At 42.3% G+C, this 57,671-nt stretch carries 53 protein-coding genes, 1 pseudogene and 2 other annotated features (1 of these 56 running past the window's edge); of the genes and pseudogenes, 49 read left to right on the top strand and 5 right to left on the bottom strand.

Features of this window, described 5'->3' with window-relative positions:
• Positions 1-879, top strand: the 3' portion of a protein-coding gene (locus JOC74_RS17820; RefSeq protein ID WP_245213031.1) for a DNA polymerase IV. 327 nt of this gene lie to the left of the window's left edge; 879 of the gene's 1,206 nt are visible here — the last part of the coding sequence; the start codon falls outside the window, past its left edge; the stop codon is at positions 877-879.
• Positions 876-1,220, top strand: coding sequence for a YolD-like family protein (locus tag JOC74_RS17815; RefSeq protein WP_053603658.1), 345 nt, complete (start codon positions 876-878; stop codon positions 1,218-1,220). The genes JOC74_RS17820 and JOC74_RS17815 overlap by 4 nt, the downstream gene beginning before the upstream one ends.
• 32 nt (positions 1,221-1,252) lie before the next feature.
• On the opposite strand, the gene JOC74_RS17810 is transcribed toward JOC74_RS17815, so the two are convergent.
• Positions 1,253-2,557 (bottom strand): MFS transporter, encoded by a 1,305-nt coding sequence (locus JOC74_RS17810; RefSeq protein WP_053603657.1) that lies wholly within the window; start codon positions 2,555-2,557, stop codon positions 1,253-1,255.
• Between the two features lie 319 nt (positions 2,558-2,876).
• On the bottom strand, positions 2,877-3,230 hold the full coding sequence (locus JOC74_RS17805) for a DUF1516 family protein (protein ID WP_053603656.1): 354 nt from the start codon (positions 3,228-3,230) through the stop codon (positions 2,877-2,879).
• A gap of 588 nt (positions 3,231-3,818) precedes the next feature.
• On the opposite strand from JOC74_RS17805, the gene ilvE reads away from it, so the two are divergent.
• The 23 genes from ilvE to ysxE all read left to right on the top strand — a co-directional run bounded on the left by ilvE (position 3,819) and on the right by ysxE (position 32,408).
• Complete coding sequence (ilvE, locus tag JOC74_RS17800) at positions 3,819-4,733, top strand: branched-chain-amino-acid transaminase (RefSeq protein WP_053603655.1); 915 nt, start codon at positions 3,819-3,821, stop codon at positions 4,731-4,733.
• A 370-nt stretch (positions 4,734-5,103) separates the two neighbouring features.
• Entirely contained in the window at positions 5,104-6,828 is a 1,725-nt protein-coding gene (gene ilvB, locus JOC74_RS17795) for an acetolactate synthase large subunit (protein ID WP_053603654.1), read from the top strand.
• Positions 6,825-7,343: an acetolactate synthase small subunit gene (gene ilvN, locus JOC74_RS17790; protein ID WP_053603653.1), complete on the top strand. Its 519-nt coding sequence runs from the start codon at positions 6,825-6,827 to the stop codon at positions 7,341-7,343. Before ilvB ends, ilvN begins: the two co-directional genes overlap by 4 nt.
• A 19-nt stretch (positions 7,344-7,362) precedes the next feature.
• Positions 7,363-8,400, top strand: coding sequence for a ketol-acid reductoisomerase (gene ilvC, locus JOC74_RS17785; RefSeq protein WP_053603652.1), 1,038 nt, complete (start codon positions 7,363-7,365; stop codon positions 8,398-8,400).
• Positions 8,387-9,961: a 2-isopropylmalate synthase gene (locus tag JOC74_RS17780; protein WP_053603651.1), complete on the top strand. Its 1,575-nt coding sequence runs from the start codon at positions 8,387-8,389 to the stop codon at positions 9,959-9,961. Before ilvC ends, JOC74_RS17780 begins: the two co-directional genes overlap by 14 nt.
• A gap of 13 nt (positions 9,962-9,974) precedes the next feature.
• Entirely contained in the window at positions 9,975-11,066 is a 1,092-nt protein-coding gene (leuB, locus tag JOC74_RS17775) for a 3-isopropylmalate dehydrogenase (protein ID WP_053603650.1), read from the top strand.
• A 39-nt stretch (positions 11,067-11,105) separates the two neighbouring features.
• Complete coding sequence (gene leuC / locus JOC74_RS17770; RefSeq protein WP_211086239.1) at positions 11,106-12,524, top strand: 3-isopropylmalate dehydratase large subunit; 1,419 nt, start codon at positions 11,106-11,108, stop codon at positions 12,522-12,524.
• Between the two features lie 13 nt (positions 12,525-12,537).
• Positions 12,538-13,131, top strand: coding sequence for a 3-isopropylmalate dehydratase small subunit (gene leuD, locus JOC74_RS17765; RefSeq protein WP_053603648.1), 594 nt, complete (start codon positions 12,538-12,540; stop codon positions 13,129-13,131).
• A gap of 151 nt (positions 13,132-13,282) precedes the next feature.
• Positions 13,283-14,293 (top strand): tetratricopeptide repeat protein, encoded by a 1,011-nt coding sequence (locus tag JOC74_RS17760; protein ID WP_053603647.1) that lies wholly within the window; start codon positions 13,283-13,285, stop codon positions 14,291-14,293.
• Between the two features lie 219 nt (positions 14,294-14,512).
• A complete protein-coding gene (tig, locus tag JOC74_RS17755; RefSeq protein WP_053603646.1) occupies positions 14,513-15,787 on the top strand; it encodes a trigger factor in 1,275 nt (424 codons plus the stop codon).
• Positions 15,788-16,175: 388 nt separating this feature from the next.
• On the top strand, positions 16,176-17,441 hold the full coding sequence (gene clpX / locus JOC74_RS17750; protein ID WP_053603645.1) for an ATP-dependent protease ATP-binding subunit ClpX: 1,266 nt from the start codon (positions 16,176-16,178) through the stop codon (positions 17,439-17,441).
• A 158-nt stretch (positions 17,442-17,599) separates the two neighbouring features.
• Positions 17,600-19,258, top strand: a complete 1,659-nt coding sequence (lonB, locus tag JOC74_RS17745) for an ATP-dependent protease LonB (protein ID WP_053603644.1) — start codon at positions 17,600-17,602, stop codon at positions 19,256-19,258.
• 171 nt (positions 19,259-19,429) lie between these two features.
• A complete protein-coding gene (gene lon / locus JOC74_RS17740; RefSeq protein WP_053603643.1) occupies positions 19,430-21,763 on the top strand; it encodes an endopeptidase La in 2,334 nt (777 codons plus the stop codon).
• Complete coding sequence (gene yihA / locus JOC74_RS17735) at positions 21,750-22,340, top strand: ribosome biogenesis GTP-binding protein YihA/YsxC (RefSeq protein ID WP_053603642.1); 591 nt, start codon at positions 21,750-21,752, stop codon at positions 22,338-22,340. The genes lon and yihA overlap by 14 nt, the downstream gene beginning before the upstream one ends.
• Positions 22,341-22,539: 199 nt before the next feature.
• Complete coding sequence (gene hemA, locus JOC74_RS17730) at positions 22,540-23,886, top strand: glutamyl-tRNA reductase (protein ID WP_053603641.1); 1,347 nt, start codon at positions 22,540-22,542, stop codon at positions 23,884-23,886.
• 6 nt (positions 23,887-23,892) lie between these two features.
• A complete protein-coding gene (locus JOC74_RS17725) occupies positions 23,893-24,726 on the top strand; it encodes a cytochrome C assembly family protein (protein ID WP_245213007.1) in 834 nt (277 codons plus the stop codon).
• A gap of 27 nt (positions 24,727-24,753) precedes the next feature.
• Entirely contained in the window at positions 24,754-25,689 is a 936-nt protein-coding gene (gene hemC / locus JOC74_RS17720) for a hydroxymethylbilane synthase (RefSeq protein ID WP_053603639.1), read from the top strand.
• Positions 25,686-26,462, top strand: a complete 777-nt coding sequence (locus JOC74_RS17715) for a uroporphyrinogen-III synthase (protein ID WP_053603638.1) — start codon at positions 25,686-25,688, stop codon at positions 26,460-26,462. Before hemC ends, JOC74_RS17715 begins: the two co-directional genes overlap by 4 nt.
• 3 nt (positions 26,463-26,465) lie before the next feature.
• Positions 26,466-27,440, top strand: coding sequence for a porphobilinogen synthase (gene hemB, locus JOC74_RS17710; protein ID WP_053603637.1), 975 nt, complete (start codon positions 26,466-26,468; stop codon positions 27,438-27,440).
• A 25-nt stretch (positions 27,441-27,465) separates the two neighbouring features.
• Positions 27,466-28,755: a glutamate-1-semialdehyde 2,1-aminomutase gene (hemL, locus tag JOC74_RS17705; RefSeq protein WP_053603636.1), complete on the top strand. Its 1,290-nt coding sequence runs from the start codon at positions 27,466-27,468 to the stop codon at positions 28,753-28,755.
• A 153-nt stretch (positions 28,756-28,908) separates the two neighbouring features.
• The gene (locus JOC74_RS17700) at positions 28,909-29,229 is read left to right on the top strand and encodes a YbjQ family protein (RefSeq protein ID WP_053603635.1); all 321 of its coding nucleotides are present in this window, start codon (positions 28,909-28,911) and stop codon (positions 29,227-29,229) included.
• Positions 29,230-30,241: 1,012 nt separating this feature from the next.
• Positions 30,242-31,372 (top strand): stage VI sporulation protein D, encoded by a 1,131-nt coding sequence (gene spoVID, locus JOC74_RS17695; RefSeq protein ID WP_053603634.1) that lies wholly within the window; start codon positions 30,242-30,244, stop codon positions 31,370-31,372.
• A gap of 22 nt (positions 31,373-31,394) precedes the next feature.
• Positions 31,395-32,408, top strand: a complete 1,014-nt coding sequence (gene ysxE / locus JOC74_RS17690) for a spore coat protein YsxE (protein ID WP_053603633.1) — start codon at positions 31,395-31,397, stop codon at positions 32,406-32,408.
• A gap of 19 nt (positions 32,409-32,427) precedes the next feature.
• Here the strand turns inward: ysxE and JOC74_RS17685 are convergent, their stop codons facing one another.
• Positions 32,428-32,619: a YszA family small membrane protein gene (locus tag JOC74_RS17685; protein ID WP_053603632.1), complete on the bottom strand. Its 192-nt coding sequence runs from the start codon at positions 32,617-32,619 to the stop codon at positions 32,428-32,430.
• A gap of 169 nt (positions 32,620-32,788) precedes the next feature.
• Positions 32,789-33,019 (top strand) — a binding site (T-box leader).
• Between the two features lie 61 nt (positions 33,020-33,080).
• Here JOC74_RS17685 and JOC74_RS17680 point away from each other — a divergent pair.
• The 20 genes from JOC74_RS17680 (at position 33,081) to pheA (ending at position 51,314) form a co-directional block, all read left to right on the top strand.
• On the top strand, positions 33,081-35,723 hold the full coding sequence (locus JOC74_RS17680; RefSeq protein ID WP_053603631.1) for a valine--tRNA ligase: 2,643 nt from the start codon (positions 33,081-33,083) through the stop codon (positions 35,721-35,723).
• Positions 35,724-35,774: 51 nt separating this feature from the next.
• Positions 35,775-37,073, top strand: coding sequence for a bifunctional folylpolyglutamate synthase/dihydrofolate synthase (locus JOC74_RS17675; protein ID WP_053603630.1), 1,299 nt, complete (start codon positions 35,775-35,777; stop codon positions 37,071-37,073).
• Positions 37,074-37,251: 178 nt separating this feature from the next.
• Positions 37,252-38,004, top strand: coding sequence for a prepilin peptidase (locus JOC74_RS17670; protein WP_053603629.1), 753 nt, complete (start codon positions 37,252-37,254; stop codon positions 38,002-38,004).
• A 296-nt stretch (positions 38,005-38,300) separates the two neighbouring features.
• Complete coding sequence (locus JOC74_RS17665) at positions 38,301-39,299, top strand: SPOR domain-containing protein (protein WP_225970351.1); 999 nt, start codon at positions 38,301-38,303, stop codon at positions 39,297-39,299.
• Positions 39,300-39,501: 202 nt separating this feature from the next.
• Positions 39,502-40,071 (top strand): Maf family protein, encoded by a 570-nt coding sequence (locus tag JOC74_RS17660; RefSeq protein ID WP_053603626.1) that lies wholly within the window; start codon positions 39,502-39,504, stop codon positions 40,069-40,071.
• Between the two features lie 59 nt (positions 40,072-40,130).
• The gene (gene radC, locus JOC74_RS17655; protein ID WP_245213029.1) at positions 40,131-40,805 is read left to right on the top strand and encodes a RadC family protein; all 675 of its coding nucleotides are present in this window, start codon (positions 40,131-40,133) and stop codon (positions 40,803-40,805) included.
• 92 nt (positions 40,806-40,897) lie between these two features.
• Positions 40,898-41,920 carry a rod shape-determining protein gene (locus tag JOC74_RS17650; RefSeq protein ID WP_053603625.1) on the top strand — a complete coding sequence of 341 codons (1,023 nt, stop codon included), beginning with the start codon at positions 40,898-40,900 and terminating at the stop codon, positions 41,918-41,920.
• Between the two features lie 21 nt (positions 41,921-41,941).
• On the top strand, positions 41,942-42,835 hold the full coding sequence (gene mreC / locus JOC74_RS17645; protein ID WP_053603624.1) for a rod shape-determining protein MreC: 894 nt from the start codon (positions 41,942-41,944) through the stop codon (positions 42,833-42,835).
• Positions 42,832-43,350 carry a rod shape-determining protein MreD gene (gene mreD / locus JOC74_RS17640; protein WP_053603623.1) on the top strand — a complete coding sequence of 173 codons (519 nt, stop codon included), beginning with the start codon at positions 42,832-42,834 and terminating at the stop codon, positions 43,348-43,350. Before mreC ends, mreD begins: the two co-directional genes overlap by 4 nt.
• Before the next feature lie 55 nt (positions 43,351-43,405).
• Positions 43,406-44,101 carry a septum site-determining protein MinC gene (minC, locus tag JOC74_RS17635; RefSeq protein ID WP_053603622.1) on the top strand — a complete coding sequence of 232 codons (696 nt, stop codon included), beginning with the start codon at positions 43,406-43,408 and terminating at the stop codon, positions 44,099-44,101.
• Positions 44,094-44,897 carry a septum site-determining protein MinD gene (gene minD, locus JOC74_RS17630; RefSeq protein ID WP_053603621.1) on the top strand — a complete coding sequence of 268 codons (804 nt, stop codon included), beginning with the start codon at positions 44,094-44,096 and terminating at the stop codon, positions 44,895-44,897. Before minC ends, minD begins: the two co-directional genes overlap by 8 nt.
• 147 nt (positions 44,898-45,044) lie before the next feature.
• Positions 45,045-45,818: a M23 family metallopeptidase gene (locus tag JOC74_RS17625; protein WP_053603620.1), complete on the top strand. Its 774-nt coding sequence runs from the start codon at positions 45,045-45,047 to the stop codon at positions 45,816-45,818.
• Positions 45,811-46,677, top strand: coding sequence for a M50 family metallopeptidase (locus JOC74_RS17620; protein WP_053603619.1), 867 nt, complete (start codon positions 45,811-45,813; stop codon positions 46,675-46,677). Before JOC74_RS17625 ends, JOC74_RS17620 begins: the two co-directional genes overlap by 8 nt.
• Before the next feature lie 66 nt (positions 46,678-46,743).
• Positions 46,744-46,820, top strand: a sequence feature (ribosomal protein L21 leader region).
• Between the two features lie 13 nt (positions 46,821-46,833).
• Positions 46,834-47,142, top strand: coding sequence for a 50S ribosomal protein L21 (gene rplU, locus JOC74_RS17615; protein ID WP_053603618.1), 309 nt, complete (start codon positions 46,834-46,836; stop codon positions 47,140-47,142).
• Between the two features lie 14 nt (positions 47,143-47,156).
• Positions 47,157-47,498, top strand: coding sequence for a ribosomal-processing cysteine protease Prp (locus JOC74_RS17610; protein ID WP_053603617.1), 342 nt, complete (start codon positions 47,157-47,159; stop codon positions 47,496-47,498).
• 12 nt (positions 47,499-47,510) lie between these two features.
• Positions 47,511-47,795, top strand: a complete 285-nt coding sequence (gene rpmA, locus JOC74_RS17605; protein ID WP_053603616.1) for a 50S ribosomal protein L27 — start codon at positions 47,511-47,513, stop codon at positions 47,793-47,795.
• Positions 47,796-48,039: 244 nt separating this feature from the next.
• Entirely contained in the window at positions 48,040-48,618 is a 579-nt protein-coding gene (locus JOC74_RS17600) for a sporulation initiation phosphotransferase B (RefSeq protein ID WP_053603615.1), read from the top strand.
• A 27-nt stretch (positions 48,619-48,645) separates the two neighbouring features.
• On the top strand, positions 48,646-49,932 hold the full coding sequence (gene obgE / locus JOC74_RS17595; RefSeq protein WP_053603614.1) for a GTPase ObgE: 1,287 nt from the start codon (positions 48,646-48,648) through the stop codon (positions 49,930-49,932).
• A 59-nt stretch (positions 49,933-49,991) separates the two neighbouring features.
• Complete coding sequence (gene thrR / locus JOC74_RS17590; RefSeq protein ID WP_053603613.1) at positions 49,992-50,435, top strand: transcriptional regulator ThrR; 444 nt, start codon at positions 49,992-49,994, stop codon at positions 50,433-50,435.
• Between the two features lie 24 nt (positions 50,436-50,459).
• Positions 50,460-51,314, top strand: a complete 855-nt coding sequence (pheA, locus tag JOC74_RS17585; RefSeq protein WP_053606057.1) for a prephenate dehydratase — start codon at positions 50,460-50,462, stop codon at positions 51,312-51,314.
• A gap of 32 nt (positions 51,315-51,346) precedes the next feature.
• Here the strand turns inward: pheA and JOC74_RS17580 are convergent, their stop codons facing one another.
• Together JOC74_RS17580 and JOC74_RS17575 are read right to left on the bottom strand one after the other, a co-directional pair.
• Positions 51,347-51,889: a transcription repressor NadR gene (locus JOC74_RS17580; protein ID WP_053603612.1), complete on the bottom strand. Its 543-nt coding sequence runs from the start codon at positions 51,887-51,889 to the stop codon at positions 51,347-51,349.
• Positions 51,873-53,036, bottom strand: a complete 1,164-nt coding sequence (locus JOC74_RS17575) for an IscS subfamily cysteine desulfurase (RefSeq protein WP_053603611.1) — start codon at positions 53,034-53,036, stop codon at positions 51,873-51,875. Before JOC74_RS17575 ends, JOC74_RS17580 begins: the two co-directional genes overlap by 17 nt.
• A 93-nt stretch (positions 53,037-53,129) precedes the next feature.
• Between JOC74_RS17575 and nadB the strand changes: the two are divergent.
• From nadB to safA, 4 genes and pseudogenes are all read left to right on the top strand, one after another.
• Positions 53,130-54,715, top strand: a pseudogene (gene nadB / locus JOC74_RS17570) (L-aspartate oxidase); the annotation flags it as partial.
• Positions 54,695-55,528: a carboxylating nicotinate-nucleotide diphosphorylase gene (nadC, locus tag JOC74_RS17565; protein WP_376773418.1), complete on the top strand. Its 834-nt coding sequence runs from the start codon at positions 54,695-54,697 to the stop codon at positions 55,526-55,528. The pseudogene nadB and the gene nadC, both read left to right, overlap by 21 nt.
• Entirely contained in the window at positions 55,528-56,634 is a 1,107-nt protein-coding gene (nadA, locus tag JOC74_RS17560) for a quinolinate synthase NadA (protein WP_053603608.1), read from the top strand. The genes nadC and nadA overlap by 1 nt, the downstream gene beginning before the upstream one ends.
• 120 nt (positions 56,635-56,754) lie before the next feature.
• Positions 56,755-57,671, top strand: a 917-nt coding sequence (gene safA / locus JOC74_RS23670; RefSeq protein ID WP_245213005.1) for a SafA/ExsA family spore coat assembly protein, incomplete at its 3' end; no start/stop codon positions are given.

Genomic DNA, 57,671 nt, shown 5'->3' with positions numbered 1-57,671 from the left:
GGACAACCGGAAGAAATCGCAAGGAATGTCCAGGATCGAATTATGAGGGAAATCGGCGTATATGCCCGAGTCGGGATCGGAGAAAATAAAGTGCTGGCGAAGATCGCGTGTGACAATTTCGCGAAAAAAAACGAAAATGGCATTTTTCGATTGCATGATCAAAACCTGCAGACCCACATGTGGCCTCTGCCTGTAGGAAAAATGTTCGGTGTGGGAGGAAGGATGAGGAATCATCTCAACCGGATGGGAATCAGCACAATCGGAAACCTTGCCCATTTTCCGCTGGAGCTTTTAAAGAAAAGATGGGGTATCGTCGGCCATGTGCTTTGGATGACGGCAAACGGCATTGACTATTCGCCTGTTACGAAAACGTCATTAAACGGACAAAAAGCAATCGGGCACGGAATGACCCTGCCAAAGGATTACGTGGACTTTGAGAAGGAAATTAAAGTGATACTCCTTGAACTAAGCGAAGAAGTGTGCAAAAGAAGCCGGCATGTTGGAGTCACGGGACAGACTGTAACCGTCAGCTGCCGCGGCGCCGACTTTGATTTCCCGACCGGTTTTCATCGCCAAATGAAGCTGCCGGAGCCTACAAATCATACGGCAGATGTGTTTCGAGCCGTCTCCGAGCTCTTTTTAAAATTTTGGGACCGGCAGCCCGTGCGGCGGCTGGGGGTCAGTCTTACCCAGCTTTCAACGGATAGCATGCTGCAGCTTAATTTGTTTGATGATTTGCTGAAAAAGAGAAGCCTCGGTTATGTGATGGATGAGATAAAAACCCGATTTGGCGAGACAGCTGTCATCAGAGCGGTTTCAAAAACAGCTGCGGGGCAAGCCCATGAACGCGCCGCTAAAATAGGAGGGCATTATAAATGAGCGAGCATTTAAGAAGAGGCAATATGCTTTGGGAGGGAAGCCGAATGTTTTTGCCGGAGCATAAAGAAGCGCTTTTGCAACGAAAACAAATGCAAAAGAAAAAGATCCGGCCGGCTCTCGATTTCGATCAGCTCGAGGAAATGGATCGCATCCTTCATGAGGCGATGGAGTTTGCCAAGCCGATTCAAGTCACTTATTTTCAGGAAGGAGATCTGCACATATGCGAGGGAAGAATTTGCCGGCTTGAAATGCTATCGAAAAAATTATGGATCACAGATGCTTCAAGTGATATCCAGCCGCCCATTCATCTTGAGAATGTGACAGACCTTAAGATTCTTTAAACAAATTCCCGCAAAAAAAGAAGGGGCTGCAATCAGCGGCCCCTTTTTGGCTTTCTACCCGGAATTTGAATCCGTTCGATATCACCGAGAACATAAATATAGAAAAACAAACCTACTAATAAGACGATTCCTGCGACGATGAAACTCATCGTAAAGGAACCTGTAGCATCCAAAAGATAGCCAGTTAAAGCAACGGCAATAATTCCGCCGAACAAATTATTTGCCAGATTAACCATTGAGCTGAGAAGTGAAACAGATCCTGCAGGAGCGATTTCTGCTGCGATAGACCAGCCGATTGGCGCGGTAGCAGAGATTCCTGCCAATCCGATAGAGATGCAGATAATTGCAATCGCGACTTGATCGGTTAGAATCGCTCCCAAAAAAACAAATCCTAAGCACATGCCGATGATGATAATGGTATGGTACACTTTTGTCGCTTGATACCCTTTTTTTAATAGGGAATCAACGAGCCATCCGCCGACCGCAATCCCGGAAATCGTCGAAATCAACCAAGGAACTGCAGTAAGCAATCCTGACGACATAATATCCATGCCGAAACGATCCTTAAAAAAAGTCGGCATCCAAGTTAAGAGCAGGTTAAAGGTATAACCGTATCCCGTAAACCCGATCATGAGACCCCAGACTTTTCTATTTCGAAATAAAGTGGAAAGAAGCAAAGTCATCCCGTGAGTCGCATTTTCACTAGGAATTGTATTATGTTTTTGAATATAATGGAGCTCATTTTTTGAGATCCGTTTGTGCCGGTCAGGATTTTCATAATAAAGCCAAAACAAAAGCGTGAATAAAACATTGATAATACCTATCGTCAAAAATGCAATTCGCCAATCAAACCTTGTAACAAGAACAGCAACCAAAGGTGCTCCTAACACATTTGAAAATTTTGCGGCTGAATCGAATAATGAATTAGCCAATCCACGTTCACTCGGGGGGAACCATGCAGCCGTGGCTTTAGAGGCTGCCGGGAAAGCAGAAGCGCTGGAGATTCCGATGAGAAAGCGAACAATATACAAAATCAGTTTCCCTTGCAAAAAAGCCATTAAAACCGTTAGAAAACTCCAAACGATCATCCCGAGCCGTGTAACCCAAGCGACCCCAAACCTGTCCAATAAACTGCCAACAGGAATCTGCATCAAAGTGTAGGAGTATGTATAAATTGAGAAAACAATCCCTAACTCTGTGCCGTTTAAATGAAAGGATTCTTGAATGGCGGGCGCTGCAACTGATATCGCAACCCTGTCTAAGTAATTTAGAACAACCATACTGCTAAGTAAGCCTGAAATTAACCACCTTGTATGTCCTAATGGATGATGCCTCATAGTGACCCTCCTCATTTTAGTTTGATCCAATTTGATTGTTCTTATGTAGAGAGGGAGCTACACATCTTTATTACCACAGGTGATTGGAGAATAAACAAGGGAAACCGCATCTTCTAAAGCGGAAGAAAAGTAAACGCTTTAAAAGAATAAGAGCAGGGCTTGAGCCTACAGAGCTTTATCCAATTGCTGCAGCCTTACTGCATGGATCGAAAAACGCCAATCCATTTAGATAAAACATGCAGAGAAAGATAAAGCTATTTCATAGGTAAAGCCCTGACGGAAGGGAATGTGTCTTTTCAGATTGAGTACTAAATTCTCATCATAATAAATAAAAGCCCAAAGGAAGCAGTAAACCTGCAACAATGGTGACAATTAAGAAAATAACGAAGAACAGCCAATCACGTACTTTGATATGGTCTTTTGATTTATGGACTAGTACGATCTCCATCACTCCGATAGTAAGTAAACCTAACACAACCTTAGAGATCCGCCCGAGAGAAAAAGGCAGCATCGGCAGCAAAATAAACCCGGTCATAATGACAAATAAGTAAGTGATTCGATGGATCTGATGAAGAACGACTGCGATTTTGTGCTTTTTTGCAGCAAACAACGCATAAACAATAAAAAATAAAATGAGAGTCAATCCTAACGCGGTTAAATGAATATGTGTCATGTTCGCGAAGCCTCCTGACTAGTGTACTATCCTGCAATTGTACATCATTTGCAGAAAAAAATAGAGCTAAGGGAGGATAAATTTCGAGATTGGGAGGATAAAAGCCGATGAAAGGACGATATATATAAACGTTGGGAGGATAAAAGCCGATGAAAGGACGATATATATAAACGTTGGGAGGATAAAAGCCGATGAAAGGACGATATATATATAAACGTTGGGAGAATAAAATCAGAAACGGCTAGATCATACAATCACAAAGGGATAATTGTCAGCAATATTATTTTTTTTGTCAGTAAATGTGTCAAATTTATTTTAAAAGGTCTTCGATTCCTATACGATTAAATATAAAAAACATAAAAAAATTTTTATTTTTTAAATTCCTGTTAAATCAATATTGTAAGCGGATACAATATCATGTATAAGTCAAAATAGTCTAATAATTTTAAAAAATACGGTTGACACTGCTAATAAAGCGGCGTAAGATGAGTTCAACAAAAGATAGCAAATGATGTTGTACAGACATCCTGTACAGAACCTGACTAGCTATTCATCTTGTCATTATTTACAGAAAGGGTGCTTCAAACAATGGAGGGCCAAAGAGAACAGTGGATATTCTTAAACGATAAGTTCGTTAAGAAGGAAGATGCCACAATATCAGTTTATGATCATGGGTTTCTGTATGGAGACGGTGTTTTCGAGGGGATCCGGGTTTATAATGGGAATGTCTTCAGAATGAAAGAACATATGAAGCGGCTGTATGAATCAGCTATGTCCATTCTGCTGGAAATCCCATATAGTATAGAAGAATTAACTGAACTTGTCTTGCATACAGTGGAAAAGAATCAATTAAAAGATGCTTATATACGTCTTGTTGTTTCACGGGGAAAAGGCGATTTGGGCTTAGATCCAAATAAATGCCATAAGCCGAGCATTGTCATTATTGTTGAACCGTTAGCCATTTTTCCAAAAAGTCTCTATGAAACCGGAATCGATATTGTCACAGTCCCAACTAGACGTAATCGTCCGGATGTATTGAGCCCGAAAGTCAAATCATTAAACTATTTAAATAATGTACTTGTTAGAATTGAAGCTCACTTAGCTGGTGTAAGCGAAGCATTGATGCTGAATGATCAAGGCTATGTCGCTGAAGGGTCTGCTGATAACATTTTCATCTATAAGAATGGAAAATTGCTGACGCCGCCAGGATATGTCGGTGCACTTGAAGGAATAACTAGAAATGCTATTATAGAATATGCGAAAGAAATGGGATATGAAGTTAGTGAAGAGCCTTTTACAAGACACGATGTATATACTGCGGAAGAAGTTTTTCTATCTGGAACTGCTGCAGAAGTGATATCCGTCATTAAGGTAGACGGGCGTGTGATCGGAAACGGCAGGCCAGGTGTCCATACGAACCGATTATTGGAAGAATTCCGCAAACGTGTCACAGAGGAAGGCGAAAAAGTCAATTACAAAGATCAAAGCTTAAGTGTAAGTTAATATGATAAAACGTTGAAGAGGATAAGTAGCCTCGAAGGAAGGATCTTACAGAGAGCCGGGAATGCTGGAAACCGGTGATCCACTTCGTTTGCGAACTCACCTCCTGAGTGCCGCCCTGAAATGAAGTAAGGCCGGCCGGGTCAGAGAATAAGAAGCGCTGACTCGTTACCAAAGCGGATACGACATGTATCCATAAGACAGCCTCAGGCTGTGAACTAGGGTGGTACCGCGAAAAGCTATAGAAAACCTTTTCGCCCCTTTTGACCTATTTAAAAATAGTGTCATTTGTGGGTGGAAAGGTATTTTTTTTGATTTTATATAAAAAATAAAAAGATTAAAAATGATTCGCCTTAAAGGAGGAGCTTACAAAATGGGGATGAAAGTACAATTGGATGCAAAGACTTCCGAATGTACCAAGAAATTGTCCGGTGCTGAGATGCTTATTGAGTCATTGAAGAAAGAAAACGTTGAAGTGATTTTTGGTTATCCTGGAGGAGCAGTTCTTCCAATTTACGATAAACTCTATAATTCCGGAATGTTTCATGTTCTTGCCCGCCATGAGCAAGGCGGCATACATGCAGCAGAAGGATACGCAAGAATATCAGGAAAACCAGGAGTGGTAATTGCTACATCAGGACCAGGAGCAACGAATCTGGTGACGGGGCTTGCCGATGCAATGATTGATTCTTTGCCGCTTGTTGTTTTTACAGGACAGGTCGCAACGACACTAATAGGCTCCGATGCCTTTCAGGAAGCAGATGTAATCGGGATCACCATGGCGGTAACGAAGCATAGCTATCAGGTAAGAGATCCGAAAGAGCTGCCAAGAATCATTAAGGAAGCATTCCATATTGCATCAACCGGCAGACCGGGTCCCGTTCTGATTGACATTCCTAAGGATATTGCAGTCGTTGAGGATGATTTCACTTATGATCATGAGATAGATCTGCCAGGGTATAACCCTAAGCTTGAACCGAACCATCTTCAAATCAGAAAGCTGGTTGAAGCTGTAAGCAGTGCGAAGAAACCGGTAATTCTTGCAGGAGCAGGTGTCTTGCATGGGAAAGCAGCTCCACAGTTAAAAGAATATGCAGAACAGCAGCAAATTCCGATTGTCCATACGCTTCTAGGCCTTGGCGGTTTTCCAGCAGACCATCCTTTATTCCTTGGAATGGGAGGCATGCACGGAACGTATACGGCTAATATGGCGCTTTATGAATGCGACCTGATGATTAGCATAGGAGCGAGATTTGATGATCGCTTAACAGGGAATCTGCAGCATTTCGCCAAGCACGCAAAGGTAGCACACATTGATATCGATCCGGCGGAAATTGGCAAAAATGTCGAAACAAAAATTCCGGTGGTTGGTGACAGTAAGCTCGTATTAAAGGAGCTGATCAACCAAAATGGAAAACCTGGTGACTCTGGCGAATGGAGACAAAAGCTTAAAGAGTGGAAAGAGGAATATCCGCTATGGTATCAAGAGGATAAAGAAGGGTTTAAACCGCAAAAGCTCATCGAATACATTCACAAGTTTACGAAGGGCGAAGCGATTGTTACAACAGATGTCGGCCAGCATCAAATGTGGTCCGCACAGTTTTATCCTTTCCAAAAGGCTGACAGATGGGTGACATCCGGAGGACTCGGAACGATGGGATTTGGCCTTCCGGCAGCTATAGGGGCGCAGCTTGCAGAAAGAAACACGACGGTTGTTTCTGTTGTCGGTGACGGAGGCTTTCAAATGACGCTGCAGGAGCTGGGAGTGATCTATGAGCTGAACTTGCCGATCAAAGTCGTTATATTAAACAATAAATGTCTGGGAATGGTTAGACAATGGCAAGAATCCTTTTATGAAGAACGATACTCATATTCAAAATTTTCAAACCAGCCTGATTTTGTAAAGCTTGCTGAATCCTATGGAATCAAAGGTGTTCGGATTACATCCGAAAAAGAAGCCGAAGATAAGCTGAAAAGTGCACTGCAGTCGAATGAGCCTGTCGTCATAGACGTCCATGTTGCACCGGATGAAAAAGTAATGCCGATGATTGAACCCGGCAAAGGAATTCAACAAATGACGGGGGTAAAACCATCATGAAGAGAATTATCACACTGACTGTTCTTAACCGGTCGGGAGTGCTTAATCGCATTACCGGGCTGTTTACGAAAAGAAATTACAACATTGAAAGCATAAGCGTCGGCCATACAGAAACGGAAGGCGTCTCAAGAATCATATTTGTTGTCAATGCAAAGGAAGAAAGAGACGTTGAACAATTAACGAAACAGCTGAATAAGCAGATTGATGTTCTAAAGGTTTCGGATATTACAAATCAATCAATTATTCAAAGAGAGCTGGCGCTGATAAGAGTTGCATCACCACCTCAAACAAGGATGGAGATCAACGGAATTATTGAACCGTTTCGGGCGTCAATTGTTGATGTCAGCAAAGAAAGTGTTGTTGTTCAGGCAACAGGAGAGTCATCGAAAATAGAGGCACTCATTGAATTATTAAAACCATACGGAATCAAAGAAATTGCAAGAACAGGAACAACGGCGTTTGCCAGAGGTACACAGGCATCCCCGTCAACCATAAAAACAATATCAATCATATAACACAAAAGGAGAGAGTCAAATGGTAAAAGTATATTATAACGGTGATATTAACGATAGCAAATTAACAGGTAAAAAAGTCGGGATTATTGGTTACGGCTCTCAAGGCCATGCACACGCATTGAATCTGAAGGAAAGCGGAGTAGACGTCGTTGTCGGTGTACGAAAAGGAAAATCTTTTGATAAAGCTGAAGAAGACGGCCATAAGGTTTACACAGTAAAAGAAGCAGCTGCACAGTCAGACATCATCATGGTATTGCTACCAGACGAGCAGCAATACAAAGTGTATCACGAAGAAATTAAAGATGAATTAACGGCAGGAAAATCACTAGTTTTCGCCCATGGATTTAATGTTCATTTCCATCAAATCGTTCCTCCGGCCGATGTTGATGTATTCCTTGTAGCTCCAAAAGGTCCTGGACATTTAGTAAGAAGAACCTACGAACAAGGAGCGGGTGTTCCGGCACTATTCGCTGTATACCAAGATGCTACTGGTGAAGCGAAGGATGTAGCACTAGCGTATGCAAAAGCAATTGGTGGAGGCAGAGCAGGTATTCTTGAAACATCGTTTAAAGAAGAAACAGAAACGGATCTTTTCGGAGAACAGGCCGTTCTTTGCGGAGGATTAACTTCACTTGTGAAAGCAGGCTTCGAAACTTTGGTTGAAGCAGGATATCAGCCGGAAATTGCTTATTTTGAGTGTTTGCACGAGCTGAAGCTGATTGTTGATCTTATGTATGAAGGCGGCTTAGAAGGAATGAGATATTCAATTTCTGATACTGCTCAATGGGGAGACTTCGTATCAGGTCCGCGTGTCGTAGATGCTAAAGTAAAAGAAACAATGAAAGAAGTGCTTAAAGACATTCAAACAGGTACGTTCGCGAAAGAATGGTTGGTTGAAAACCAAGTGAACCGCCCTCGATTCAGTGCAATTAATCAAAACGAAAGTGAACATCAAATCGAAGAGGTTGGCCGGAAATTACGTGAAATGATGCCGTTTGTGAAGCAAAACCAAAAAGGTTCAAAACAGGAAGTGGTGAGCAGCGGTGCGAAAAATTAATTTTTTCGATACTACTCTTCGAGACGGTGAACAATCACCAGGAGTCAACCTAAACTCTGAAGAAAAATTGGCGATTGCAAGACAATTGGAAAGACTTGGGGTAGATGTTATGGAGGCGGGCTTTCCCGCTTCCTCCCAAGCCGATTTTCAATCAGTCCAGGAAATTGCCAGGGAAATAAGAGGATGTTCGGTCACCGGGCTGGCAAGATCTGTGAAAAGTGACATTGATACTGCATGGGAAGCATTGAAGGACGGAGCGAGTCCAAGAATTCATATCTTTATCGCTACGTCGGATATTCATCTAAAGTATAAGCTGAAAAAAACACGCGAACAAGTCATTGAGCAAGCGGTTGAAATGGTGAAATACGCAAAGAGCAAATTTCCAATTGTCCAATGGTCGGCAGAGGATGCATGCAGAACGGACTTGGGTTATTTGGCGAAAATTGTAGGGAAAGTGATTGAAGCAGGGGCGGATGTCATTAACCTGCCTGATACCGTCGGATATTTGGCGCCGGCTGAATACGGAAACATATTTAAATATATAAAAGAAAATGTACCTGGAATAGATAATGTAACGCTTTCTGCTCATTGTCATGACGATCTAGGCATGGCGGTTGCGAATTCGCTTGCAGCAATTGAAAACGGTGCTGATCAAATTGAATCCGTCATAAACGGAATCGGCGAACGGGCAGGGAATGCGTCATTAGAAGAAATCGCAGTTGCTCTTTATATTAGAAAAGACTTTTATCAGGCAGAAACGAGACTTAAATTAGATGAAATAAAACGGACCAGCGACTTAGTCAGCAATCTGACTGGGATGGCGGTGCCGCGCAACAAAGCAGTAGTTGGCGACAATGCGTTTGCTCATGAATCAGGTATACACCAGGATGGATATTTAAAAGAAAAAACGACTTATGAAATATTCTCCCCAGAATTAGTCGGAGTAAAAACAGATGCACTCGTTCTAGGAAAACATTCTGGCAGACATGCCTTTAAAGACAAGCTTAAACAACTGGGTTTTCAGTTCGAGGAAGAGGAAGTCAATCATTTTTTCAGAATATTCAAAGAATTTACCGCTAAGAAGAAAGAAATTACCGATGAGGACATAATTGCAATTGTACTCGAAGAAAAAGTAAGCAGCAGAAAAGCAGGGTATGATTTAGAAGGATTGCAGGTTAATTATGGAACATCACAGGTTCCTACGGCAACTGCGACGCTGCGAAACCAGTTTACGGATGAGGTCATCCATGAAGCGGCGACTGGAACAGGAAGCATCGAAGCAGTGTACAACACACTGGAGCGCTGTATTGGCGAGGAAGTTCAGCTGCTTGATTACCGGATTCAGTCGAATGGAAAAGGAAGAGACGCATTTGCGCAAGTCTATGTTCAAGTCCTATTCGAGGGAAAAGAAGGATCCGGCAGAGGCGTAGCTCAAGATGTTCTCGAAGCATCAGCGAAAGCTTACATTAATGCTGTCAATCGAATTTTGCTATTAAAGGATTCCAACCAGTATTTTTCAACTACAGAAACTTCAGCAGTAGAAACAAAGACAGTTGGATAAGGAGGCTGCCATCTTGAAGAAGAAAATTGCGCTATTGCCGGGAGACGGCATAGGTCCAGAAGTAACAGCATCTGCTGTTGAGATACTAAAAAGCGTCGCTCAATATTTCGGACACGAGTTTCAATTTGAATTTGGCCAAATTGGCGGAGATGCGATTGATCATGCGGGTTCTCCGCTTCCCGAAAAAACGATCGACATTTGCAGCGGAGCAGATGCCATCCTTTTAGGAGCGGTTGGCGGACCGAAATGGGATCAAAATCCGTCACATCTCAGACCTGAAAAAGGTTTGCTTGCCATCCGCAAGAAGCTTGATTTATATGCGAATGTTCGTCCCGTAAAGGTGTTTGAAAGCTTGTCTGAAGCCTCACCGTTAAAAAAAGAATACATTGAAAACGTTGATTTTATCATTGTTCGTGAATTAACCGGAGGATTGTACTTTGGCGAACCAAGCAAAAGGTACGTGAATGAACAAGGTGAGCCTGCTGCGGTCGATACACTTTTTTATAAAAAAGAAGAAATGGAAAGAGTCATAAGAGAAGCATTTAAAATGGCTGCTGCCCGCAAAAAGAAAGTCACATCTGTTGATAAGGCAAATGTTCTTGAATCGAGTAAATTGTGGCGTGAAACAGCAGACGAGATCGCCCGTGAGTTCCCTGAAGTGGAGCTGGAGCATATGCTTGTAGATAATGCAGCGATGCAATTGATTTATGCTCCTTCTCAATTTGATGTCATTGTTACTGAGAATATGTTCGGCGATATTTTAAGCGATGAAGCTTCCATGCTGACTGGTTCTCTTGGAATGCTTCCGTCAGCCAGCCTTTCAAGCTCGGGACTCCATCTCTTTGAACCAGTGCACGGTTCAGCTCCTGATATCGCCGGCCAAAATGTGGCGAATCCTTTTGCAGCCATTCTATCTGCGGCTATGCTGTTAAGAACCTCATTTGGTTTCGAAAGCGAGGCAAAGGCTGTTGAACAGGCAGTGAAGAATGTGCTTGAAGCTGGAAAACGAACGAAAGATTTAACGAGAAACAAAGCTTTCAATACAACAAGTGACATAACAGAGGACGTGAAAGCTGCATTAGCGGCTGCATACGCGAATGTGTAAAAGTCAAAAAATGAACGTCTTAAAAAGGAGGCAAGGGTCATGGCACCCCAAACTATCATAGAGAAAATCTGGAACCAGCATGTTGTCAAAAAACAAGAAGGGAAACCAGATCTATTATATATTGATTTGCATTTGATTCATGAAGTGACATCACCCCAAGCGTTTGAAGGGATAAGGCAAAAAGACCGCAAAGTACGGCGCCCGGAAAATACGTTTGCAACGATGGATCATAATATACCAACGGTCAATCGTTTTGTCATGCATGATGAAGTAGCCAAGCGGCAAGTAAGTGCTCTAGAACGAAACTGCCAGGAATTTGGTATACGATTGGCAGACTTAACAAGTGAAGATCAAGGGATCGTCCATGTTATCGGTCCGGAGCTTGGCCTGACTCTTCCGGGGAAAACCATTGTATGCGGAGACAGCCATACATCAACACACGGAGCCTTCGGAGCGTTGGCGTTTGGAATTGGAACGAGTGAAGTGGAGCACGTGCTTTCAACTCAAACCCTGTGGCAGCAAAAGCCGAAAACTCTTGAAATCCGTATTAATGGAAAACTGGAAAAGGGAGTAACGGCAAAAGACGTTATTCTTTATTGTATCGGAAAATATGGAGTTAAATTTGGAGCAGGCCATATTATCGAATATACTGGCGAAGCGATCAGAAATATGTCAATGGACGAACGGATGACTGTGTGCAATATGTCAATTGAAGGTGGAGCCAGAGCAGGGCTCATCGCGCCAGATGAAACAACGATTGAATATGTGAAAAACAGAAAATATGCTCCAAAGGGAGAAGAGCTGGAAAAAGCCATAGCAGATTGGGAGAATTTAAGATCAGATCCCGGAGCGGAATATGACCGTACAATTACAATAGAAGGAAATGAAATTTCGCCTATGGTTTCTTGGGGGATCAACCCGGGAATGGTGCTTCCTGTCGATCAGTCTATTCCATCACCGGAAAGCTTTGGTGCTGATGAGGATCGTAAAGAGGCAGTCAGAGCTTATGAGTATATGGGTGTCACTCCGAATCAGAAAATTGAAGACATTACGATTGACCATGTCTTTATCGGGTCGTGCACCAATTCAAGAATCACCGATTTAAGACAGGCAGCAGAATTGGTTAAGGGGCAAAAAGTCTCAGACCATGTTCGGGCGATTGTCGTTCCTGGTTCGCAAAAAGTAAAGGCTCAAGCAGAAAAAGAAGGGCTTGACCAGATCTTTATTTCTGCCGGGTTTGAATGGAGAGAATCAGGATGCAGCATGTGCTTAAGCATGAATAACGATGTGGTACCGGAAGGGGAACGCTGCGCTTCCACCTCAAACCGGAATTTCGAAGGCAGACAAGGAAAAGGGGCGAGAACCCACCTAGTTAGTCCTGCAATGGCGGCTGCTGCGGCGATCCATGGCCGGTTTGTTGATGTGAGAAAATATTTTAAAGAAAAAACGGTAGTGTAAGGAGGAGAGCATCATGAAGCCATTCACAAAGCATACAGGAAAAGCTGCAGTTTTAAACCGAATTAATGTCGATACTGATCAAATTATCCCAAAACAATTTTTGAAACGGATTGAGAGAACGGGATATGGCCGGTTCGCTTTCTTTGATTGGCGTTATTTATCTGACGGAAGCCCGAATCCGTCCTTCGAGTTAAACCAGCCGGCATACGAAGGAGCATCAGTCCTTTTGGCAGGTGAAAATTTCGGTTGCGGTTCATCGAGAGAGCACGCTCCTTGGGCACTTGGCGATTATGGCTTTCAGGTCATTATCGCGCCTTCATTCGCTGATATTTTCCATCAAAACTGTTTCAAAAACGGTATGCTGCCGATCCGCCTTCCGTTTGACCAGTGGAAGACTTTGATAGAGGATTATGAAAATCAATCGAAATCAATAACTATTGATCTTGAAAACCAAGTAATTATTGACAGTGAAGAGAAGCGTATTTCATTTGACGTTGACCCGCATTGGAAAGAAATGCTGGTAAATGGTTACGATGAAATTTCATTAACGCTGTTATTGGAAGATGAGATTGCCTTATTTGAACAACAAAGAAAGACATGGCTGTAAACTTCTTAGCTGCCGGCTCTTGCCGGCGGTTTTTTTCATCATTTCTGGGAAGAATTGAAGAGGCGATGCTCTCGTTTCCTTCTTCTCGCTTGTCATTGACATTCGGTGTTGGTAAACTTGTAGAAAATCAATGCCTGAAAGGAACTTGGAAATGAAGAATGAAAAGAAAACCAGCAATATAATACCGTTTCCAAACGTACAAGATCGTCTTGTCGAAAAAGGCATGAGTGCTATGAAAGCAAAACAATATCGGGATGCGTTAGGCTTTTTTTCTGAGGCAATGGAATACAGGGTAGAAGATAAGTCTGAAATGTATTTGGGAATGGCGATATGCTACCTTGAGCTTGGCGAGCTGGAAGATGCAAAAAAAATATGCGAACGAATGCTGAAGGAAGGCATCGGCGATTATTTTACCGTATTGCAGGTATACATGACAATCCTGATTCAGCTGAAACAGTTTTCGATCGTGAAAAAAACGATTGAAGCGGTGCTGGAAGAAAATAAGATGCCTGCTGAGAATGCTGAACAATTTTATAAGCTGCTGGAGTTTAGCAGGAGAATGATTAATGAAGAAGAAAATGATCTTCTGTTTGACGAAGAAATGATTCATGAATCTGTACAGGCAGATAAGATTTTAACTAACGAGTCTGAACAGCTTGCCTTCATTCATTCACTTAAGGACCGTAATTTATCGCAACACATTGGGCTATTGCGAACAATCCTTCAGAACCCTGATGCACATCCGGTTATCAAAACGATGATATTGCAGCTGTTAGCTGATCATGAGTATGCAAAAGAAATGCAGGTTGCAAAATTCGGCGAGTCGATTTCCATAAACCCATCTGAAGAAACAAAACCAGATGCGATGCCGATTCTCGGAAAGGTGCTTAATTTGCTTGATGATACGCTTGGAAATGAAAATCCGACGTTATTTCATGCGGTAGAAGAGCTGTGGAGAAGGCATATTTATGTAATTTACCCTTTTGAACCTAAACAATACAGTGAGCAGCTGTGGGCGGCTGCGCTGCATAAGGTTGGTTACGAAATGTACGGAATCGAAATCGGATTAGAAGAGCTTCATATGTTGTATGACTTTCAGTCAGATGGATTTACTGAAGCATGTGCATTCATTAAGGAAATCGAGGAAATTTCTTATTTGTAAAATCGGTTATGGTTGAAAGGATGCGCCATTGTGTTATAATGTAATGGTTGCATTTACGGAAAGTATATTGTGTCAAGACCATTTTGACACCTAATTCAGAAATTCATTGTTATTTTATTATACATAATGAGCGCTGATAAGTGATGAATTGTGGCAGTGATCACATTGTTTCAGAAATGGACTTTAGACACAAATTGAATAGATTTTGGAGGGAAATAAATGTCAGTAAAATGGGAAAAACAAGAAGGAAATCAAGGAGTTCTTACAGTTGAAGTAGACGCTGATACGTTCTCTAAAGCACTAGACGATGCATTTAAGAAAGTGGTTAAGCAGGTTTCAATCCCTGGATTCCGTAAAGGAAAAGTACCGCGTGGTCTATTCGAGCAGCGCTTTGGTGTCGAGTCTCTTTACCAAGATGCTCTAGACATTCTTTTGCCGGTTGAATATCCGAAAGCAATTGACGAAGCTGGAATCGAGCCGGTTGACCGTCCTGAAATCGATGTCGAAAAAATTGAAAAAGGCGAAAGTCTTATCTTTACGGCAAAAGTAACAGTAAAGCCTGAAGTAAAACTTGGAGAATACAAAGGCCTTCAAGTAGAAAAAGATGATGCTACGGTGACAGATGAAGATGTTGATAATGATTTAAAATCTCGTCAAAACCGTTTGGCGGAGCTTGTCGTAAAAGAAGACGGAAAAGTTGAAGAAGGCGACACTGTCGTTCTTGACTTTGAAGGTTTTGTAGACGGCGAAGCATTTGAAGGCGGAAAAGCAGACAACTATTCACTCGAAATTGGTTCAGGTTCATTCATCCCTGGATTTGAAGAGCAAATAGTCGGCCTTCAAACAGAGGAAGAAAAAGATGTTGAAGTGACATTCCCTGAGGAATACCATGCAGAAGATCTAGCTGGAAAGCCTGCTGTCTTTAAAGTGAAAATACATGAAATTAAAGCGAAAGAGCTTCCTGCGCTTGACGATGAATTTGCTAAAGACGCAGATGAAGAAGTAGAAACACTTGCTGAATTAACTGAAAAAATCAGAAAACAGCTTGAAGAAACGAAAGCAAATGAAGCAGACGCTAAACTTCGTGAAGAGCTTGTTTTAAAAGCTTCTGAAAATGCGGAAGTTGAGGTCCCTGAAGTAATGGTAGAAACCGAGCTTGACCGTATGCTTAAAGAATTTGAACAGCGCCTGCAAATGCAAGGAATGAATATGGAGCTTTACACACAATTCTCAGGTCAAGATGAAAATGCTTTGAAAGAACAAATGTCTGAGGATGCAAACAAACGTGTAAAATCAAATCTTACGTTAGAAGCGATTGCGGCTGCGGAGAATCTTCAAGTATCTGACGAAGATGTAGAAGCAGAGCTTGCAAAAATGGCTGAAGCATACAATATGCCGGTTGAAAACATTAAGCAAGCGATCGGTTCAACTGATGCAATGAAAGAAGACTTGAAGGTTAGAAAAGCAATTGATTTTCTTGTAGAAAATAATTAAACATCGATAAGCTCGTTATCCAAAGCAAGGCATGATCGAATCGTGCCTTGTTTTTATAAAATCAAGTTAAAAGGGACAGGCTGCGTGATTGTCTGAACATGTTAAAATAATTGCATTTTTTTTAAAAAACAGGTAACATGAAAAGTAAACACATAAGTAAAGCAAGGCGCGAATCATTCGTGCCTTCTTTTCTACATTATGATTGATTGGCATTTCTTTGGGAAAGATAGATATTGTCAGGATTTCGTCATACATATAGAATATGCAGCTTCCGAAACAGAACATTACCGTCAATTTGGAAAGTATGGTAAAATGCAATACATACAAGGGGAAAGCCCTGCGATTTCTAAAGTTTTCCTGAGTGACCAAAGATATAAGGGGTGACAGTATGATTAAGTTTAACGAAGAAAAAGGACAGCTAAAATGTTCGTTTTGCGGCAAAACTCAAGATCAGGTACGCAAGTTGGTTGCGGGACCTGGGGTTTATATATGTGATGAGTGCATTGAATTATGCACAGAAATAGTGGAAGAGGAGCTTGGAACAGAAGAAGAAGTTGAATTTAAAGATGTTCCAAAACCACAAGAGATCCGCACGATTCTTGATGAATACGTGATTGGGCAGGATCAGGCAAAAAAATCGCTTGCTGTTGCGGTATACAACCATTACAAACGTATTAACAGCAATAGCAAAGTAGATGATGTGGAGCTTTCTAAAAGTAATATCAGCATGATCGGGCCAACAGGAAGCGGAAAAACGTTGCTTGCCCAAACGCTTGCCCGGATTCTGAACGTTCCATTTGCCATTGCCGATGCCACTTCTTTAACTGAAGCGGGGTATGTAGGTGAAGATGTAGAAAACATTCTTTTGAAGCTTATTCAAGCTGCTGACTATGATGTTGAAAAAGCGGAAAAAGGCATTATCTACATTGACGAAATTGACAAAGTGGCAAGAAAATCAGAAAATCCGTCTATCACCCGTGACGTTTCAGGTGAAGGCGTCCAGCAAGCGCTATTGAAAATTCTCGAGGGAACCGTTGCCAGCGTACCGCCTCAAGGAGGACGAAAGCACCCTCATCAAGAGTTTATTCAAATTGATACTACAAATATCCTCTTTATTTGCGGAGGAGCCTTTGACGGAATCGAACAGATTATTAAGCGCCGTTTAGGAAGCAAAGTGATTGGATTCGGTTCTGACAACAAACAGGAAGATCTTGATAAAAAAGTTCTTCTAAGCAAAGTGCTCCCTGAGGATTTGTTGAGATTTGGATTAATCCCGGAATTTATCGGTCGTTTGCCGGTAATCGCCAGCCTTGAACCGTTAGATGAAGATGCATTGGTAGAAATTCTTACGAAACCGAAAAATGCACTCGCAAAGCAATACAAAAAAATGCTTGAGCTTGATAACGTTGAGCTTGAGTTTGAAGATGAAGCGTTGTCTGAGATTGCGAAAAAAGCAATTGAAAGAAAAACCGGAGCGAGGGGTCTTCGTTCAATCATTGAAGGAATTATGCTTGATGTGATGTTCGACCTCCCTTCTCGCGATGACATTGAAAAATGTATTATTACCGGAAAAACGGTATCAGATGGCGAGCCGCCAAAGCTTATTTTAAAAGACGGTACAGTGATTCAAGAAGATGCGAAAACGTCAGCGTAACAATAAGGCCTTCCGAGTTCTCTCGGCGGGCTTTTTTAGTGCGCACGTTTTTGCTCGCTAGCTAACGGAAAAAACCTCCTGGCAGATACGTTTATTCCTTCAGCCGATAGGAAATACTAGCTGCAGACATGAAAATACATAATCAGGAGGGACCGTAGTTGAGCTGGACTGGAATCGCACTTTTTATACAACTGTTCTTTGGCATTGTGATAGGACTTTATTTTTGGAATTTGTTAAGAAATCAGCGTACCCAAAAAGTTTCAATCGACAAAGAATCCAAAAAAGAAATGGAACAGTTGCGAAAGATGAGAGCTATTACATTGTCAGAACCACTATCAGAAAAAGTCCGCCCGCAAAGCTTTGCAGATATTGTAGGGCAGGAAGATGGAATAAAAGCATTAAAAGCAGCGATATGCGGGCCAAACCCCCAGCATGTCATCGTTTACGGACCTCCAGGTGTAGGGAAAACTGCTGCTGCACGGCTCGTACTCGAAGAAGCCAAAAAACAAACCAGTTCCCCGTTCAAGCAGGATGCTGTTTTTGTCGAATTGGATGCTACGACTGCCAGGTTTGATGAACGCGGCATTGCGGATCCTCTTATCGGATCGGTTCATGATCCCATCTATCAAGGGGCAGGAGCAATGGGACAGGCCGGAATTCCTCAGCCGAAGCAAGGAGCGGTTACCCAAGCTCACGGAGGTGTTCTATTCATTGATGAAATTGGAGAGCTGCATCCAATTCAAATGAATAAATTGCTCAAGGTCCTCGAAGATAGAAAGGTATTTTTAGAAAGCGCCTATTATAATGAAGAAAATACACAAATCCCGACGCATATCCATGATATTTTTAAAAACGGACTTCCTGCAGATTTTCGTTTAATCGGGGCAACGACAAGAATGCCCCACGAAATCCCGCCGGCAATTCGCTCCAGATGCCTTGAAGTCTTTTTCAGAGATTTGGAAAAAGATGAACTGAAAAAAATTGCAATTAAAGCGGCTGCCAAAATCGATAAAGAAATTACAGAAGAAGGCTATAATCTTTTGACGAAGTATACAAGAAACGGCCGTGAAGTTGTTAATATGGTCCAAATCGCTGCCGGAAACGCCTTGACTGAGAACAGGTCGAACATCACAGTAGAAGACATTGAATGGGTTGTTCATTCCAGCCAGCTCACGCCAAAACATGAATCCAAAATCATGGACGGGCCAAAGGTAGGAGTCGTCAATGGTTTGGCGGTGCACGGGCCAAACAGCGGTTCACTATTGGAGATAGAGGTCACAGTCAACCCGGCTTTAGAAAAAGGAACTGTGAATGTGACCGGAGTGGTTGAGGAGGAAAGCATAGGAAATCAGACGAAATCGATTCGCAGAAAAAGCATGGCAAAAGGTTCGATCGAAAATGTGTTAACTGTCTTGCGCTCCATGGGGATTAACCCTTCCAAATACGACATTCATGTCAATTTTCCGGGGGGAGTTCCAGTTGATGGTCCTTCGGCGGGAATTGCCATCGCAACTGGTATATTTTCTGCGATTCATAATATTCCTATCGACCATACAGTAGCCATGACCGGGGAGATCGGACTTCATTCGCAAGTCAAGCCGATCGGCGGAGTATTACCGAAAATAAAAGCAGCCAAAGATGCGGGAGCAAAAAAAGTGATTATTCCAATGGAAAATCAACAAGCTCTTATAAAACAAATTGACGGGATTACGATTCTTCCGGTAAAAACGTTGGAAGAGGTTCTTGACATCGCTTTAGTTAATCCTCCGTCAGAGCAGCAAATTCAAAACAATCAAATGAATAAAGAATCGGTTTAATCCTCATGAAAATGAGGATTTTTGCCTGCTTTTAGTATCTTTTTCTTTTTCATTGCAGAAAGAAAGGGTATACTACGGTAAGACTAGTGCAATTACGAGTCAATAAGATTGCATAAAGAGAAAAAAGGGTATTATAATGATTCATACTAAAATAACGGAGGTGTCAGTCACATGGCAAAAGATACAATTCGGAATATTCCGCTCCTCCCGTTAAGAGGCTTGTTGGTTTATCCGACTATGGTGCTACATCTTGACGTAGGGCGTGAAAAGTCTATTCAAGCTCTCGAACAAGCAATGATAAAGGATCATATCATTTTTTTAGCGACTCAACGGGATATATCGATAGATGAACCGAGTGAAGACGAAATTTTTAAAGTCGGCACTTATACAAAAATCAAACAGATGCTGAAGCTCCCGAATGGCACCATCCGGGTACTCGTTGAAGGAATTCAGCGGGCTGAAATTAAAACGTATGAAAGTCTCGAGGAATTTACTTCTGTTGACATCAAAATGATCACTGAAGACGAAGAAAAAGATCATGAAGATGAAGCCTTGATGCGTACGCTGCTTGATCACTTCAATCAATACATAAAGGTTTCCAAGAAAATCTCGGCTGAAACCTATGCCACTGTTACCGATATTGAAGAACCTGGAAGAATGGCTGATATTGTAGCTTCCCATCTTCCACTTAAGCTGAAAGACAAGCAAGAGGTGCTTGAAACAGTGGACGTGAAAGATAGGCTGAATCGAGTCATCGAACTGATTAATAACGAAAAAGAAGTGCTTGAGATCGAGAAAAAAATCGGCCAGCGTGTCAAACGATCCATGGAGCGTACCCAAAAGGAATATTATCTTCGTGAACAGATGAAAGCCATCCAAAAGGAGCTTGGTGATAAGGAAGGGAAAACCGGAGAAATCCAAACATTGGCTGAACGGATTGAACAAGCCGGTATGCCTGAAAATATTAAAGAAACGGCGTACAAAGAGCTGAACCGTTATGAAAAAGTGCCTTCCAGCTCTGCGGAAAGCTCTGTCATCCGTAATTATGTGGAATGGCTTACCACTTTGCCATGGACGAATGAAACCGAGGATCGCTTGGACTTGAACCTGGCAAGCAAAATATTAGATGAAGAGCACCACGGGCTCGAGAAGGTAAAAGAGCGTGTCCTTGAATATTTGGCCGTGCAAAAGCTGACAAATTCCTTAAAAGGCCCTATATTATGCTTAGCCGGCCCTCCGGGAGTCGGAAAAACGTCACTTGCCAAATCAATTGCCAAATCGTTAGACCGGACGTTCGTTCGAATTTCTTTAGGCGGAGTACGAGATGAGTCAGAAATTCGCGGACACCGGAGGACTTATGTTGGAGCCATGCCCGGCCGAATCATTCAGGGCATGAAAAAAGCAGGCACGATCAATCCGGTCTTTTTGCTGGATGAAATAGATAAAATGTCTTCCGATTTTAGAGGAGACCCTTCTTCAGCCATGCTGGAGGTGCTGGATCCTGAGCAAAACAATTCGTTCAGCGATCATTATATTGAGGAAACGTATGATTTATCCAAGGTTCTATTTATTGCAACAGCCAATAATCTTGCGACCATTCCTGGCCCTTTGAGAGACCGGATGGAAATTATTACAATCGCCGGTTATACAGAGGTTGAAAAAGTAGAGATTGTGAAGGATCATTTGCTTCCTAAGCAGATCAAGGAGCACGGATTGAAAAAAAGCAATCTGATACTGAAAGAGCAAACGATTCTGGATATTATCCGATACTATACCAGGGAAGCAGGGGTCCGCGGTCTTGAACGCCAGCTTGCGGCCATTTGCAGAAAGGCAGCAAAACGAATCGTATCAGGGGAAAGAAAGCGAATCACTGTTTCTGAAAATAATTTAGAAGACTATCTTGGAAAAAGAATCTTCAGATACGGACAGGCGGAGCTTAAGGATCAAATCGGGGTCGTAACTGGATTAGCTTATACAACAGTAGGCGGGGATACACTCTCAATTGAAGTATCTCTGTCGCCTGGAAAAGGCAAGCTGATTCTTACCGGAAAGCTTGGAGATGTCATGAGAGAGTCAGCACAGGCTGCATTCAGCTATGTCCGCTCAAAAGCGAATGAATTAAATATTAGTCCTGATTTTCATGAAAAGAACGACATCCATATCCACGTGCCTGAAGGAGCTGTCCCTAAGGACGGTCCTTCAGCAGGTATCACGATGGCAACGGCTCTCGTATCGGCATTAACAGGCCAGCCGGTAAAACGCGAAGTAGGCATGACAGGCGAAATTACGTTGAGAGGCCGGGTACTTCCAATTGGGGGAGTCAAAGAAAAAGCACTAGGTGCCCACCGTGCCGGTCTGAAAACAATCATTTTGCCAAAGGATAATGAAAAAGATATTGAGGACATCCCTGAAAGCGTACGAAAAGGATTGACCTTTGTCCTGGTATCTCATCTCGATGAAGTCTTGGAAAATGCATTAACGGGAGAGAAAAATGAAAGTAACTAAATCAGAAATTGTGATCAGCGCGGTAAAACCTGAGCAATATCCGGATGCAGGGCTTCCGGAGATTGCACTTGCCGGCAGATCCAATGTCGGCAAATCATCTTTTATCAACACGCTGATCAATCGAAAAAACCTGGCGAGAACCTCATCCAAGCCAGGTAAAACACAAACTCTAAACTTTTATATCATCAACGATATTCTTCATTTTGTCGATGTGCCCGGCTATGGCTTTGCGAAAGTGTCAAAAACAGAAAGAGAAGCGTGGGGCCGGATGATCGAAACCTATTTGACAAACCGCGCGGAACTGAAAGCTGTTGTCCAAATTGTAGATCTAAGGCACCCGCCTTCAAACGATGACATCATGATGTATGATTTTCTCAAACACTATGGTTTGCCGGTTATTGTCATTGCAACGAAGGCGGATAAGATCCCTAAAGGAAAATGGGATAAGCATGCCAAGGTAGTCAAAGAGTCGCTGGAGATGGAGACAGGTGATCCACTGATTCTTTTTTCTTCAGAAACAAAGAAAGGAAAAGAAGAAGCCTGGTCAGCAATTCATCATATGATTCATCAGGAATAGCAATTGGAAACCGATAGAGTCTTTCTTTCGGTTTCTTAGGCTTGTATAATAAAAGGAATAAAACAAAGATTGATTAATAAAAATAAAGAATATGTTATCTGGTATCGTTAATAAACTGTTCACATTTCTTTATTTGTTATAACTATATCTATGTTATAATAATTATAATTTAGGAATGTGCTTTAAGGGGGTGCAAGCAATGCATATACTTGTAGCAGGAATTAATCATAAAACTGCCCCGGTTGAAATTCGCGAAAAGCTCAGCTTTTTGCCGGCGGAATTAAGCGAAGCGATGCTGCATCTTAAAGATGAGAAAAGCATCCTGGAAAATATCGTCGTATCGACATGCAACCGTACGGAAATTTATGCCGTGGTGGATCAACTGCACACCGGGCGTTATTATATAAAGAAGTTTCTCGCGGATTGGTTTCAACTTGATAAAGAAGAAATCGTTCCTTATTTTAGATTTTATGAGAACGAAAGTGCCGTTGAACATTTGTTCCGTGTATCATGCGGTCTCGATTCAATGATTATTGGCGAAACACAAATATTAGGACAAGTGCGAACGAGTTTTAAAATGGCACAAGAGGTCAAATCTATAGGAACGGTATTCAATTTCTTATTTAAACAGGCGGTCACACTGGCTAAAAAGTCACACGCTGAAACCGAGATTGGTGCCAATGCTGTTTCTATCGGCTATGCTGCTGTTGAGCTTGCTAGAAAAATCTTTGGCGATCTGTCTGCGAAGCATGTGGTCATTCTCGGAGCCGGAAAGATGGGTGAGCTTGCAGTAAAAAATCTTCATGGCCAGGGGATTAGGAAAGTTACGGTCATCAACCGAACGTTTTCGAAAGCGGAGGAACTAGCTTCCCGCTTCTCCGGAGAGGCAAGAAGATTGGAATCAATCGAACAGACCTTGATTGAAGCAGATATTTTAATCAGCTCAACCGGATCAAGCGATTACGTCTTAAAAAAAGATGTGATGCAGCAAGTAAATCAAAAGCGGAAAGGCAGCCCGCTCTTTATGGTGGATATTGCAGTTCCGAGAGATCTTGACCCGGCGATCGCAGAGCTTGATAGTGTTTTTCTATATGATATAGATGATTTAGAGGGCATTGTGGCTGCCAATGTAAAGGAACGCCAAGCGGCAGCAGAGCAGGTTGAAATATTTATTGAGGAAGCAATCGTTGAGTTTAACCATTGGCTGAACACGTTAGGTGTGGTTCCTGTCATTTCTGCTCTGCGAGATAAGGCTTTGGCCATTCAGGCAGATACAATGAGAAGCATTGAGCGAAAGCTGCCTCATCTGACGGAAAGAGAAAGAAAGCTATTAAGCAAGCATACGAAGAGCATCATTAATCAAATGCTTCGAGATCCGATTTTAAAAGCGAAGGAGCTTGCGGCAGATCCGGATTCGGAAAAACAATTACAGCTGTTCAAGGAAATCTTTAATATCGAAGAAGCTTCCCTCGTAAAAACGGAAGAACAAAAACTGGCGAAAGCAAAACAAAATCCCGGCTATGCATCTGCGATCGTAAGCGAGTAGATGGATATGATAGTCGTGGGGAGTATGGCTAGATTTAATGAAGTCACGATTATTATTTATGCATTATGCGTTCTTTTATATTTTATAGATTTTCTGCAAAACAACCGGAAGGCTAAAAAAGCAGCTTTCTGGTTGCTTGCCATTGTCTGGGTTCTTCAAGTGTTTTATTTGGCCTGGGTCATGATGGAAACAGGCAGATTTCCGATTTTAAATATATCTGAAGGTTTGTATTTTTATGCGTGGGTGCTCGTAACGCTTTCCCTTTTGCTTACTCAATTGCTGAAAATAGAATTCATCGTATTTTTTACGAATGTGATCGGGTTTTCCATGATGGCTCTGCATACGTTTACGCCATCTGAACAGCAATCTGCGGCTGTTTCCGGACAGCTGGCATCCGAGCTGCTGTTTATTCACATTACGATGGCAATTCTATCCTATGGTGCGTTTTCGTTATCTTTCGCCTTTTCGCTTCTGTATCTCATTCAATACAATTTGTTAAAAAAGAAAAAATGGGGTAAGAGGCTGCGCAGGATTGAAGATTTAACGAAGCTTGACCATATGTCCTATGTGATGAACATTATTGGAGTTCCGGTGCTGCTTCTGAGCCTGATTTTAGGCGTCATTTGGGCGTATGTATCCCTTGAGACCCTGTATTGGTTTGACCCTAAGGTTCTCGGTTCTTTGGTTATGCTGCTTTTGTACAGCTACTATTTGTATATCCGGCTGGTGAAAGAGCTTCGAGGAAAGGTTGTTGCACTTTGGAATGCCGCGTCATTTCTCGTGCTGATGATCAACTATTTTTTGTTGGGAAGCTTATCCCAATTCCATTGGTTCAGTTAAGCGGACTCCAAAAAAACGGAGGAATTTATGAGGAAAATAATTGTTGGATCAAGACGCAGCAAGCTAGCTATGACCCAGACAAAATGGGTGATAAAACAGCTGGAGGAAGCGGGCTCGCCGTTTCAATTTGATATAAAAGAGATCGTGACAAAAGGAGACCGTATATTGGACGTAACGTTGTCCAAAGTCGGCGGCAAAGGTCTTTTTGTCAAAGAAATTGAGAATGCCTTATTAACGGGAACGATTGATATGGCTGTCCACAGCATGAAGGATATGCCATCTTCGCTTCCGGATGGACTTGTGATTGGTTCCATTCCAAAACGGGAAGATTATCGTGATGTGCTCATTAGCAAAAATCATCAAACGTTAGAAGATCTAAAGCCCGGAAGTGTGATTGGAACGAGCAGTTTACGAAGGAGCGCCCAAATCCTTAAAGCTAGGCCCGACCTTGAGATCAAGTGGATAAGAGGGAATATCGACACACGGCTGAAGAAGCTTGAAACAGATGAATACGATGCGATTCTATTAGCTGCTGCCGGACTTTTAAGAATGGGCTGGACTGATGAGATCGTATCGGAGTACTTGGATAAAGAGATTTGTCTTCCGGCAGTTGGGCAAGGCGCTCTATCCATCGAGTGCCGTGAAGATGATACAGAGTTGAAGGAACAGCTTGCAAAACTAAACGATGAGTACACAAGCCAAACGGTCAGAGCGGAACGGACCTTCCTTGAAAAAATGCAAGGCGGATGCCAAATACCGATTGCGGGATATGCTACAATGGATGAAAAAGGAATGATTGAACTTACAGGATTCGTAGGTTCACCCGATGGGAAAATCCGCTATGTTGAACAAACTACGGGCTTACATCCTGAGGCTGTCGGTATGGAATGTGCTGAAATTATGCTTAAAAAGGGTGCGGGTGAATTGATTGACAAGGTGAAAGAGGAGCTTGACTCTCAATGAACGATCGGAAAGGGCCGCTTTTCAATAAGAAAATATTAATCACCCGCAATAAAGAGCAGGCTCAATCCTTTTTAACTAAGATTAGAGAATTAGGCGGAGAAGGAATATCCGTTCCTTTGCTTACTTTCGCCTGTGCTCTTTCGGAAAAAGACACGGTCAGGTTCAGAAGTCAGATTACAGATGCAGACTGGCTTGTGTTTACAAGCGTAAATGGAGTGAAATATTTCATATCCTACACAAAAGAGCTTAGTAAGCCCTCGTCCTGGAAGGTTGCCGCTGTAGGAGAGAAAACGGCTCGTTTTTTACAGAAACACGGTTTTTCAGTAGATGTTATTCCTGAAATTTTTGTGGCTGAGAATCTCGCGGCGTCCTTAGCCCCGCATGTAAAGCCGCACGATCGTATTGCAGTTCTTAAGGGCAATCTCTCAAGAGATACAATAAAAAAAGAACTATCGCCACTTGGGTGCGAAATCACTGAGTGGGTTCTTTATAAGACTCGGCCTAACGAAGAAGGCATCGGATTGCTTCGGACGGCAATCACTTCGAAGCGTTTAGATTTTATTACGTTTACCAGTTCTTCTTCCGTACATACCTTTATGCAGGCAGTAAAAGATGAAGACCTGTCTTATTTACGAGAGACGAGTATTGTGAGCATCGGTCCGGTGACACAGTCTGCCTTGCAAGAATATGGCTTACAATCTGTCGTTCCTTCCAAGCATACGATTGAAGGAATGCTCGCAAAAATGTGCGAGTTAGCGAAAGAGAGGGAGTAAAAAATGACACAACCATTTAAAAGACATAGAAGATTACGTTCAAGCGCCGGAGTAAGAAGGTTAGTGAGAGAAGCAACGCTTCAACCATCTGATTTTATCTATCCACTGTTTGCGGTGGAAGGTGAGGGAAGAAAAGAAGAGGTTTCCTCTATGCCCGGTGTTTTTCACTTTTCTTTGGATCGAATTAAGGCTGAAATGGACGAGGTTGTCGAAGCAGGTATACGTTCAGTTATCGTTTTCGGCGTTCCCGATTATAAGGATCATGTAGGCAGTGAAGCCTATAACGAAGAGGGGATTACCCAGCAGGCGATATCTTTAATCAAGGAAGCTTATCCGGAAGTCTCTATCGTCGCAGACACGTGTCTTTGCCAATATACGGATCATGGACATTGCGGAATTATCGAAAACGGGCAGATATTAAACGATGAATCGCTTGCTCTTCTAGGAAAAACGGCGGTAAGCCAAGCACGTGCTGGAGCAGATATTATCGCACCTTCCAATATGATGGACGGCTTTGTAGCTGTGATTCGGGAGGCATTGGATGAAGCGGGCTTTGTACATGTACCGATCATGTCTTATGCGGTCAAGTATGCGAGTTCATTCTACGGTCCATTCCGTGATGCGGCACACAGTACACCTCAATTTGGCGACAGGAAGACGTATCAAATGGATCCTGCCAATCGACTAGAAGCATTGCGGGAAGCCGAATCAGATGTGGAAGAGGGAGCAGATTTCCTCATCGTTAAACCTGCAATGGCATATTCGGATATTATCCGTGATGTAAAAAATCATTTTTCATTGCCTGTCGTTGCCTACAATGTGAGCGGAGAATACAGCATGATTAAAGCGGCGGCTGCGAACGGCTGGATTGATGAAAAGTCGCTTGTGCTTGAGATGCTGACAGGGATGAAGCGTGCCGGAGCGGATATTATCATTACTTATCACTCAAAAGATGCTGCCAAATGGCTGTCAAATTAACGATCAGAAAGGAGCAGATACTTACATGAGAAGCTACGAACGCTCAAGACAAGCATTTAAAGAAGCGTTGGAATACATGCCGGGAGGCGTAAACAGCCCTGTACGCGCCTTTAAATCCGTCAATATGGATCCGATTTTTATGGAGCGGGGCGAGGGCTCCAGAATCTATGATATTGACGGAAATGAATACATTGACTATGTCTTGTCCTGGGGACCGTTAATTCTTGGTCACAGCAACAAACAAGTCGTGGAAAGCCTCAAGAAGGCAGCTGAAAAAGGAACGAGTTTCGGTTCGCCGACAGAATTAGAAAATGAATTAGCAAAGCTGGTAATTGAAAGAGTCCCTTCGATCGATATTGTCCGTATGGTTAATTCAGGAACAGAAGCAACACTAAGCGCCTTAAGGCTGGCCAGAGGGTATACGGGCCGAAATAAGATCATCAAATTTGAAGGCTGCTATCACGGCCACGGAGATTCACTGCTCATTAAAGCAGGATCCGGCGTGGCAACTCTCGGATTGCCGGACAGCCCGGGGGTTCCCGAAGGTATCGCTAAAAATACAATTACGGTGCCGTACAATGATCTGGAATCGACTAAGCTTGCTTTTAATGAGTATGGTGAAGATATTGCCGCAGTCATCGTTGAGCCGGTTGCCGGCAATATGGGAGTCGTACCGCCGCAGGAAGGATTTTTAGAAGGCTTGCGAAAGATCACGGAAGAATACGGATCTCTGCTCATTTTTGACGAGGTCATGACAGGCTTTCGTGTTGACTACAATTGTGCCCAAGGCTATTTCGGCGTTACGCCTGATTTAACATGTCTCGGGAAAGTAATTGGCGGAGGTCTTCCGGTCGGTGCATACGGCGGAAAGGCTGAAATCATGGAGCAGATCGCGCCAAGCGGTCCAATCTATCAGGCTGGAACCTTATCCGGGAACCCTCTTGCCATGACGGCAGGGCTGGAAACATTAAAGCAGCTGACACCCGAATCGTACAATGGCTTTGCCAGAAAAGCCGACCAATTGGAAGAAGGGATCTCACGAGCGGCAAAAGAAAACGATATTCCTTACACATTCAATCGAGCAGGAAGCATGATCGGCTTCTTCTTCACGAATGAACCTGTGGTGAATTACGAAACCGCAAAATCGTCTGATCTCAAGCTGTTTGCTGAATATTATCGCGGCATGGCAGACGAAGGCATCTTTCTGCCCCCTTCCCAATTTGAAGGATTGTTTCTGTCTACTGCCCATACAGAAGAACACATTGAACTGACGATTCGTGCAGTTGAACGTGTATTTAGAAAAATCAAGAGCTAAGGAAAGCCTCCAAAGCAGTTTGTGCTTTGGAGGTTTTTTTGCGGAAAGAGAAGCCTAGATATTTCTGTGTGCAAAAAAATTGAAATAATAACTGAAACTTAAGAGTGATAGAATCGTAAATAAACTATCACAAAAAGAGGAGGAGTTACTTTCATGATTATATCGACTACATCCCAATTACAAGGAAAAGAAATTGAACGTTATGTGGGTATCGTAAGCGGCGAAGCGATTATGGGTGCAAACGTGGTAAGAGATTTCTTAGCTGGAATCACCGATATTATTGGCGGACGCAGCGGTACATATGAAAGTAAGCTGGCAGAAGGACGTGAAATTGCACTTCGCGAAATGGAAGACAAGGCAAGCAAACTCGGCGCTAATGCTGTCATTGGTGTCGATCTTGATTTTGAAACTGTTCAAAACGGTATGATGATGTGTATTGCTTCTGGAACAGCTGTCGTTTATAAGGATATTTAACCAACATATTTTTAAAAGAGTTTGGTGTAACCCGCCAAACTCTATTTATGTGCGACGATCAAAGACATGAAAGAAAAATTCTTGAATAGCAAAGAAACGCTATGATGAACTGTAAAAAGTTATTCATTGTCTTCTCTCACACTTGCATTACTTTTAACATAAATTCACAATTTCTTTTTGGAATTTTTTTATTGAATGAATTATTATAAATCTAAGAGTAATTTTCACCGCTGTTTCTCATGTTCCTTTTATCCATTCACAACTTTTAAGTGTTATCCTGCAGTTCTTCAGTTACTTTACGGGAAATGACAAAAAACATAGAAAAATACAATTCGTTTTTTCAAGAATTCATGAAAAAATACTTCATAAAAATCTTTCATGCTGAATTGCACAATTCAATAGGTTAATTGAACAGTAACTCAAATAATTGAACAGAACGTCGGAATAATTAAACAGATTGAATCAATAATTGCACAGAATACAGGAATAATTAAACAGATAACATGAATAATTGCACAAAACCCTAAGGCACAGCTAAGATGAAGGCAAGCTGTTAGAAATGACGGGGTTTAATCTTAATAGTTTTCAGAATTATAAGATTTTTGTCTATGCTAGTCTCTAATATTCTAATAATATGATCAAAGGGGAGAGGATTTTGAAAAGGATTGAGGGAGATCAATTGATGTCCAGGAATAGGTTTGAGAGTAGCCATACGACAATTTTGAAAATTATAGGATTTTTGAAAAACAAACAGAATACGGGGTTAGCGGCATGAGGTGGTTACCAATATCGATTCTGGTGCTGCCAATTGTCGTCCTTGCAGCAGGAAATGCGGTCGCTCATCTTCTTTCAGACCATTTTTCGCCTCAAGTTTCTTTCAGTAATTTCATAGGAATACATAAATACAAGTCCGGGCGAATTTTTCTCACCTGTTCCTCATATTCTCATTAGTCCATTCATAAATTTGAAGTGACATCCTAAATTTCGAGTTGGATGAGAGGAGGATATGGTCTTGCCGCAAAATAATCGTTTGCAATTTTCAGTAGAAGAAACCGTGAGCTTTGAAAAAGGACATGAAGTCGGTGAATTGATATCGATTTCTATAGAACCTGACATTCTGGTGCAGGAAGTGAATGATTATGTGTCGTTAAGGGGATATCTTGAGTTAACAGGTGAATATCATCTTAATGAGGAAAAGGAAGAGCATGTGCCGGAAGCAACAGATCGGATGATCCAATCCATAGAAATCCGTGAAGATGGCATTGCTGATCTGGAGCACAAATTTCCTGTTGATATTACGATTCCTGCTTATAGGGTTGGTCATTTAAATGACATTTTTGTCTTTATCGATGCGTTTGATTATCGGTTGGATCATTCAAATGTGCTGACCATTCAAGCAGATTTGGCAATCGAAGGCCTGCTTGATGAGGGAAGCGAAGCTGTTCATGAAGAAATAGAAAGTGAAGAATTTGAAGCTTCAGCCAGGAACGAATTTCATACTCTTGAAGAAACAGCTGAGGAAGAATCTAATGAAACAGAAGCAATCACCAGCGACATTCAGGAAACAAGCGCAGCTGCACCTAATGAATTAGAAAAGGAACAGTCAGATGAAACAGAAGAAGCGGAGGAATTAACATTATCTTACCGTGCTTTCCCGTCTGAATTAGAATCCGGTGAAAAGCCTTATTTTTCCGAGCCGAACCTGCTAAAGGAAGAGGATGAGGAAGAAGATGAAAGCACTTTTGAAATCGAAGTGAAACAGGAGAATGCTGCTCTTGAGGAAGAACGGGAAGAAATAGTAGAACAGACCTATCCTGAATTTACGTTTCAATCGCCGGAATTTGAGAAAGAGAAGCAGCAGCCTGAGCTTGTTCGCGAATATGAACATGAGGATTCTGAACAAGTTCGCGAAAATGACAATTCCTTGTATTTAACAAAGCTTTTCACAAGGCAGGAGGAAGAGGAATTTTCCAAATTGAAAATGTATATTGTCCAACAGGAAGATACCATTGATTTAATTTGCGAAAGATATGAATTGAACGTTCAAAATTTAATAAGGGTAAATTCGTTGTCACCGGAAGATGAAGTAACAGAAGGGCAGATTTTATTCATACCCGATTATAAATCTTCCTTGTCCCATTAATGACAACTAAAACGGTGATGGCATGGATGAAATACGGTCGATATTAAATGAGTACGGACTCCAATTAGAATATGCAGAATCTGTCAGCGATAAAGTGTATAAGGTTTACACCAACCACGGGGCATTCGCGTTAAAACAGCTATCGGCAAACCGAAACAGCAGGTTTACTGACCAAATGATCCAGCTTGAAAAACTCGGCTACCGATCCTTTGTGCCTGTGTACAGAACCCATTCAGGCCAATTTTTAGCAGGGCAGGACAGCTTTTACTACCTGATGCCCTGGCTTCACAATGATAAAAAAGAAGAGCGGGACCAAAAGCACGTGCATTTGTTTAAAGAGACTGCGCTTATGCATAAGCGGACTATGAAAGAAATAAAAATCAACCGCACTGATGTTGAAAAGCATTATGAGGATACGAAAAAAAAGTGGGAAGAACAGAAGCTTGTCTATGAAAAATTTGTTGATCGTGCTGAACGGGAATGGTATTTATCTCCCTTCGAGCTTCAAGCAGTCACTTATTTTTCGGAAACGATTCAGGCTACTGATTTTGCCAGCGAAAGACTGGAACAATGGTATGAGGCGATAAAAGAAAAAGAAACGACAAGGCTTGCTCTTACACACGGACAAATTTCGGTGCATCATTTTTTATATAATGATGTCGGCAACGGCTATTTCACAAATTTTGAGAAGGCGGAATTCGCTCCGCCAATTAATGATCTCCTGCTTTTTTATACGAGAACGTTTAAGACATACCCGAAAACGTGCTCGGAATGTGCAGATTGGTATTATACCTACCATCGAAACAGTCCGCTCTTGGATGAAGAAGTCAATTTGCTTTTAAGCTATATGGCTTATCCGCATTATCTTTTTAAAGTGATTAATCGTTATCAGTCGGAGCAAAATCAAAACGAAAAAATGGAATGCACAGAGCTGATAAAGTCGTATTGGCAGATGAAAAATACAGAACCGTTTGTTACACAAATTCATGAAAATGAAGAAAACAGAAAAAGGCAAGAAGAATCCTCATCCTCGTGATGAGGATTTATTTTTAGGCTTATATCAAATCATACTTAATAGCGCAGACCAAAAGGATCAAAAGCCCTAACAGAAGGACATCGAATATGGTTGGGAAAAGTATGGTGCGTATCCCTTGAAAAATCGTAATTGGCAAAATGAACGGTCCGCATATTGCTCGAAATTGCTTCATCCAGGGAGAAAAAGAATTCTTATAATATTTTTTTCTCATCAGCATGCCCTCCTTTTTCCGTTGGCCTGCCCTATCATATGCAAGACTTAGGAATAGGTGCATGCCCGCTTAGAGAGTATAGTTTTTGCCGAAAAAGGAAAAGATGATTGACGAATTGAAAAAATATTTATAAGATATAAAGAAAGTGTGAGAACGTAGAAACCTATATACATGAGCAACGAACGGGAAGAGTACAAAACAAACGCTAACAGAGAGAGGATCCAGCTGCTGAAAGGATTCTTTAGACCGTTTTTTTGGAAGGTCGCCCGGGAGCAAATTTCTTGAAAACAAGTAGAGAAATTCGGGAAATCCCCGTTATTGGAATAAAGAGCATGAAAGCAAGTTAGCAAGCTTTCATGAATAAAGGTGGTACCGCGGGAGAACTCTCTTCGTCCTTTTAACAAGGATGGAGAGAGTTTTTTCTTTTGTCTCACAAATTTACATGGAGGTCGACAAAGGCAATGGAAAAATTAGAACAATCGTTACCTACGAAATATGATCCTGCATCGGTAGAGAAAGACAGATATGATTACTGGATAAAGGGCAAATTTTTTGAAGCGGAAAATGATAAAAGCAAAGAGCCTTACAGCGTTGTGATCCCGCCGCCAAACGTAACTGGAAAGCTTCATCTCGGACATGCGTGGGATGTAACCTTGCAAGACATTATTACTCGAATTAAACGAATGCAGGGATATGATGTGCTTTGGCTTCCAGGTATGGACCATGCCGGAATTGCAACCCAGGCCAAGGTCGAAGGGAAGCTAAGAGAAGAAGGAAAGAGCCGCTATGATTTAGGACGCGAGAAATTTCTCGAAGTATCATGGGATTGGAAAGAGGAATATGCCGGCTTTATTCGTGAACAATGGGCGAAGATTGGACTAGGGCTTGATTATTCAAGAGAACGTTTTACCTTGGATGATGGCTTAAGCAAGGCTGTTCGTGAAGTGTTTGTCCGCCTTTACAATAAGGGATTAATTTACCGCGGAGAATATATTATTAACTGGGATCCAGCGACGAAAACCGCATTATCAGATATCGAAGTTATTTATAAAGACGTCCAGGGTGCCTTTTATCATATGCGCTATCCTTTGAAGGATGGAGAAGGTGCAATTGAAATTGCGACTACACGTCCGGAAACGATGCTTGGAGATACAGCGGTGGCTGTCCATCCTGAAGACGAGCGCTATAAGCACTTGATCGGCAAAACGGTTGTTCTTCCGGTCACTGGCAGAGAAATACCGATTGTAGCAGACGATTACGTAGACATGGAATTTGGTTCAGGAGCTGTGAAAATCACTCCTGCTCATGATCCGAACGATTTTGAGATCGGAAACCGCCATAACCTGGAGCGGATTCTGGTGATGAATGAAGATGGAACGATGAATGACAATGCATTACAATACAGCGGAATGGACCGTTTTGCTTGCAGAAAAGCGTTGGTAAAGGATCTGCAGGAGGAAGGCATCCTCTTTAAAATCGAAGATCACATCCATTCCGTCGGCCACAGCGAGCGCAGCGGAGCCGTTGTTGAACCATATTTGTCAACTCAATGGTTTGTCAGCATGAAGCCGCTTTCTGATGCATCGGTTGCTTGGCAGAAAAAAAGCGACAAGGTTCAATTTGTTCCTGACCGTTTTGAAAAAACGTACCTTCACTGGATGGAAAATATCCGCGATTGGTGTATTTCTCGCCAGCTTTGGTGGGGACATCGGATTCCGGCTTGGTATCACAAGGAAACGGGCGAAATTTACGTGGATCATGAGGCTCCAAAAGACATTGAAAACTGGACGCAGGATGAGGATGTACTGGATACGTGGTTCAGCTCCGCTCTTTGGCCGTTTTCAACGATGGGATGGCCGGATGAAGATGCTGAAGATTTCAAACGGTTCTATCCGACGAATGTGCTTGTGACAGGCTATGACATTATTTTCTTCTGGGTTTCGCGAATGATTTTCCAAGGGCTTGAATTTACAGGTGAGCGTCCATTTAAAGACGTGTTGATTCACGGGTTAATCCGTGATGAACAAGGCCGTAAAATGAGCAAGTCACTCGGAAATGGCGTAGATCCTATGGAGGTTATTGATAAATACGGAGCGGATTCGCTCAGGTATATGCTTGCTACAGGGGTATCTCCTGGACAGGATCTTCGGTTTAGTTTTGAAAAGGTTGAATCGACATGGAACTTTGCCAATAAAATTTGGAACGCTTCACGATTTGCCTTAATGAATATGGATGGACTTACGTATGAGGATATTGATTTTTCAGGAGAAAAATCTGTCGCCGATCAATGGATTTTAACTAGGTTGAATGAAACGATCGAAAGTGTTACTGAGCTCGTCGAAAAATACGAGTTTGGAGAAGTGGGAAGATACCTTTATAATTTTATTTGGGATGATTTCTGTGATTGGTATATTGAAATGGCGAAAATCCCGCTTTACGGCGATGATGAGCAAGCGAAAAAGACGACAAGATCAATCCTCGCCTATGTTCTCGATCAAACGATGCGTCTCTTGCATCCGTTTATGCCGTTTCTCACCGAAGAAATTTGGCAGCACCTGCCTCACAGCGGTGAGTCAATTACTGTAGCAGCGTGGCCAAAAGCAAAGGCAGATCATCAATTTGACGATGCGGCAGCTGATATGAAGCTTCTCGTGGAATTAATCCGCTCTGTTCGAAACATTCGCAGTGAGGTTAATACACCAATGAGCAAACAGGTTGAATTGTATATTAAGACTGGATCAAATGAGATTGCCGGGCGCCTGGATAAAAATCGCCACTATATCGAACGCTTCACCAACCCTAATGTTCTTGAGATCGGTACTGAGGTGAAATCAATAAATAAAGCATTGACCGCTGTAATCAGTGGAGCTGAGCTGATTCTCCCGCTTGAAGGGCTGATTAATATTGATGAAGAAATCGCCCGACTGGAGAAAGAGCTTGCCAAGCTTGATAAAGAAGTAGAACGTGTGCAGAAAAAGCTCTCGAACGAAGGATTTATAAAAAAAGCACCTGAGCAAGTCATAAATGAAGAACGGGCAAAGGAACAGGATTACGTGTCCAAACGTGAGGCTGTCCAAAACCGGATTGAAGAATTAAGAGGATAATATGAAGGAGGTGAAAGCTTTCACCTCCGTTTTGTAAAGAGGGGAACACAATTGTTTACTGGATTTGAAGAAGCACTCGGCTGGATACATGGCCGCTTGAAGTTTGGCGTCAAGCCGGGAATAGAACGTATGAAATGGTTTATGGAAAAATTGGACCATCCGGAAAAGAAAATAAAAGCGATTCATATCGCCGGAACTAATGGTAAAGGATCAACCGTCGCTTTTATCCGGTCGATCTTAAATGAATCGGGATATCGCGTTGGGACGTTCACCTCTCCTTATATCGTTACTTTTAATGAACGGATCAGCATTAACGGGCAGCCGATATCAGACGACGAGTGGCTTTTCCTTGTGAATCAAATTAAGCCGCTGACGGAAGAGCTGGAAAAAACGGAACTTGGCGCGCCAACAGAGTTTGAAATCATTACTGCTTGCGCTTTCCTCTATTTCAGCACTTGTAAAAACCTTGATTTTGTCATTTTTGAAACAGGTCTTGGCGGCAGGCTTGACAGCACAAATGTTGTCGAGCCTGTACTAACTCTGATAACGACGATCGGACATGATCACATGGCGGTTTTAGGCAGCACGCTGGAAGAAATTGCAGCTGAAAAGGCAGGAATTATTAAGAAAAATGTTCCCGTCATTACAGCAGTCCACCAAAAAAACGCCAATGAAGTCATTCGAATAAAGGCAGGGGAAATGAACGCTGAAAACATCTCCTTGCATGATGCGTGTGCGATTTTTAATGAAAAGGCACTGTCGGCGGGAGAAGAGTTTTCACTGGAAACGCAAGCTAAGCTTTATGAAAATCTTCAAACCTCGCTGATCGGCTCTCACCAACGACAAAATGCCTCACTTGCAGTGCTTGCAGCGGAAAAATTAAATCAGAGTGGACTAGCCGTTATTAATGAGTGCCAAATACGAGACGGCTTGAGAAAGGCAGTTTGGCCGGGAAGGTTTGAGAAAATATCTGATGATCCACCTGTCTATATTGATGGAGCACATAATATGGAAGGTGTCGAACGTCTTGTTGACACGGTAATGGATCATTTCTCAGGCAAACACTTGTACATTTGTTTTAGTGCGTTAAAAGATAAACCTTATGAAAAAATGATTGATAAATTGGACAAAATGGCATATGGCATCCATTTTACGAGCTTTGAATTTCCTCGTGCTGAACACGCAAAAGAACTTTACCAAACCAGCTCGAGTACAAATAAGTCTTGGGGGTCACAATTAAGCTCCATTAATGAGTTTATTGAAACGTGCAAAAAGGATAAAGACAGCGTGGTGATTTTAACAGGATCTCTTTATTTTATTTCACAAGCACGTACCATGCTGAATAAATAATGATCGGAAAAAGGGTGCGCATTTTCATGCGTACTCTTTTTTTAAAATCTAACAGCATTGTCAAAATGCTAATTTTGCAAATCAAATTCAATAATTTGACAAATTAGTAAATTGGACCTGGTTACATGGTATTATTGAACCGCAAAACTAATTAATAGAAAAGGTAGGGAGTTATAGTATGCTAGCAATGCTTCTCTTTTTTTACGGCCTTTTGTTTGGTTCTTTTTTTAATGTGGCAGGTTACCGCATCCCGAAGCAAATCTCCATCATAAAGCCTAGATCCTCTTGTTCAAACTGCAAACAGACGTTATCCGCAAGCGAATTAATCCCTATATTCTCTTACTTGATTCAAGGCCGAAAATGTAAAAGGTGCGGAAGTGCCATTCCAGCTTTTTATACATGGATCGAGCTTTTAACTGCTTGTCTATTTGCATTAGCTGGTTTATTGATGGGATGGTCCTTTGAGCTTTTAGTAGCACTTCTGCTTATATCACTATTGATGATCATTATTGTGTCTGATGGTTTGCATATGATAATCCCGAATCGGGTTCTGCTTTTTTTCCTTCCTCTTCTAATTGTTGTAAGAATCCTATCTCCGCTTGAGCCGTGGTATGGGAGTATAACAGGAGGATTTATTGGCTTTTTTCTTCTTCTTTTTATTTCTGTGATAAGCCGTGGCGGAATGGGGGGAGGGGATGTGAAGCTTTTTGGACTGCTAGGTGTAGTCTTAGGTTTGAAGTTAGTTTTACTTGCGTTTTTTCTTTCCTGCCTATTTGGGGTGATCGCCGGATATGTTGGTATGGCCAAAGGAAAAATAAAAAAGAATCAACCCATTCCGTTTGGACCGTCGATTGTTGCAGGCTCGCTAACAAGTTATTTTTTGGGGGAATCAATCATTGAATGGTATTTTCAATCAATTGGGATGGGGTAAAGAAAGAGTGTTCATTTTTTGTTAATTAGTAAGTCTTGCTTTTGCTTAGGTCTAGTTTTTTATCTAGGAAATATATAAGAATTCGACTTTGCCAGCAAAAAAAGACAACCCTTTTGAACCTTAAAATAATTTGACGAAACCTTTTTGAACGAGGCGACAAAAGTCTTGTTCTTTTTTTTTTTCGTTGTGATAAAGTGTGGACAACTAGCTGGACAGGCATGGAACTGTTGTTGTACATAGGGGAGCAGCATCGGGATACGAAATTATTTTTCGAAAAAAAGCGAGGGGAACGACAAATGAGGAAAAGAAATAAGAAAAAAGGGCTGAAGGTGACAATTAACGGGCAAGAGGAAACGGTTTATGGCGAAGAAAGCAAAGAAAAAGCAGAAGCAGAAGCAAACGATCAAGTAACGTTTTCGAATTGGGAAGAGAAAAGGAAAGCAGAGATGGAAACTTCCGCTGCGAAGGATGAAAAAAAAGAAGACGAATTTGAATGGGTTTTGCCTGAAGAAGAAGAGGCAAATGATGATCCGAAGGTCGTATCTCCTTATCAAAAGAAGAAAGCATCCGGGAAAAGTCCTCATAATAAGAAGAACAAGCTATTTAACTCTTCAATCAAAAGAGTGACAACAACGGTTATTTTTGCTGTTTTAATCGGAAGCGGACTGGGGATATTTGCTTTAAGCCTCTCTACAGACGGTGGATCTCCATCAACATCTGCATCTACAGAACCTTCTAACAATGATTCGAAAGGCGATGAAACGACAGAAACGGATAAAGCCGGAAGCGCTGCTGAAAGTTCAGGAGACGGAAATCTGTCCACATTTGCCGTCCAAGCAGGTCTCTATTCTTCGGAAGAAGGCGCGAATTCGGTTGTTGACAAGTTAATTTCGGAAGGCTATGCAGCAGCTACTCTTGCCAAGGATGAAGGGTATTTTGTGATTGCCGGAATCGCTGAGGACAAAGAATTAACAGCTGCTCTCAGCCAAACGTTAGTTGACAACGGAACGGAAGCTTGGGGAGGAAAAGAGCTGTCGTTTTCGATAGATGCTGCGATTAGTGATTCCTTTAAGAAAGCTTGCGAGCTATCAGCGACAGCAATTACGGGAGCGCAGGTACCTGAAAATGAAATAAGTGCTCTGGAGGAAGCAGTTACTAGCATCAGCGGGGAAGAATCGGCTGGCCTTAAAGAGGGAATTCTCAAATCGCTGGAATATTTAAAACAACCCTCAGCGGAGTCTGGATGGAAAAGCCAGCAGGCATTGCTTGACCAATTGAAGAATCTATCCTCTTAAGCTCCCTTCGATAAAAGGGGGCTTTTTTAGTGCGCTTTTCCCGTGATATTCTTTTTTTCTATTAAAATAAGAAAATAACATTTTGATATCTTTTGTCATGAAAAAGATATTTTTCTGCAATTGTACTTGGTGTGCCCAGTTTGGTAGGATAAACAAGTATCTTTTTTTCTGAGCAGAAAGACTTAGGGGAGGAAAATGCAAAATGAAACCGCTAATACTAGCATCTCAATCGCCTCGAAGAAAGGAAATTTTAGATCTTCTTCAGCTTCCTTATTCCATCGTGATAAATGAAGCGGAAGAAAAAATAAACCGAAACCTTTCGCATGCTGAAAACGTCCAATTGTTAGCCGAGCAAAAGGCCGGAGGTATAGCTGAGAAATATCCGCAGGCTGTCGTAATCGGTGCAGACACGATGGTTTGTTTAAAGGATAAGAGCTTCGGCAAGCCAAAAACGGCTGAAGAGGCGGCTCTCATGCTGAGAGAACTGTCAGGAGCGACTCATTCTGTTCTGACCGGGGTAGCCATTAAGTCAGAAGACGCTTCTGTTTCGTTTGTCGAAGAAACAAAGGTGACATTCTGGACACTCGAGGAAGAAGAGATTTGGTCATATATCCACGACAGTCAGCCTTTTGATAAAGCCGGCGCGTATGGCATTCAGGATAGAGGAGCCCTCTTTGTCAAAACGATTATCGGAGATTATTACTCAGTAGTCGGATTACCTATTTCCAAAACGATGAGAGCATTAAAAGAATTTGGTATTCATGCCTTTTGAATCATCCTGGCGAGAAGGGAATTCAAAGGGAGAGTGACATAGACTTGAGTGAAATGCAAATGAAGCTAAGAGACTTTCCGCAAGATGAAAAGCCAAGGGAACGTCTGCTTGCTCTTGGTGCTGAGAGCTTATCCAATCACGAGCTGCTTGCCATCCTACTGCGTACAGGAACGAAAAAAGAATCCGTGTTGCAGCTTTCAAATCGTCTTCTGCAATCCTTTGACGGGCTCAGGCTGTTAAAGGAGGCATCCGTTGAGGAGCTTTCAAGCATTTCCGGGATCGGGCGTGCGAAGGCTGTACACATCATGGCAGCTCTTGAGCTTGGACGGCGTGTTCACAAGCTCGTATACGAAGATCGGTATGTTATTCGTACTCCTGAAGATGGCGCCAAATATTTAATGGAAGATTTGCGATTTTTAAATCAAGAGCACTTCGTGGTTATGTTTCTCAATACGAAAAATCAAATCATCCATAAGCAAACCATTTTTATAGGCAGCTTAAATGCGTCGATCGTGCATCCGCGGGAGGTTTTTAAAGAAGCGGTAAAGCGTTCTGCCGCATCGCTGATTTGCGCCCATAACCACCCTTCAGGCGACCCCAGTCCTAGCAGGGAAGATATAGAAGTCACCAAAAGGCTGTGCGACTGCGGCAAAATGATCGGCATCGAAGTGCTCGATCATTTGATCATTGGTGATCAAAAATATGTGAGTCTTAAAGAAAAAGGATATTTGTGACACTGTTTTTTTCAACAAATTACGATATAATGTAGTTTATGAGTTTTCTTTCCCAAAAGGGAATTTTGCTTCAGAAAGGAAGATACATAAAAATGTTTGGAATTGGTACGAGAGACCTTGGAATAGATCTAGGTACAGCGAATACGCTCGTATTTGTAAAAGGAAGAGGAATTGTGGTGCGCGAGCCATCAGTTGTCGCTTTGCAAACTGATACGAAACAAATTGTAGCAGTGGGAAATGATGCGAAAAATATGATCGGCCGTACGCCTGGTAATGTTGTTGCCCTGCGTCCAATGAAGGATGGGGTCATCGCGGACTATGAGACAACCGCCACGATGATGAAATATTATATTAATCAAGCTGTTAAAAATAAAAGCTTGTTTTCAAGAAAACCGTACGTTATGGTTTGTATTCCATCCGGAATCACGGCTGTTGAAAAACGTGCGGTAATAGATGCAACCCGACAAGCAGGCGCACGAGATGCCTATCCGATTGAAGAGCCGTTTGCCGCTGCGATAGGCGCGAATCTGCCAGTATGGGAGCCGACTGGAAGTATGGTTGTTGATATCGGCGGAGGAACGACAGAAGTAGCAATTATTTCTTTAGGAGGCATTGTTACTTGCCAATCGATCCGGGTGGCCGGTGACGAAATGGACGATGCTATTATTAACTATATCAGAAAGACCTACAATCTGATGATCGGTGACCGCACGGCTGAGGCGATAAAAATTGATATAGGCTCTGCTGATTCCGGCGAGGGTGTAGACAATATGGAAATCAGAGGACGAGACTTATTAACAGGCCTTCCTAAGACGATTGAAATAACAGCAAAAGAAATAGCTGGCGCATTACGCGATACAGTGATGACCATTGTAGACACGGTCAAGAATACATTGGAAAAAACACCGCCTGAGCTTGCTGCGGATATTATGGATCGCGGGATTGTGCTGACTGGCGGCGGAGCTCTGCTTCGCAATCTCGATAAAGTCATTGGAGATGAAACCAATATGCCAGTTCTTATTGCCGAAGACCCGCTTGACTGCGTGGCAATTGGAACAGGAAAAGCCTTGGAGCACATTCATTTATTTAAAGGGAAATCAAACGATAACCGGTAACAAATAGAAGAGGTGTAATTCATGCCACAGTTTTTTTCAAATAAACGGTTAATGTTTTTGCTCCTTAGTGTCATCATATTGGTTGCAATGATTGGGTATTCGTTAAGGGATGACCGGACTTCTTCATGGCCAGAAAAATTTATAAGTGATACTACCGGCTTATTTCAAAATATATTCCATACGCCCGCTCAATTTTTTGCGGGTTTCTTTGAGAACATAGATGATCTCAGGAATACGTATAAGGAAAATGAACGATTACGTTCAAAGCTGGATGAGCAGACACAATATGAAACAGAAATTCAACAGCTGAAAATTCAAAATCAAGAATTAAAAGATGAACTTGGACGAAAAGAGACTCTGGCAGATTTCACGACGATTCCAGCCACGCTTATCGCACGAAATCCGGAGATGTGGTACAACCGGATATCCATTAATAAAGGCTCAAACCAGGGTGTCGAAAAAAATATGGCAGTGATTACTTCTAAAGGGTTAATCGGGAGGGTTATCTCGGTTGATAACTTTAAATCTACGGTCCAGCTCTTAAGCGACCCGGACCGCAGAAACCTTGTTGCTGCCCAAGTTGTCGAAAAAGACAGCGCAAAATTAGTCGTTCACGGCTTGATCAGAGGATACGACCGGGAGAAAAAGGCTCTCATGTTTGAAATTGAGCCGGACGAAAAGAGAGAAATTAAGAAAGGTGATATCGTCCAAACCTCCGGGACAGGCGGTGTTATGCCTCCGAATTTGCCGATTGGCGAAGTGATTGATGTCCAGCCGGATTCTTACGGTCTGACGAAGATCGCTTATGTTAAGCCTGCTGCGGATTTTTATGATATAGGCAACGTCACAGTGGTTGACCGGACGGCTGATACAGCGGATCCAAATGATCTATCTTCAGAGGAGGAAGGTTCTTGAGACGGATTTTACTTCCTTTTCTTATGATATTTATGCTGATTTCGGACAGTTTATATGTTGAGTTCGTACGATTACCCTTTGTTTCAGAAGATCAAATGGCTGTGCCGCGGTTTTTGCTGTTGGCTTTAGTATTTATGGCCGCCTATATAAACCAGCGGCATGCCGTTGTATACGGTCTTATTTTCGGGCTTTTGTATGACATCAATTACACTCAGATTCTAGGAGTCTATATGTTCGGCTACGCAGCACTTTGCTATTTGCTGTCAAAGGCGTTTAAGGTTCTTCAAACGAATGCATTCGTCGTGATCGTTCTGTCTGTAATAGCAGTAGCGGTCTTAGAATTTTATGTGTACGGAGTGCAGCTTGTCATTACACCGTCGATTCTGTCGTTCAATGCTTTTGTCATCGAGCGGCTGCTGCCGACACTCGCATTAAATTGCTGTGCTTCTATCCTTACACTCTTTCTTTTCAAACGATATTTTGTTAACTATAAACGAAGATTTTTAGACGAGTAAAAAAAGGATTTTTTCTATCATATGTCGAAAAGAGTATGATGTTGAGGTGAACATCGTGAAGGCTCAGAAACAACAATACGCAACGATAAAAGGCACGAAAAACGGGCTGACTCTGCATTTGAACGATTCCTGCTCATTTCAGGAGCTTCTCCAGAGCCTTCAAGAGATGCTCTCTTCCGAATATTATACGGATAGCAAGGGACAAAAAATAAATGTTCATGTGGAGCTTGGGAACCGTTTTATTAATGAAGATCAAAAAGCACAGATTTGCAAGATCATTGCAGCTAGAGAAGAGCTGTCTGTTTATTCAATCGAAAGCAATGTAATAAGTAAAATAGAAGCAGAACGGATACTGGAAGAATCTGAAGTCATATCAGTGGCAAAAATTGTCCGTTCCGGCCAAATTCTACAGGTGGAAGGTGACTTGCTTCTCATTGGGGATGTCAATCCTGGTGGAACGGTAAGAGCCGGCGGCAATATTTTCGTATTAGGGGCTTTAAAAGGAATTGCCCATGCCGGCTATAATGGCAACAGGCAGGCAGTAATTGCTGCTTCTGTCATGACCCCGACCCAATTAAGAATCGGCAGTATATTAAATCGGTCGCCTGATCATTACCAAGAAGGCGATAAAAATGATATGGAATGCGCTTATTTGGATGAGAATGAAAAGATGGTCATTGAACGCCTTCAACAATTAGCTCATTTAAGACCTAATTTAACGAGGCTTGAAGGAGGAATTAAAATTGGGTGAGGCTATTGTAATCACATCTGGGAAAGGCGGAGTAGGGAAAACCACCACCTCTGCAAACTTGGGTACGTCTTTAGCCATACTGGAAAAAAAAGTGTGCCTTGTCGATACGGATATCGGCCTGCGTAATTTAGATGTCGTTATGGGGCTTGAAAATCGAATCATTTATGATCTTGTCGACGTGACTTCCGGAAGGTGCAAAATCCATCAAGCGCTGGTAAAAGATAAGCGTTTCGACGGTTTGCTGTATCTGCTGCCTGCTGCTCAAACGAGTGATAAATCTGCGGTAACTCCTGAGCAGGTAAAAGAATTGATCCAGCAATTGAAGCAGGATTTTGACTACATAATTATTGACTGTCCAGCAGGAATCGAGCAAGGATACAAAAATGCGATTTCCGGGGCAGATAAAGCAATTGTGGTTACGACTCCGGAAAAATCAGCAGTTCGTGACGCGGACCGGATCATCGGTTTGTTGGAACAGGAGGATATCGAAGCTCCACGCTTGATCGTAAACCGTATTCGCAGCCAGCTGATGAAGAATGGGGATACAATGGATGTTGATGAAGTTGTCCAGCATTTATCGATTGATTTGATCGGAATTGTTGCAGATGACGATGATGTTATTAAGGCATCACATAATGGCGAGCCGATTGCAATGGATCCGAAAAACCGCGCATCTATTGCCTATCGTAATATAGCCCGCCGTGTACTCGGCGAATCGGTTCCCCTTCAGCCATTTGAAGAAGAGAATAAAGGAGTATTCGCAAGACTGAAATCATTTTTTGGTGTCAGAGCTTAATAGATTTATTTAAGTCCTTCTGCTTTATAAAGCAGAGGGATTTTTTTGTTATATTCAGCCTGGCCTTAGAACATGGAAAGTGAGCATATTTAAATTGGACAAGGAATAAGATTGTACAAACAAAGTGAAAAAGGATGGTCGGTAAGGATGAAGCATCGAGGGGATGATATTCGCAAAAGATTTGCCAAAGAATTGAAAAAAAGAAAGGCTCAAAACGATCACGTAACGAAAACAAAGCTGGATACACCTAAATGGCCGGCAGTGGAAGGAGACAAGCAAGATAGTTCTGCCGCCTATCAAGAAGATTTGAGTGAGAAGAATAGCAGACATCCGCTTTTTTCTAATTTTTTTCTATTTAAATGTCTGATTTCGGCTTGTCTTGTCCTTATTGCAGCGATTACATACAAGTCGGATGATACACCATTTGATAGGTTGAAGCCGTATTTCAGCACGACATTTACTGAAGAATTTCAATTTGCGGCGGTTAACCGCTGGTATGAATCTAATTTTGGAAACCCGTTAGCTTTCCTTATGAACAATAAAGAAGGGACGAATGAACCGGTTGAAGTCAATCGAGATTTACCGGCCTCCGGAAAAATTCAAGAAACCTTTAAGGACAATGGGGAAGGAGTCAAAATTGAAACGTCTTCCCAGGAGATTAAAAGTATAAAAGAAGGCTATATCATCGATATATCAAAAGATCCGAAGACGGGGCTGACTGTCGTCATACAGCATGCCGACAATTCTTACAGCTCATATGGAGAACTAGAAGAAATCAATGTGTCATTGTACCAGTTTGTTGACAAAGGAAGCGAAATAGGAAAAATCCATATGAGTGAAGAAAATAAAGGAGTTTATTTTTTTGCAATAAAGCAAGGAGAAAATTATATCGATCCGAAACAGGTGATTTCCTTTGAATAAAGGGGCGGAGTTATTGGCAAAACTGCATATTCATCCTTGCCTGTGGGTCGTGATGGGAATCTGCCTGGTCACTGGGTACATCCAGCAATTTTTGTGTTTATTTCTTATCGTTTTTATTCATGAGCTCGGCCATTCCATCGCTGCCTTATTTTTTTCGTGGCGAGTGAAGAGAATCCTGCTGCTGCCGTTTGGAGGATTACTTGAAGCAGAAGAGCACGGAAACCGTCCCTTAAAGGAGGAGCTTGTGGTTATAGCAGCAGGGCCGATTCAACACGTCCTCCTGCAATTGGCCGCATGGCTCTTTTTCTTAATGTCCGGTATCAATCAATCCCAGTATGACATGTTTACATTTTATAATTTTTCCATTTTGCTCATTAATTTATTGCCAATATGGCCTTTGGACGGGGGAAAATTAGCATTCATCTTGTTTTCAAAGTATTTTCCCTATCAAACGGCTCACCGGTACAGCTTGCTGTCCTCTTCCCTGTTTTGTTTGCTTCTCCTTCTTTGGTTTGCAGCCGTTTCTCCTATGCAGCTGAGCGCTTGGATTCTTTTGGTCTTTCTGACATACTCTCTTTATGATGAATACCGGAAAAGGCATTTCACACACATTCGCTTTTTATTAGAACGATATTACGGGAAAAAAAGAGAGCTGGGGAGGCTGACTCCGATTAAGGTGAGCGCTGACGATAAAATCCTTGACGTGCTCTCAAAATTCCGGCGGGATTGCAAGCATCCGATTCATATAGAAAAAGACGGACGGACAATAAGCGAGCTGGATGAGAATGAATTGCTCCATGCTTACTTTGCAGAAAAACGGACGAACACGTCTATGGAGGAATTGATGTATCTCTATTAACAATCAGGCAAATTAGATTGACAATCACGGCTCTCTTTGGTATATTTTTTATGTTATGCTTGTAGCACCAAGCTATAACCGCTCAGAAGAGGTAATAAGAGCTTGCAATAAGCCGCCTTTGTCTGGCGAGTCTTAGTCAAATAGGAGGTGCATCTGATGTACGCAATTATTCAAACAGGTGGAAAACAAATCAAAGTTGAAGAAGGCCAAGCGGTTTATATCGAAAAACTTCCTGCTGAAGCTGGAGAAACCGTTACTTTCGAAAACGTTTTGTTTGTCGGTGGAGAAAATGTAAAAGTTGGCAGCCCGCTCGTTGAAGGCGCAACTGTAACGGCAAAGGTTGAAAAACAAAGCCGTGCGAAAAAACTTGTTGTGTTTAAATACAAACCGAAGAAAAACCAACACAAAAAACAAGGTCACCGTCAGCCATACACTAAAGTTGTAATCGAAAAAATTAACGCGTAAGGCGTGTTTTTGATATGATTCAGGCAACGATTAACAGATCAGGCAACTCACGGGAAATTGTTTCGTTTTCATTATCGGGACATGCTGATTTTGCTGAGCATGGTCAGGATCTTGTATGTGCGGGAGCTTCGGCGATCGTTATCGGTGCGATTAATGCGGTGGAAGCTGTAGCGGATATTAAACCGGTTCTGGAAATGTCAGATGACGGAGGCTACGTGCATTTTGAATTTCCTGCTGAGTATGATCACAGTGCCTTTCAAAAAGCACAGCTGCTGCTTGAAGGAATGATTGTATCTCTTGAAACGATTGAAAGAGACTATCAAGACTACTTGCAACTCAAGCAAAATACGATATAGGAGGTGAATCTCATGTTAAGATTAGATCTTCAATTTTTCGCATCTAAAAAAGGAGTAGGTTCAACGAAAAACGGACGTGACTCTGAATCCAAGCGTCTTGGCGCAAAACGTGCAGATGGACAATTTGTTAGCGGCGGCTCCATTCTTTTCCGCCAGCGCGGCACAAAAATCTATCCTGGTGAAAACGTCGGACGCGGAGGAGACGACACACTTTTTGCTAAAATCGACGGAACTGTTCGCTTCGAACGTTACGGACGTGACCGCAAAAAAGTGAGTGTCTACCCTGCGGCTCAATAATCGAAAAAACTCCGATCAAATGTGATCGGGGTTTTTTTAATGTGTAAAGGCAAAAAAATATTTCTTTGGGATCAATCGTTTGAATTTTAGCTGAAAAGTGTTGGTTTAGAAGACGTAATCACGGTTTTATTCAATGTTCCTGTATAGAAAACGCGTTTTCATTCTCAGGTCTTCTCTGTTATAATTCAAAGTACGAAACTTCACAAAACTCCTAAAAAGAGAAGAAATGATTGGGAGTGCTATCATGAAAGAATTAACAAATCAAGCAGAAAATCACACCGATCAAACGGTGCTTTCAAAGGAACTTCTTCATTTGCTTGGTCATTCCCGACACGATTGGATGAATAAATTGCAGCTGATAAAGGGAAATTTAAGCTTGCAAAAATATGAACGAGTATTTGAAATTATCGAAGAAATGGCCATAGAGGCGCAGCATGAATCAAAGCTTTCCAGCATGAAGGTTCCCCATCTTGCCTATGATTTGGTTACGTTCAATTGGAAATCAAAGTATATTACACTTGAATACGAAATATTGGGAAGCGTCAAGGATTTGTCTTATTTTGATGACAAGCTTGTTTACGTGGTTCGAAAGTTATTACATCTTTTTGAACAGGCTGTGTCGAAGGAAAGTGAGAATCATTTGACTTTGACCCTGCAAACAGATTCTCCTGACGATGTACTCATTCTATATTTTGATTTTCATGGCTTGCTGCAGAACAAAGAAGTCTTTGATAATATCCATACTGCTGACAGAAGCTTTTATCATATCAATCGATTCAAAATATCGGATAAAGAGTGTCTTGCAGAATTATATCTGCAATGATTTTTTTCATTTAGAACGGAGGAAATTATGTTTGTAGATCAGGTCAAAGTGTATGTGAAAGGCGGCGATGGGGGCAACGGAATGGTTGCTTACCGCCGTGAGAAATATGTTCCTAAAGGAGGTCCTGCCGGCGGAGACGGGGGAAAGGGAGGCAACGTCGTTTTCGTTGTCGATGAAGGACTCAGAACTCTGATGGATTTCCGTTACAATAAGCATTTTAAAGCGGACCGCGGGGAACACGGAATGTCAAAAAATCAGCATGGAAAAAATGCTGACGATTTAGTAGTTAAAGTTCCGCCGGGTACGGTTGTGACAGATGAAGATACAAATCAGGTCATCGCCGATCTTACCGAGCACGGACAAAAAGCCATAATTGCAAAAGGCGGAAGAGGAGGAAGAGGCAATACAAGATTTGCTACGCCGGCAAATCCCGCTCCTCAGCTTTCTGAAAATGGCGAACCCGGAAAAGAGAGACAAATCATTCTTGAACTAAAGCTTCTCGCGGACGTGGGGCTTGTCGGCTTTCCAAGCGTCGGGAAGTCGACGTTATTATCGGTCGTATCTGCAGCGAAGCCGAAAATTGCTGATTACCACTTTACGACGTTGTCGCCAAATATCGGTGTAGTCGAAACAGATGATGGCCGCAGCTTTGTCATGGCCGATCTTCCTGGCTTAATTGAAGGTGCACACGAAGGTGTCGGGCTGGGACATCAATTTTTGCGGCACATTGAACGAACAAGGGTTCTTGTGCATGTAATTGATATGTCCGGACTTGAGGGAAGAGATCCATATGAGGATTATCGTACGATCAACGAGGAGCTTAAACAGTACAATCTTCGCTTGCTTGAACGTCCCCAAATCATTGTCGCCAATAAAATGGATATGCAGGAGGCAGCGGATCATCTGGAAAGCTTTAAAGAGAAAGTCGGAGATGATTATCCGATTTATCCTGTCAGTGCTCTTACTAGACAAGGACTGCGTGAATTACTGTTTGAGATTGCCAACCAGTTGGAGACAACTCCTGAGTTTCCACTTTATGACGAAGAAGAGCTTACTGAAAATCGCGTTCTTTACAAAATGGAGGATGAAGAACAGCCATTTTTCATTACTCGCGATTCCGATGGAACATTTGTCATTACCGGACAGCAGCTGGAAAGGCTGTTTAAAATGACAGACTTTTCAAGAGATGAATCTGTTAAACGTTTTTCAAGGCAGCTGCGCGGCATGGGAGTCGACGATGCACTCAGAGAACGGGGAGCAAAGGACGGAGATACGATCAGGCTGCTTGACTTTGAATTTGAATTTATTGATTGATGGATGGATCGAAAGAGCGGACTAGCCTGCTCTTTCGATTTTAAAGGAGAGTAGTGCTTGTGAAAGAAGAGACATTTTATTTGGTCCGAGAAGACGTTTTGCCTGATGCAATGAGAAAAACGCTTGAAGTCAAAAACTTGATCGAGCGCAAAAAAGCAGAATCTGTTGCAGAAGCGGTAAAGCAGGTCGATTTAAGCAGAAGCGCTTACTATAAATATCGCGACGCTGTTTTTCCGTTTTATACAATGGTAAAGGAACAAATCATTACTCTTTTTTTCCATCTGGAAGACCGCTCGGGAACGTTGTCACGGCTCTTGTCCGTCGTGGCACAATCGGGCTGCAACGTATTGTCGATTCACCAGACGATTCCTTTGCAAGGAAGGGCCAATGTTACACTGTCGGTCAGCACCGCTGGAATGGATGAAGATATTCATTCTTTAATGGCAAAGCTGAAAAAAATGGATTTTATAGAGAGAATTGAAATATTAGGATCAGGCGCTTAAGGAGAGAGAACATATATCATGCACATGAACGTCGCTTATTTGGGGCCAGAAGCAACCTTTACACACCTTGCGGTTACTTCATGTTTTCGTAACGAAATTACAGCAAAACCATACATAACGATCCCGGAATGCATGGACGCAGCTATGAATAGAGAAGTTGACCTGGCTGTTGTCCCGTTGGAAAATGCCATTGAGGGATCCGTCAATCTGACCATTGATTATTTAATTCATGAACAGCCTTTGCAAATCGTTGGAGAAATTGTCTCTCCGATTCGGCAGCATTTGCTGGTTCATCCCAGCAGGAAAGATACTTGGCAAAACATTGAAAAAATTGAGTCGCACCCTCATGCGATAGCACAATGCCATCGATTTTTACGCCAATACTTTAAAACAACACCGTTTGATTATACAACGTCAACGGGAGCGGCAGCAAAGTTTGTTAGTGAACATCCGGAATGCAATATGGGAGTGATTGCGAATGAAATGGCTGCGAAGATCTACCAGCTTGAAATCGTAAAAGAAGATATCCACGACTATGACAATAACTATACCCGATTTGCAATTTTGCAGCGGCCAAATCAGGATGCTGCCTTACCAGTAAAGAATCAATCGTCAGTGGATAAAACAACATTAATGGTAACTCTTCCAAATGACAGAACAGGTGCGTTGCATCAAGTTTTGTCCGCCTTTGCATGGAGACAAATCAACCTGTCAAAAATAGAATCCCGGCCAACAAAAGCCGGTGTTTGGGACTATTTTTTCATAATAGACATTGAGATGAAGCTTGATGATGTATTAATCCCTGGAGCTATCGCTGAAATTGAGGCGCTCGGCTGCGGTGTCAAGCTTTTGGGATCGTACAGCTCCTATCTGCTGTAAAAAACCTCCAAGCAAATGCTTGGAGGTTTTCTTTAATCTTTTACAAGAATCCCAGCCTTGTATAGGGCGTTTTCTACTTCGTTTAATTTGCTTTCGTCGTCAGATACAATGGTGTGAATGTGAATGCCGCCTGTTAATTCCAACAAATATGAAGCATTTGTCGACTCCACTTTTTTTATAAAATCACCGACTTCTTTTCTTGTGCTTACATGTATCGCTGCAGTTAAATCTCCATAAACAGGATGCTCAATAATTACATCCTTAACTGTTACGCCAAAATCAACGATCATATCTAATTCAATTTCGGTTTCCTCCGGCAAATGGCTGCAGGCAATTTTTTTTTCGTACGTTTTCTTTACCCTTGCTGTAGAGTGAAGATACATGTAACCTTGGCTCGTCGCAACAATTGGTTCATTTTTTGCTTTAAGCAAGGAGATGTCCTGGACGATGATCTGTCTTGAGACGCAAGCTTTTTTTGCGAGTTCCGTTCCGGTAATTGGAGCAGAAGCTTCTTTTAGCCAGTCAAGAATCTGTTCTCTCCTTTGTTCTCCCGATAATTTAACTCCTTCTTGCAATCGCAGCAGCCCCTTTCTTATTTTTTTGTAATTGTTTCAATACTTGAAGTAAAGATGCGATGTCTGCATCTGTAGTCTCATAACCGAAAGATATGCGAATGAATTGCCGGGCCTTCTCTTTAGAATAGCCCAGCGAGGTGAGTGCTTGTGATGGCTCCTGTTTTTCTGCTGAGCAAGCTGTTCCGGTAGATAGGCAAATTCCTTTGCGATTACTTTCTAACATAACATATTGTCCTTCATAAGGAGGAAAAAAACAACCGAAAATGTGAGGAAGGATCTTCGCCGTCGAATTTGAAAGAGCGGGCTGTAATGAAAGCTTTTGTTCTTTTACATCACAGACTAATCTTTTACGAAGATGCTCGTATTTTTGTGACTGTTGATCCTGTCTTTTGATGATCCATTCTGCAGCTGCCGCAAAAGCTCCAGCGCCGGGAACATTTACGGTGCCGGGCCGAAAGCCTTTCTCATGGGACGTATGGGGAAAGACAGGTTTCCAAAATACGTCGGGCCTGATATAAACGGCTCCAATTCCTTTAGGTCCGTAAATTTTGTGGCTCGCAAATGAAATGGCATCCACTCCAAGCTGAAGGATGTTTATCGGCAGTTTTCCAAAGGTTTGAACAGCATCGGTGTGAAGGAGAATTCCTCTTTCCTTTAATTCACAGGACAGCTCCGCAAGTGGCTGGATTACTCCGGTCTCACTGTTGGCATGCTGAATGGAAACAAGTCCTGTATCGGGCCGAAGTTTATTCAGGAGAGCTTCGCTTGTAATTAAGCCGTTTTTGTCAGGCGCAACAAAAGAAACTTCAAAGCCAATTTGTTTTACATATTCTGCAGTGCTTATGATGGATGGGTGTTCAACGGTCGTAGTGACAAAATGGCGCTTGCCTTTTGGCAGGCCTAATAAAAGAGAATAAATGGCAAGCCAGTTTGATTCAGATCCCCCACTTGTAAAATACAAGCCGTTAGCTTGCCCGCCGATAGAATGAGCAAGCTGTTCCCTGCTGTAGTCAAGAATTCTATTCGCCATCTCACCGCCATCGTGAAGGCTTCTCGAATTTGCGTAAATGTCGGAGCTTAGTTTTTGCAAGGCGGTAAGAGCCGGCTCACACATCGGAGTAGTGGCTGCGTAGTCAAGATAAATCATGATCATTCCTCCGTTTTCGTAAAAAAGACTTGAGTTTATTGTATAGATGTGTAAATATAAGTGTCAAGACAACTGTAAACACAGGAGGCCGAAATGTCAAAACCTACTACGATTCTCATAGGGTCCGGGATAGCCGCTTTATCTTGTGCTGCTACGATGCCGCCTACTCATAAACTCCTTTTGATTACAAAACAAAATACACATGACAGCAATTCGATTCTTGCACAAGGGGGGATTGCTGCTGCGATAGACAGAGAAGATTCTACACGAAGTCATATAAATGATACGTTAGTTGCTGGAGCGGGGCATAACGATGAAATTGTCGTAAAAGAGGCTATAGAAGAAGGAAAAGACATCATCCAAAAAATGATCACGAGCGGATTTCCATTTGACAGAGATGTGCATGGCACAATTGATCTTGGCAAGGAGGGAGCCCATTCGCAAAACAGGATCGTTCATGCAGGTTCAGATGCTACCGGAGAGGTTCTCATCCGTCACTTCCTGTTCAATCACCCTGATCTTGAAATCGCCGAACATGAAACGGCTGTCGAGCTTGTAGTGAGTGAAGGTGAATGTGCAGGCGTTGTGACAAAACAAAAGGATGGGAAGATTATATTTAGAAAAGCAGACCATGTCGTGTTAGCGACTGGCGGTTGCGGAAATCTTTACACCTTTCACTCAAATCAACCGACAGTGACCGGAGACGGACTGTCCCTTGCCTATAGAGCCGGAGCCAGGCTGACTGACATGGAATTTCTTCAATTTCATCCGACCATGCTGGTCAAAACAGGGAAATGCTTCGGGCTTATTTCTGAAGCTGTCAGAGGGGAAGGCGCTCAATTAGTTGATGAATCAGGACGAGAAATTATGAATGGGGTTCATCCACAGAGAGATCTTGCTTCTAGAGATATCGTAGCAAGACAACTTTTTAAAGAGCAGCAGAAAGGCCATCAAATATTTTTAGATATTCGAGGGATTCCCCATTTTTCCGATCGGTTCCCGACTATTTCGCGGCTTTGTGAGAAAGCTGGAGTATCAATAAAAGAGGGTAAGATTCCGGTTTCACCCGGCATGCACTTTTTAATGGGCGGAGTGGAAGTAAACCGTTGGGGAGAAACGAATATCAAAAGGCTGTTTGCTATAGGTGAGGTGTCTTGCACCGGCCTTCACGGAGCGAACCGGCTCGCGAGCAATTCATTATTGGAAGGGCTGGTATTTGGAAAACGCGCAGCGGAAAAAATTTCGAATGATTTCAGCACAGCTCCATCAGTTCCGGAAAGAAAGGATATCATATTTGACGTACCTCAGCTCGATATCCCCCGGTTAAAAGAAATCATGACAGCATTCGTCGGGATTGTCCGATCCAAACATGAATTGGAAGTCGCGGCAAAATGGTTAGACGGCATGTCGACAAAGCCCATTCATGTGAAAAATATCACAAATGATGAACTTGAAACCTTTCACTTGTACGAAACTGCGAAACGAATCACAGCTTCCGCCCTTGCTAGAGAGGAAAGCAGAGGAGCACATTTCAGAGAAGACTACAAACAAACTGATCCGGACTGGGCTGGAAAAAAAATCATCCATGAGAAGGGAAAATTGTTCACAGAACAAAGAGAAGGAGAAGAGGCAGCATGCAGCATTTTCAAGTGAAAAAAATGATGGAATCCTTTTTTTCTGAGGATATTGGCCACGGTGATCTAACAGCCGATCTAGTTTTTCGAGAGGATCATACTTGCCGGGCACAGCTGATAGCTAAAGAAAATGGTTATTTTTCAGGTGCAGCTGTATTGAAGGCGGGCTATGAAGTGTTAAGTGAGGAAGTTGAAGTAAATTGTTTTCTCAGTGATGGAGAGCCACTGTTTGAAGGAGATGTAATAGCGGAAGTTACCGGACCTGCGCGAATGATTTTAACGGGAGAACGGGTCATTTTAAATCTCATTCAGCGAATGTCAGGAATTACGACGATAACTAGAAAATCAGTTGCTGCATTAAACGACCCATCGATTCAAATATGTGACACCAGAAAGACGACACCTGGACTAAGGGCTTTGGAAAAATTCGCAGTGAGAGCGGGAGGCGGGAGTAATCATCGCTTCGGCCTATACGATGGAATCATGATTAAAGATAACCATATTGCTGCTTGCGGATCGATAAAAAATGCGGTTCGGATGATTAAAGAGACAGCCGGCCATATGGTCAAGATAGAAGTAGAGATTGAAACGGAAGATCAATTATATGAAGCAATTGAAGCAGGAGCGGACGTTATTATGTTTGATAATTGCCCGCCGGAGAAAACTGCTCGATTTGCAAAGCTCGTTCCTGGGGGAATCATACTTGAAGCTTCCGGGGGGATTACAATTGAAAATCTTCCTGCCTACAGCGGAACCGGAGTGGATTATATTTCATTAGGGTATTTAACCCATTCAGCAAAAGCATTGGATATTAGCTTGGATGTCCTTATTCATACAACAAAATTGGAGGTTAAATAATGTCTATATTAGATCTGATCAAAATGGAAGACAAGATGATGCCTGCCCATTATAAAACATTGACAGAGAAAGAAATGGAGGAACGAGTTCAATCGATAAAAAAACGTTTCGGGAATAGGCTGATTATTCCCGGACACCATTATCAAAAAAATGAAGTGATCCAATTTGCCGATTTTACTGGAGATTCACTGCAGCTTGCACAAATGGCGAAAAAAAATACAGAAGCAGAATATATTGTTTTCTGCGGTGTTCATTTTATGGCTGAAACTGCCGATATGCTGACATCCAAACAGCAAACTGTCGTATTGCCGGACATGAGAGCAGGCTGTTCAATGGCTGATATGGCAAACATGCAGCAAACAGAACGCTGCTGGGAACAGCTGACGGATCGTTTTGGAGACACGATCATTCCGTTAACTTACGTAAATTCAACAGCAGAAATTAAAGCCTTTGTCGGTATGCATGGGGGAGCAACTGTAACATCCTCCAATGCAAAGGAAGTTGTCAAATGGGCACTTTCACAGAAAAAACGGATTCTCTTTTTGCCGGATCAGCATTTGGGACGCAATACTGCTTTTGATTTAGGTATTCCATTAACTGAAATGGCTGTGTGGGATCCAATCGAGGATCGGCTCGATTACGAGGGAGAAGCAGAAAGGCTTCAGGTAATTCTTTGGAAAGGGCATTGTTCGGTTCATGAAAAATTCACAACAAATCATATTGAAGCAACAAGAAAAAGAGATCCCGAAATCAAAATTATTGTCCATCCGGAATGCACAAGAGAAGTTGTCAGTCTTGCTGACTATTCGGGATCAACCAAAATGATCATAGACACCATCAATCAGTCGGAGCCGGGAACAAAATGGTCAATCGGGACTGAAATGAATTTGGTAGAGCGCATCATAGAGAGCCATCCAGACAAACAAATCGAATCGTTGAATCCGTATATGTGTCCATGCCTTACAATGAACCGGATCGATTTGCCGCATCTGTTATGGTCACTTGAACAAATAGAAAAAGGTGAGCCTGTCGGAGTTATTAAAGTGCCCGAAGAAGTTACAGTTCATGCGCTCGGTGCACTAGATCGTATGCTGAGCTTAACATGACGAACTTTCCCTTCCTAGTCATAATCACTTGTACCGAAGCATAAATTAATGTGAAGGATCATGTGATTAAACGAGATCGTTGTTTTCTAACGTTAACGTTTTGCATAGGAGGGGAAATCTTTGAAAATTCATATTGTCCAAAAAGGCGATACGTTATGGAAAATAGCCAAAAAGTACGGAGCGGATTTTGAAGAAGTAAAAAAAATGAATACTCAACTCAGCAATCCTGATTTGATCATGCCTGGAATGAAAATTAAAGTGCCCTCAAGCGGAGTTCCCGTTAAAAAAGAAAAACCAAAAACGCCAAAAGAAAAGCCGGTCGCGGATCATCCTTATTCTAAAGAAAAACCAAAAACAACGGTTGATGTTGAGGATGTTGCCCCTGAAATAAAAGAAGAAAAACCGTTTGTACCGCCAGTGCCAAAAGTCCAACAGCAGCCGGTTTTTCCTGAGATTGATGTGAATAACCAATATTTCAACATTAACTTTCAACATCAAAAGCCTTATGAACCTGTTAAAAAGGAAACAAAATCAGAAGGTGAGGGTGCCAACTTGAGTAACGCAAATTATCCGAACACGCCCAATTTCCCTAATTTTCCTAATGTGGCAGGAACTGCTGAAAATAATATTTATTACGGATTGCCAAATGTGGCCGGTGCAGGTGAAAATCCCTTGTATCACGGACAACCAAACGTAGCAGGCGCATCAGAAAATCCGTATCACGGACAGCCAAACGTAGCAGGCGCATTTGAAAATCCGTATCACGGACAGCCAAACGTAGCAGGCGCATTTGAAAATCCGTATCACGGACAGCCAAACGTAGCAGGTGCATCAGAAAATCCGTATCACGGACAGCCAAACGTAGCAGGCGCATCAGAAAATCCATATCACGGACAGCCAAACGTAGCAGGTGCATCAGAAAATCCATATCACGGACAGCCAAACGTAGCAGGTGCATCAGAAAATCCATATCACGGACAGCCGAACGTAGCAGGTGCATCAGAAAATCCATATCACGGACAGCCGAACGTAGCAGG

The organism is Bacillus capparidis (genome assembly GCF_017832095.1).
Lineage (GTDB): Bacteria > Bacillota > Bacilli > Bacillales > Bacillaceae > Bacillus > Bacillus gobiensis.
The sequence above is the reverse complement of the archived record's forward strand: the minus strand, read 5'-3'. Positions and strand labels throughout refer to the sequence as shown.

Excerpts from the sequence above, each read along its gene's own strand:
- mreC (WP_053603624.1), top strand. The coding sequence starts at position 41,942 with ATGCCACAGTTTTTTTCAAATAAACGGTTAATGTTTTTGCTCCTTAGT.
- hemB (WP_053603637.1), top strand. The coding sequence starts at position 26,466 with ATGACACAACCATTTAAAAGACATAGAAGATTACGTTCAAGCGCCGGA.
- JOC74_RS17725 (WP_245213007.1), top strand. The coding sequence starts at position 23,893 with ATGATAGTCGTGGGGAGTATGGCTAGATTTAATGAAGTCACGATTATT.
- nadA (WP_053603608.1), top strand. The coding sequence starts at position 55,528 with ATGTCTATATTAGATCTGATCAAAATGGAAGACAAGATGATGCCTGCC.
- rpmA (WP_053603616.1), top strand. The coding sequence starts at position 47,511 with ATGTTAAGATTAGATCTTCAATTTTTCGCATCTAAAAAAGGAGTAGGT.
- leuC (WP_211086239.1), top strand. The coding sequence starts at position 11,106 with ATGGCACCCCAAACTATCATAGAGAAAATCTGGAACCAGCATGTTGTC.
- nadC (WP_376773418.1), top strand. The coding sequence starts at position 54,695 with ATGATGGAATCCTTTTTTTCTGAGGATATTGGCCACGGTGATCTAACA.
- pheA (WP_053606057.1), top strand. The coding sequence starts at position 50,460 with ATGAACGTCGCTTATTTGGGGCCAGAAGCAACCTTTACACACCTTGCG.
- JOC74_RS17670 (WP_053603629.1), top strand. The coding sequence starts at position 37,252 with ATGCTAGCAATGCTTCTCTTTTTTTACGGCCTTTTGTTTGGTTCTTTT.
- hemL (WP_053603636.1), top strand. The coding sequence starts at position 27,466 with ATGAGAAGCTACGAACGCTCAAGACAAGCATTTAAAGAAGCGTTGGAA.
- rplU (WP_053603618.1), top strand. The coding sequence starts at position 46,834 with ATGTACGCAATTATTCAAACAGGTGGAAAACAAATCAAAGTTGAAGAA.
- ilvC (WP_053603652.1), top strand. The coding sequence starts at position 7,363 with ATGGTAAAAGTATATTATAACGGTGATATTAACGATAGCAAATTAACA.
- JOC74_RS17600 (WP_053603615.1), top strand. The coding sequence starts at position 48,040 with ATGAAAGAATTAACAAATCAAGCAGAAAATCACACCGATCAAACGGTG.
- JOC74_RS17665 (WP_225970351.1), top strand. The coding sequence starts at position 38,301 with ATGAGGAAAAGAAATAAGAAAAAAGGGCTGAAGGTGACAATTAACGGG.
- JOC74_RS17680 (WP_053603631.1), top strand. The coding sequence starts at position 33,081 with ATGGAAAAATTAGAACAATCGTTACCTACGAAATATGATCCTGCATCG.
- JOC74_RS17610 (WP_053603617.1), top strand. The coding sequence starts at position 47,157 with ATGATTCAGGCAACGATTAACAGATCAGGCAACTCACGGGAAATTGTT.
- JOC74_RS17815 (WP_053603658.1), top strand. The coding sequence starts at position 876 with ATGAGCGAGCATTTAAGAAGAGGCAATATGCTTTGGGAGGGAAGCCGA.
- JOC74_RS17810 (WP_053603657.1), bottom strand. The coding sequence starts at position 2,557 with ATGAGGCATCATCCATTAGGACATACAAGGTGGTTAATTTCAGGCTTA.
- JOC74_RS17700 (WP_053603635.1), top strand. The coding sequence starts at position 28,909 with ATGATTATATCGACTACATCCCAATTACAAGGAAAAGAAATTGAACGT.
- JOC74_RS17685 (WP_053603632.1), bottom strand. The coding sequence starts at position 32,619 with ATGAGAAAAAAATATTATAAGAATTCTTTTTCTCCCTGGATGAAGCAA.
- leuD (WP_053603648.1), top strand. The coding sequence starts at position 12,538 with ATGAAGCCATTCACAAAGCATACAGGAAAAGCTGCAGTTTTAAACCGA.
- lon (WP_053603643.1), top strand. The coding sequence starts at position 19,430 with ATGGCAAAAGATACAATTCGGAATATTCCGCTCCTCCCGTTAAGAGGC.
- ilvB (WP_053603654.1), top strand. The coding sequence starts at position 5,104 with ATGGGGATGAAAGTACAATTGGATGCAAAGACTTCCGAATGTACCAAG.
- ysxE (WP_053603633.1), top strand. The coding sequence starts at position 31,395 with ATGGATGAAATACGGTCGATATTAAATGAGTACGGACTCCAATTAGAA.
- JOC74_RS17625 (WP_053603620.1), top strand. The coding sequence starts at position 45,045 with ATGAAGCATCGAGGGGATGATATTCGCAAAAGATTTGCCAAAGAATTG.
- tig (WP_053603646.1), top strand. The coding sequence starts at position 14,513 with ATGTCAGTAAAATGGGAAAAACAAGAAGGAAATCAAGGAGTTCTTACA.
- JOC74_RS17575 (WP_053603611.1), bottom strand. The coding sequence starts at position 53,036 with ATGATTTATCTTGACTACGCAGCCACTACTCCGATGTGTGAGCCGGCT.
- JOC74_RS17715 (WP_053603638.1), top strand. The coding sequence starts at position 25,686 with ATGAACGATCGGAAAGGGCCGCTTTTCAATAAGAAAATATTAATCACC.
- radC (WP_245213029.1), top strand. The coding sequence starts at position 40,131 with ATGAAGCTAAGAGACTTTCCGCAAGATGAAAAGCCAAGGGAACGTCTG.
- JOC74_RS17650 (WP_053603625.1), top strand. The coding sequence starts at position 40,898 with ATGTTTGGAATTGGTACGAGAGACCTTGGAATAGATCTAGGTACAGCG.
- obgE (WP_053603614.1), top strand. The coding sequence starts at position 48,646 with ATGTTTGTAGATCAGGTCAAAGTGTATGTGAAAGGCGGCGATGGGGGC.
- yihA (WP_053603642.1), top strand. The coding sequence starts at position 21,750 with ATGAAAGTAACTAAATCAGAAATTGTGATCAGCGCGGTAAAACCTGAG.
- ilvN (WP_053603653.1), top strand. The coding sequence starts at position 6,825 with ATGAAGAGAATTATCACACTGACTGTTCTTAACCGGTCGGGAGTGCTT.
- clpX (WP_053603645.1), top strand. The coding sequence starts at position 16,176 with ATGATTAAGTTTAACGAAGAAAAAGGACAGCTAAAATGTTCGTTTTGC.
- ilvE (WP_053603655.1), top strand. The coding sequence starts at position 3,819 with ATGGAGGGCCAAAGAGAACAGTGGATATTCTTAAACGATAAGTTCGTT.
- JOC74_RS17760 (WP_053603647.1), top strand. The coding sequence starts at position 13,283 with ATGAAGAATGAAAAGAAAACCAGCAATATAATACCGTTTCCAAACGTA.
- hemA (WP_053603641.1), top strand. The coding sequence starts at position 22,540 with ATGCATATACTTGTAGCAGGAATTAATCATAAAACTGCCCCGGTTGAA.
- JOC74_RS17805 (WP_053603656.1), bottom strand. The coding sequence starts at position 3,230 with ATGACACATATTCATTTAACCGCGTTAGGATTGACTCTCATTTTATTT.
- JOC74_RS17660 (WP_053603626.1), top strand. The coding sequence starts at position 39,502 with ATGAAACCGCTAATACTAGCATCTCAATCGCCTCGAAGAAAGGAAATT.
- hemC (WP_053603639.1), top strand. The coding sequence starts at position 24,754 with ATGAGGAAAATAATTGTTGGATCAAGACGCAGCAAGCTAGCTATGACC.